Genomic DNA, 57,671 nt, shown 5'->3' with positions numbered 1-57,671 from the left:
ATGAAGAACAAAAAGCAGCCCATCGACCCAAAGAAGATCGACCCCGTTACCATTTGCTTGATAGTACGGCCACGGGAGATCCGCGCAACAAACAAGCCCATGCTCGGTGCGAACACCAGCCACCACGCCCAGTAGAAAATGGTCCAGTCCTGTGGGAAATGGGTATTTTCAAAAGAGCCATAGCCGCCGAACGGTTCAGCCCATGTCGCCATTACAAAGAAGTTCGACAACATACGGCCCAGTGAATCAAGCCCGGTTTCCAGCATGAAAATGGTGGGACCAGAGATCAACACAAAGGCCAATAAGCCAAGCGCGCCCCAAAAGTTGATATTACTGAGGAACTTGATCCCTTTTTCCATCCCGGCGTAGGCCGAGTACGCAAAGATCGCAGTACAGAGCATCAACACAATAATCTGGGTCACAGTGTCTTTTGGTACGCCAAAGAGATAGTGAGCACCTTCGGTGATCAAGGGAGCGGCAAGGCCAAGCGTTGTCGCACCACCACCGAGAAGACCAAAGATAAACAGCACATCAATGACCTTGCCCAACCAGCCATAGCTGCGGGCTTCACCAATCACCGGCATCAACGCCGCCGATACTTTTAGCACTGGCTGCTTACGAACATAAAAGAAGTACGCAATCGGCAGGGCCGGTACTAAGTAGATAGACCAAGCAATCGGTCCCCAGTGAAACAAACCATAAGTTGCGGCCCAGCGAACCGCCTCTTCACTCCCCGGCTCAAGCTGGAACGGAGGGGCTTGGTAATAATAAGCCCACTCTATCGTTCCCCAGTACAGGATACTGGCACCGATACCACCACAGAACAGCATCGCTGCCCAGGAAGCCGTGGTAAATTCAGGCTTTTCATCAGGGTCCCCCAACTTGATTTGGCCAATGTCAGAAAAAACGATGTAAATCATAAAGAAAAATGCAGCGACACCGAGCGACAAATAAAGGAAACCGAGCTTGTCGGTCATAAAAGTTTTGGCGATGGCAATCCATTCGGCACCTTGCACTGGAAACAGCAGCAAGGGCACCACAACCGAGATCAACATACCCAACGCCCCGAAGAACGTCGGCTTGTCGATCAATTCAAAGTGTTTACGAGAAAACACGTGAGCTCCTTAAAATAAAATCCCATAGTGGGTAAGTGGGATAATCAAGAAAAGGGGGCAACTGTACAAACCAACATTCTAATGAACACGATGAAAAAAGCTGATTATTAGCTGACATAATTATTCAGCCGTATATAATGTTAGACTTATCACCAAAAACCAGTAGGATTAACGGTGATATTCCCTAAATCAGTAGAGGCGCGCTGCCTAAAAGTAACCGAGCAGAGGGTGATACCTGTGAAGCCGGAGAAAGGAGTCAGCGCCGAAGTGACTGCAGCTATCAACTCAGTCGCTGGGTCTGTGTCGAATAGGCATAGAACTGCCATAGTATTTACCTATGGAGCGCTACCTGAGGGGGTAACAAGTCATACCTATCTTCGTCTTAGTTACACTTCCTTTCGGTAGATCTCCACCTTTAAGTTGTAGGTGTGATGAGATCATGAACCTTGTAGATTTTTCGGACTCTCTATTGTCCGTTGTCCCTGCCATGCTGGCTGTTATCCTTGCCGTTACTACTAGGCGGGTTTTGCTTTCCCTTGGATCCGGTATCTTTGCCGGTGCCATGATGCTAAACCAATATTCACCATTAGAATCTTTGCAGTACTTGGTTGAAAAAGTCCTGGCGATTGTCTGGGTTGATGGCGCAATGAACGGTGACAACGTCAACATGATCATCTTCATGTTACTGCTTGGTGCGCTTATCAGCTTGATGAGTGTATCAGGTGCAACCCAAGCGTTCGCCGACTGGGCAGCGGTACGCTGTAAAGATCGCCGCAGTGCCAAGTCCCTAACCGGTTTGATGGTCTTCATCTTCTTTATTGATGACTTCTTCCACAGCCTGTCTGTGGGTGCCATCTGTCGCCCAGTCACCGACCGTTTCAATATCTCACGTGCCAAATTGGCCTACTTGCTTGATTCAACCGCAGCACCAGTGTGTGTGCTAATGCCGATCTCGTCATGGGGTGCCTATATCATCGCCCTAGTTGGCGGCATCATGATGGCTCACGGTGTGACGGATCAGAGCCCGATCTCGGCCTTTGTCGAGATGATGCCAATGAACCTGTATGCGGTATTCACTTTGGTCATGGTGCTGTGTGTTATTGCCTTCCAACTTGATATCGGCCCAATGCGCAAGCATGAGAAATGGGCACTGGAAGGCAAGCTATGGGATGAATCCAAGGGCAAACCTGCTGGTTTGGAGGTTGAAGTACCAGAATCAGCCAAAGGCGGCATGATCGACATGGTATTGCCTATCCTGACCCTGACGATGGCGACAGTCTTTTTCATGGTGCAATCGGGCGCAGATGTACTTGCTGCCAAAAGCGAAGCCTTCAGCGTAATTGGCTCATTCGAGAACACTGATGTGGGCTCCTCACTGGTATACGGTGCGATTTGTAGCCTAGTGGTTTCTATTACACTGGCTCTTCGCCTGAAGTTGGGTACGGACAGCTGGATGAAAGCGGCACCACAGGGTATTTCTGCTATGATGCCAGCGATCATCATCCTGTTCTTTGCTTGGACTATTGGTGCCGTTGTCCGTGACATGCAAACCGGTATTTACCTCGCTTCAATGTCAAACGGCAACCTGCCTGTTGAGCTGCTTCCAGCGGTTGTCTTCCTACTGTCTTGTGCAATGGCGTTTGCTACCGGCACCAGCTGGGGCACCTTCGGGATCATGTTACCGCTAGCCGGTGATATTGCTGCAGCCAGTGACATTGCACTACTGCTTCCTATGCTATCCGCTGTATTGGCTGGCGCAGTATTTGGGGATCACAGTTCGCCAATTTCAAGCACCAGTATCCTGTCGGCGACCGGTGCCGGCTGTCACCATATGGACCATGTTATGACCCAGCTACCGTACGCATGTTCGGTTGCTTTCGGTGCCCTACTGGGTTACCTCGCTATCGGTTACACTCATTCTGCTTGGGCGGGTGTTGCTGTAAGTGGTCTTTGGTTCCTGGCCTTCTGTGCCTTTGCGGTTCGCAAGAGCAAGCCTGTTATGGCTGCCGAGCCTGTAACAAGTTAAACCGTCAACGAATTTTAGGACGAGACGCTCATCCAAAAAGAGCAAGGCCATTTGATGGCCTTGCTCTTTTTTTATGACCATCCACCAGCTAGCTACTGGCTGTGCTTGATTTGCAGATCAGAAAAATAGGCATCATTCCCAGGCTGGGTAATCAATCCGATGACCCCTTTGTGCTCTGAGCCGTGGAACAAGCGCTCAACCACCAACACTTTTTCACCATCGATATAAAAAATCGCTTGGTTGTTATTTATTTCAGCCGTTAATTTAAACCACTGGCCGGGGCGTATCTTCGCAGCTGTTTCATACTGGCCCGGAGCGCTTTCTCTCAGCACATCCCCAGAATGGTCGGGATAAGAAAAATACTGAATCGTTAACTCTCGCTGCGCTTCATCTTCCGACATCGCATTAACTGGACGTAAGTAAACCCCTTCGTACTTTGATTTATCTTCACTGACCCGAAAGACAATACCGACAAAACCGTTGGCTGACTCGCCATTTGCCGTCTCAGAGGCTTGCTGTTGTGGCTCACCCGCCATCAATAGCTCAATCGTACCGTCACGGAACGAAAGCGTCTGCAAAGCAAGGTAGGTACAATTGTCGCAGCCCCCTTGTGCCTGCGATTTATGCTCCGGTGACACCGACACATGTATTCCTTTTTGGCCATGGTACTCAACCACTTCGGCCTTAACACCTTTGGCTACCGTATTATCCAAGGTGTCCAACGGAAAATGTTCAAAGTCCAATGCCGACACAATCGACGAAAACAGCCCAATGCATAACGTGATTACCCAATTACCAATTGGTTTGATCAAACTTTTCTGTCTGTTCATTACGGTTACCTAGCAGGATGTTTATTTCAAGTTAGCTGAAAAGAAATTCATCCCCTGCTCAAAAATAAGACAACATTCTCTGTGATGAAAATAAAGTCGCACACATTGTCATACTTTTGATGCACGTCAGCCCAAAAAATAATACAACTCATTACAATAAGCTACTAAACACTATACAAGAAATTTTATATCACTAAATAGTGCGACATTTTCAAAGCAAAAGACTGCTTACGTTTTCTTTTTTGAATTTTTATACAACAAAGCTTAATCGGAACAACAACCATGAGAATTGGAATTTTATACGGTGGAGATTCAAGTGAGCGTGCAGTCTCGTTAAAATCGGGCAATTGCATAGCCGATGCCGTTGAGTCTCTGGGACATGAAGCCATCAAGATTGATCCCCGCCATATTGATATCACCTTGCAGGGCTTCTTTAACCTCGACAAAGTGTTCATTGCCCTTCATGGCGGTATGGGAGAAAGCGGTCATATTCAGGCCTTACTGGACTTGCTTAAAATCCCCTATACCGGTAGCGGACTACTTGCTTCATCTCTTTCTCTAAACAAATTGAAAACTAAAGAAATTTGGCGTTCAAACGGCCTTCTAACGGCTGATTGGATCAAGGTAAACAAACACACTCCAACCGACACCATCAAAGCAACACTGGCAGATTTGTCCTATCCTGTCGTCGTCAAGCCGCTCAACCAAGGCTGCAGTATCGGCGTGTCAAAGGCTTCCTCATCAGAAGAGCTCTTCAATGCACTTATTGATGCGTTCGAATATGATGACGAGATCCTGGTCGAACAGTTTATTACCGGCAGAGAGTACACCTGCGCAATCCTTGATGGCAAAGCACTCCCGGTTGTTCAAATCAAGTCAGATACGTTTTTTGACTGGGATGCAAAATTCGGCGATCAAAGCGCGACGTATCACTGCCCCTCAGACTTAACCGAAGAACAAGAAAAACTTATGCAGGAAGCAGCACTGGCCGCCTATAAAACCTTGGGATGCCGAGGCTGGGGCCGTGTTGATACTTTCTTGGATGACAAGGGAAAAGTCTGGCTGATTGAGATGAATACCGTACCGGGCATGACCACCCGTAGCGTGTTTCCAATGGCGGCAAAGGAAGCAGGCCTCAACTTTGAAGAGACTATCGCCGCGCTACTCGATAGTGCGACATTTGATGACGTGAAATAACTTCTCGTTTCTGTCTTCTGCCCTATTCCATGCAGGTTGCCATGACCATGCATGGAATAGGGCTGACACACATTAGAAAGCCATTCCACTAAGGCCATTCGCTTCATCTTCTGTCGGCACACATCCTGACAAGCTCTCAACCAGCCACTGGATAAAGCGGTATTCCAAGTCACTTGGGGTACGTTTTTGAGAGAGTAATATGTACTTATGACCCGACGGGGTAAAACCAAACGGGGCGATTAAATTTCCCCTTTTCAAGTCATCGACGACTAACGGATATGATCCTAGCGCCCCTCCCAAACCATCTACCGCAGCCTGGAAACAGAAGTAGAAGTGCGCGAAGGTTTGATTACTGCAGCCTTCCAACTCATTGCAACCTGAGCGGGTGACCCAATCTTCCCATGCAGAACGCCTTGTTTGGCTATGGAGTAGCTTGATTTGCGAATAATCATGACGAACCTGCTGCCAATAATCAGGCGAGAATACTGGCCCTACCCATTCGTCCACCAATGCTACCTTGTTATACTCATACTCGATCTTGAAATCATCCCGACGAATTGCCAGCGATAACCCTGTCGCCCCAAGCGCCACTGCTCCACCGGCTGTTGATAGGCGAATATCCGCACCTTCCACCTCATTATGGAAGTCAGTCAACCGCGGCATTAACCAGCGCATGGTTAACGTTGGCTCACAGGATATTTCCAGATACTGCTGATGACTTCGCTTCAATTGGCTGACACCGTCATCAAGAGCGGCGAACGCAGTATGCGTATATTGCTTAAGCAATTCCCCCTCTTGGGTCAAGTATAGGTGACGACCTTGTTTATAAAACAAAGCTTGGCCCAAATACCCTTCCAGCACTTTGATCTGCTTACTGACCGCACCGTGGGTAATATTGAGCCGATTTGCCGCTTCACTCAAACTGGGGGATGAAGCTGCTATGTGGAAAATATGGAACGCCTTTAAGTGCCGCATATGTGAACTTTACTCACAGTTGCAAAGAGACTTTTTCGATTATAGCGATCATAAACCTGCCCTACAATCATGCCTATTCAATTCACACTCATGGTGAAACAGGAGTCGACGTGGAATTATTCAGCTTAGCCTTACTCGGTATTTTAATCGTTATCAGCCCGGGAGCTGACTTTGTTTTAGTTTTAAAGAACAGTATAGGAAGAGGAAGACAGGCTGGATTATGGACAGCGGCAGGGATCAGTGCATCAATCTTTGTCCACATTAGCTACTCCATGTTAGGGATGAGTTACCTCATCTCACAGAATGAAGTGCTATTCAATGCAATCCGTTATGCTGGCTCAGGCTATTTGATCTACCTCGGCATCAAAGGCTTGATGACGGCAAACGAAAGCTTAGGCAGTATTGATTCAAGCTCTTCAGAGACACGTCCAAGTCGCTTTTTTGCGCAGGGCTTTCTATGCAATGTCCTAAACCCTAAAACAATGTTGTTCTTCTTAAGTATTTTCAGCCAACTGGTCGCCCCGGACAGCACCGAAAATGCCCAAGCTTTGGTATACGGTGGGTGGGTACATGGTCGCTCTGCACGGAGTTTGGTTCTGTCTTGTGTCGATTATATTTACTTCAGCCTCACTGCAATCAACCATGCAACGACTGAAAAAACGGCTGAACCAAGCCTGTGGCGCCGGATTAATTGCCTTTGGTAGCCTACTCGCCTTCCAGTCATAACCATATTGGAAAGTCATCTACCTAAATAGATCAAAAAAGCCGGTAAATCCTCGATTAACGAGGACTTACCGGCAAACTGTCAGAGTTTCCCCTCAGACAACAGAACACATTTATCCCAAACAGATTTTCTTGTTTGGGTTAAGCAAGATCTTCACCATTGCTCGCAATGACTTTCTTATACCAGTAGAAGGATTTTTTGGGGGTACGATCCAAACTACCGTTGCCTTCGTTATCGCGGTCCACATAGATAAAGCCATAACGTTTGCTCATTTCACCGGTTGATGCAGCCACAAGATCAATACAGCCCCATGGGGTGTAACCCATCAACGGCACACCGTCAGCAATCGCGTCTTTCATCGCTTCAACGTGAGAGCGTAGGTAATCAATGCGGTAGTCATCATTGATCTCACCGTTCTCATCGATAGTGTCTTTAGCACCCAAACCGTTTTCCACCAAGAACAATGGCTTTTGGTAACGGTCAAACAATGAGTTCATGGTGATACGAAGGCCAAGCGGGTCAATTACCCAACCCCAGTCGCTGGCTTCCAAGTGTGGGTTCTTGATCGATTTCACTACGTTGGCTGCGCTGGTATTGCCTTCGTTCATATCGGCAGATGCGCAGCGCGAGGCGTAATAGCTAAACGAGATGAAATCGACGGTATTTTTCAGAATTTCATAGTCTTCGTCATGAATCTCCAGCTTCACGCCTTTTTCATCAAACACCTTCTGAGCATAAGATGGGTAGTAACCGCGTGACTGCACATCAATGAAGAACAAGTTTTCGCGATCTTTCTGCATCGCCGTGAACACATCTTCCGGCTTGCATGAATAAGGGTAGAACTGACCGCCCGCCAACATACAACCAACTTGGTTTTCCGGGTTGATCTCATGGGCAATCTTGGTCACCAACGCACTCGCCACCAACTCGTGGTGAGCGGCTTGGTATTTCACCTGATCGTGGTTTTCGTCTTCCTGGAAAAGAATACCTGCACCTGAAAATGGACTGGCCAGCAAAATGTTAATTTCGTTGAAGGTCAGCCAATATTTAACCAAGCCATCAAACGCTTCGAAACAAGTACGGGCATAGCGCTCAAAGAATGCGATCATCTTGCGGTTACGCCAAGAGCCGTACTCGTTAACCAAATGCATCGGTACGTCAAAGTGGCAAAGAGTGACCAATGGCTCGATACCGTATTTCTTACACTCTTCAAACACAGAGCGATAGAAGTCGATACCCGCTTGGTTTGGGGCTTCTTCATCACCGTTCGGGAAAATACGCGCCCATGCAATTGACATGCGGAACACTTTGAAGCCCATCTCGGCCAGCATCGCGATGTCTTCTTTGTAGCGGTGATAGAAATCAATTGCCTGATGGCTTGGATAGAATTCGTCCGAATCAAGTTCAACCGAATCAACCTGACCCAGTTTTACTGGCATCCGGTTTTCACCGTAAGGGATCATATCTACAGTCGTTAGTCCCTTACCGCCTTCACGGTAAGCACCTTCAGATTGGTTAGCCGCAATCGCGCCGCCCCACAGAAACCCTTCCGGGAATGTAATATCAGACATGGTTTGCCTCTTGTTTTTTGCTAATTACCGTACGTACCGCGAATTATTGCAAAGCCACCTCGGTAAGAGGTGGCTCATTTTTTCATGCGTTAGAGAACACTAAGCCGTAGCTGGTTTTGCTGGGGCCAGTGCATCAACTTCTTTTGCTTCTTCTTTCGCCGACTCTTTTGCAGCTGTTGGGTTTGATTCATCCTCATCGTTAGGGATATCTTCAAAGCCAAGAACGAGTGTCAGTACAAAAGAAAGAACAACAGACAGTGCCATCAGACCCAGAACCCACACTAGGCTCATCGGATCATTCACATCAATAAATTGGACACTGGTGAACAGGCTTGGTGCCGCCATTGAGTGGCTCGCAATTCCGGCCATACCCGCAAGGCCACCCACGATAAAGCCGGTGATCAGCGTTGCAATCAGAGGACGCTTTAGGCGAACCAGAACACCGTAAAGCGCTGGCTCAGAGATACCAGCCATCAGTGCTGATGCACCCGCCGCCATAGACGTTTGTTTCAGTGCAATATTTTTGGTCTTCCAAGCAACAGCCAGACACGCACCGCCCATACCGATGTTTGCACCGATTTCTGATGGCATTACCATGCCCTCGGTACCGGTTTCAGCGATAGTTTGGATGATTGTTGGTGTAAATACACGGTGCATACCGGTAAGTACCAATAGAGGCCACAATGCGCCCATGATAGCAACAGCTAGAGGACCTAGAGCACCGTGGATAGCGTAGACAAGTGTAGAAATTGCAGTACCAATCCAAATCCCCATAGGGCCGACAAACAGGATACCAATCGGTGCGGCAATCAACACAATCAACATTGGTTTCAAGAAGTTCTTCGTCACAGCAGGCGTAATGCTATCAACCCAACGTTCAATGTACGATTGGATCCACGTCATGATCAGAACTGGGATTACGGTGTAGGTATAACGAACAGATGTTACAGGGATGCCGAAAAGTTCTACTGCACGGCCATCAGCAGCCTGTGCCATTAGATCGATGAAGTTCGGGTGTACCAGCACACCGGCAATACCGATAGCTAGAGACATGTTGGTTTTGAATTTAATTGCAGCCGATGCCGCTACCATAATTGGTAGGAAGAAGAAGGCGCCGTCACCAATCGTGTTCAGCAGGATAATGGTTGAGTGATCGGACTCATAAATATTGAACATCAGCAGTAGCATTGCGGCAAGCTTCACCATCGAGCCACCGATAATTGCCGGGATCAACGGTGACATGGTGCCAACCAATGCATCCAGCATTTTAGCCCCAATCACTTTAGGTGTTAGCTTTACCTTCGGTGCCGGTGTGTCGTCAGAAGACGCGCCATCAAAGTTACATAGCTTCATCACTTCTTTGTAGGCAGCAGCTACATTGTTACCAATGATAACCTGGCACTGCTCACCGTTATGAACGATGCCCATTACACCCTTTATGCCTTTCAAGGCTGCGGCATCCACTTTCGCTTCATCTTTCAAAACAAAACGTAGACGAGTCATACAATGAGTCAGTGCGACAACATTGCTTGCTCCCCCCAATTTTTCGACAACCGAGCGGGCTACCGCGCTGAAATCTTTAGACATCTTCTCAACTCCTGCGTGTACGGAGAATAGTTGGCTAGCGTGTTATGCGGCCTATTCCCCATTAAAATGCGTTAAATGTCACCCGATAAAATGTAAATACTGGTGACCAACAATTTGTTGTTTTGCTTACTGGTTGATTTCACTCACCAGTTGACCAATGGCTTGCCAGTCGCCTTGATCAATCAAATTATTCGGTACCATCCAGGTGCCGCCACAGGCGATCACTTTTTCCAGTGCCAGATAGTCAGCCACGTTGGCAGGGCTAATGCCACCGGTAGGCATAAACTCAACCGGATAAACCGCCGATAGCGCTTTTAGCATGCCGATACCACCAGAAGGCTCCGCGGGGAAGAACTTCAGGGTTTTCAGACCAAGCGACATCGCCAGTTCAACCAGGCTTGGGTTATTCACACCTGGGATAACGGCAACATTCTTCTGTTGGCAATACGCTACCGTCGCCGGGTTCAGCCCCGGGCTCACAATAAAATCAGCACCGGCTTCGACAGCTTGATCAACCTGCTCGGTGGTCAATACCGTACCGGCACCAATTAGCATTTCAGGGTAAGCCTCGCGCATCAGGCGGATTGACTTGACCGCAGCTTCTGTACGAAACGTAATTTCTGCACACGGTAAACCGTTTTCAACCAGCACTTTGGCCAGTGGCTGTGCTTTGTCAGCATCTTTGATCGCTATAACCGGCACAACCTTCATCGCACTCAGTTTGCTTTCGATAGTTTGTTCCATTTCTCTCCCCTCTCCATGGCACAGCCCGTTCTCTAAAACCGGAACAACTTTGTTGCTGTGCAGAACATGGTGCTTTGATGAATTCTTGATTCAGTGGTTCACAACCACTCAAGTTACGGGTAACATGTTACCAATAACATCGATAAAATAAACCCGATTTTGAAGATCATCTAAGAAATGAGATCTAGATCAGAAAAAGATTCAAGGAGCTTACATGGTGGGGAAAAGCATCATTGTGATGGGGGTATCTGCATCAGGAAAAAGTACTATTGGTTATGAGCTTGCCCAGCGTATTGGCGGCAAATTCATCGATGGTGATGACCTGCATCCGAAAGCCAACATTCTAAAAATGGCCCAAGGCGAGCCATTGAACGATCAAGACCGCAAGCCTTGGCTGGAGCGGATCCGCGATGCGGCTTTCAGCATCGAAAGCAAGAACGAAACGGGTGTGATTGTGTGCTCGGCATTAAAAAAATGTTACCGGGAACAAATTCGTGAAGGCAATCACAATTTAGCCTTTGTGTACCTCGCCGGAACACAAGAGGTGATCCTTGAGCGCATTCGCCTGCGTCGGGGCCACTTCATGAAAGAGAACATGATCGCCAGTCAGTTCGCAGTCCTCGAGACCCCAGTTGATGAGGCTGATGTCATTACTGTCGATATAGACCAAAGCATTGAAGCGATTCTGGATAACGCCGTAACAGCGCTGACAGAACAAGCAGCACCGGCAACTTCTCTGGAGATCACCGCATGATCCACCCAACTATTACCCTGATCACCGAACGCATCAAAGCCCGCAGCCAATCACTTCGCGCCAGCTTTGAAACCAAGACTACTCAGCAAGCAGAGCAAGGCAAGGGGCGTGCCAGCCTATCATGCGGCAATCTTGCACACGCAGTGGCTGCATCCTGCCAGCAAGAGAAAGGCGAGATTCTGGACTTTACCCGCGCCAACCTTGCTATTGTTTCGTCATACAATGACATGCTAAGTGCCCACCAGCTCTATAAAAACTACCCAGATCACATTAAAGCAACGCTCAAATCACTGGGGCACACCGCACAAGTCGCGGGCTGTGTGCCGGCCATGTGTGATGGTGTCACCCAAGGCCAGCCGGGCATGGACATGTCACTGTTCTCACGTGACTTGATTGCCCAATCCACCGCATTCTCGCTAAGCCACAATGTGTTTGATGCCACCTTACTACTGGGCATTTGCGATAAAATCGCACCAGGGCAACTGATGGGAGCACTGAGCTATGCCCACCTGCCAACGGCGTTTATTCCAGCGGGCCCAATGCCAACTGGCATCACCAATGACAAGAAAGTTGCGGTCCGCCAACAATATGTGGCAGGTGAAGTTGGTAAAGATGCGCTGTTAGAAATGGAATGCCAAGCCTATCACTCAGGTGGTACCTGTACCTTCTATGGCACAGCCAACACCAACCAGTTGGTATTCGAAGCAATGGGTTTGATGTTACCGGGCTCAGCGTTTGTCCCACCTAACAGCGAACTACGCACAGCACTCACCGAGCATGCCAGTCTGGCTCTGGCTGCAATGACTGCTGATTCGCCGAACTACAGGCCGCTTGTTGATGTCTTTACCGCTGAAAACTTGGTCAATGGTGTCGTTGCCTTACTCGCTTCTGGCGGCAGTACCAACCACACTATCCACATGTTGGCTATCGCTCGTGCTGGCGGCCTACTCCTTACCTGGGATGATATTAGCGAACTGTCTGACATCGTACCTCTGCTTGCCAAGATGTATCCTAATGGCCCGGCAGACATCAATGCTTTCGAAGCAGCAGGCGGCGTTCCTGCATTAATGAAAGCACTGCATGAACGCGGACTGCTCAATGATAAGGTGCAAACCGTCTTCGGTGAGTTTGCCGATCAATTGACCCAACCAATGTTGAGTGAGAGCAAACTAGTATGGCAACCCGTTGGTGAAAGCACCGATGCCGACGTGATTGCTAGCAGCGGACAAGTATTCAACCAAACCGGTGGGACAAAAGTTCTGAAAGGAAATTTAGGCCAAGCGGTTATCAAAGTGTCTGCGGTAAAAGCTGAACACCAGTTTATAGAAGCCCCAGCTAAGGTTTTCCGCTGCCAACACGATGTGGAAGCAGCTTACCAAGCAGGTGAATTTACTGGGGACTGTGTCATTGTGGTCAGCCACAACGGTCCTGCCGCCAACGGTATGCCAGAGCTCCACAAACTCATGCCAATTCTTGGCAATATCCAGAAGGCCGGTCACCAAGTGGCATTGGTTACTGATGGTCGCCTATCTGGTGCTTCTGGTAAAATCCCAGCGGCTATTCATATCACGCCCGAAGCTCTTCGTGGCGGTGCCATTGGCCTGATTGAAGATGGCGATATCGTCAAACTCGATTGTCAAACCGGGCTACTGGAGGTGGCAGCACCATTTGACCAGCGCCAACCGATCCTGCTGGATACAGAAGCAGGCCAAATCACCTGGGGGCGAGATATCTTCAAGGTGATGCGGGAAAATGTCGGCGGTGCCGATGAAGGGGCAAGCTTCCTGTTCTAGGCCATTACGTACACGCTCTAATTAGTAGATACGAAAAAAGGAGCACTGTGATAAACAGTGCTCCTTTCTCGTATCAAGATAAAAATTTAAAGGCTTTCCCCACGACTGATGGTAAAGCCCATATCGAACACATTCCGCTCACTGCGTTTCCCTTCAAGCGCCTGGAGCAACAACTCAGCGCTCTTTTCGCCGATTTGGTAACGCGGCGTATAGATACTGGTCAAACGCGGGGTAATAGCCTGTCCGATATCCAATGCGTTGTAACCGACTACGCTAATTTTCTGTGGCACCTGAATACCCCGTTCGTTACAAGCAAATATAGTACCGATGGCAATATCATCATTGGTACAGAACACTCCGTCCAGCTCAGGACACTCAGCCAAAGCTCGGCTCAATAGCTGCCCACCGAGAGTAAAACTAGAGTGTTCATGGGTCAGGATGTGGAATTTCTCCAGCCCTGCTTCGTCCATCGCCTTGTCATAACCTTCCATCCGAAGTTTGGTTCGGGTATCCAAGCGTGCACCAAAATACGCGATATGGCGCTTGCCTTTATCAAGCATGGTTTTAACCGCGGTGTACGACGCATTGACATGATCCAGTCCTACCACCATATCAACCGGGTTTTCTGGTAATTCCATCGCTTCCACCACCGGTACCCCTGCGGTTTTTATCATTTGCAGGGTACGATCAGTATGTGCTGTCCCGGTGAGGATAAGCCCATCAACCTGATAGGAAAGTAAGGAGGCTATTTTACGCTCTTCAACGTCTTCATCATAACTGAAGTGAGCAATCAATATTTCATACCCATTGGCATTGGTCACTGCTTCAATACCTTGAGCAAAACTAGCAAAGACTTGGTTCGACAACGAAGGTAGCAACACCCCTATCGCCTTACTGGAAGACTTCGACAGCATAGCGGGTGCGCGGTTTTGGATGTACCCCAACTCTTCCACCACTTCTGCAATCTTGTCGCGCGTTTTGGCTGAGACCGATTCAGGATTACGCATATACCGGCTCACGGTCATTTTGGTAATGCCAATACGGTCAGCAATATCTTGCAGCGTTGGTCGAGATTTTCGTTGTTCTTGTGTCATAACAATAGGGTACGTTACAGGCAGACTTTAAATGTTACAGTAACATATCACTTGATATCCCCTCATAGCAAACACAACGCATTATTTAATACATAAATTGACGCTCTAGACAATTCCCAAGGCAAAATGCATGAAACTGCATTATTAAGTTGTTTAATTAGAGGGACAAAAGTACGCTTTTATTCAGCTAAACACCTGAATTTAAGGAGTAAAAACATGCAAGTAATGGAGTTGCCAAAATTCTTCTATCTAGTCAAAAATGTATCAATTGTTGGTGCTGTTTTAGGCTGTCTCGCTGGTTCACTCGTCGTTCTAGGGGGGCTGGACGCATTTAACTGGGGATTCATGGCCGGTATGTCAGCAATTGCTGGAGGGGTAGCAACCATCATATCATCTCTAGTAGGACTAGGGCTGGTGTTCTGCTTCCTTGCGATTGTGGAGGCACAAATAGATACTCGCAATATTGTTGCTCGCTCATTAGAACAACGTGATTGATACAATATAAATCAACTAGAACAAAGAGCCAGCCTCAGAATAGGCTGGCTTTTGCTAAAAAATAATTATTATCGAATCGGCGTCGTCACCACATCACCGGTCGCATTCTCACCGATCCCAACTGTAAATGGGAAGGTGACATGATGGAATCGAGTCGTCGTCTGACCATCATGGATTGCGATATTAAAATCATACGTCCCGCCGACAGCCATGACCTTGTCATCTACTGGGTTACCGGTATCAAGCTTACGGGTAAAGACCACTGTGTACTTGCCGTCTTCCCACGTCGAATGCACTTGATTGTTATCCCCTGCCGAGCCAACGCCTTGGCGATTCAAGCGCCCTTGCAGATACTGACCTTCTTCTATCTTGCTAGGATCATACGGTATGGTATTCACACCTTCGATCATCGCAATGTTCTTGGTCAGGTCCGTAAAGTCTGCTTCGTCAAGGGCATAGAAGCCCGTCACAGACTTGTCGTACATATACTTAGGCAACCCGGTCTTTCTGTCCAAATTCCAGGTAAAAACGGTGGTGCCTTCATCATTTAAGCGGTACTCCAGTACATACCCATCATCGGCACTGCCCGTCGGGGCCGAACGGGTCGAGCGCCACTGCATCAGGTCGACAAACTTGCCGTCCTTCTTAAGCTGGTCAATCTCTTCGCGAGTTTTCACCTTGTCCCAATTAACGCCATATCTTTCAGTTCGGGTATCGGGTAGATATTTACGAATATCTTTTTGACCCAGTCCTTCAAAGCCAATGACATCCAAGGCTTGAACATCGCGCATGGTTGCTTGACCGATATCTCTCATCCCACGGTGACAAGACATCCAACATCCCTGCTGAGTGAATTGATCCACGCTGCCATCATCAATCATGATCGAGAAACGATCTTCATAAATCGGCGTATAAGGATTTTTGCCCCTGTCACCGCCTATTACCGTCCATTTCCCACCCTCGAACAACAAGGTGTCATGCATTCGGGCTGGAAAAGGTGATTGGGTTTCCCATGCTGCCTTCACGTAGAGGTTTTCATCATCGTTGGCAAATTGGAACTCGACATCAATAAAGCTTGGTTTGTCCGCCATTTTATCCAAGCGATCGTGCTTGATGAGCATCTCCCCCATGCCTTTTTCTTCACCTTGATGACAACTACTACAGGTTTTACTTTCAAAATCACTGCGCAGCGTGCCTTTATGCTCTGGTGAGTTAATCCAGTCATAGGTGATCAGGCCAGGAAAGAACATGTTTTTTTCAACCACTGGAACCTTATCCCAATGAATATCCGGCTCAACATCATAAACACTCATGTTGTAGGCATTGGCAGTAAACGCCGCACCTGACAGTAGAGCAGCAGTTAGCACGGAACGGGGAAAAGTATGATTATGCATTGTTATTAACTCCCATCATGCGGGCCAAGGTGCCGTCTTTTAACACCAGCTGATGAAAAATGGTTGCGCAGGTGTGCATGGCAATAAGCAGGTAACAGAGAATTTCCATCATCGAATGTATCTGGTAAGAGAAATCAATCAAACCGGAATTACGTTCGACAAAACCGGGAATAGTAAATAAACCAAAAACTACGGTATCTTTGGCCTTGGCCAACGCAATCAATAGTCCTGACAGCGGCATTGCCAACGAAATGGCATACATGGCGAAATGTGCACTGTGGGCAATAAATTTCTCTATTTTGCTGCCTTGAGTATCTGGTTTACCGGCCCAGTTAATCCACAGAATACGGATACCAAATAACACCAAGACCAATACACCCAGAGACTGGTGCAAATCAAAACTGAATGAATTTGGAATGGGATCAAACAACATTATTATTAGCGATGCGATAAAAGCGATAGCGGCAACAAGGTGTATCACCTTGCTGGCTGTACTAAAATGCACAACGGGTGCTGAGACTTTCATGGGTACTTCCTATGTGTATATAACAGAAATATTTGACTTACCTCTTTAGTGTTATTTTAAAGTTTCATGTTATATACAGTTATTGACAGTAATCAATAACCGTTCCGGACAGCATATTCCGTGAGTTAAATGAAGTTATTCAGTGGTCAATTAAAAGAAATATAATAAATGAAATATAATCTAAAAAATCCAGATAAATAAGATTCACACATTTAGTGTGCTAATGATAAGTTAAATTAACAGCCCATTTTTTGACTGAACCGCAATGTAACAAAACTTTTCAGTATACTGTGATAAAACCATATGCCAGCAAGAAATAACGGACAAATCAGCCATGGGCATGAAATAGCAATACTTAACACTTTTTAAATAACCATTGAGATTACATGGAAATTTTCGTATCTTTATATCTACACCGTATATCGCAAAAATCGTGTTACAACTTCAAAAAACACTTTTCCCAGCCTCATTATACATTTACCTAAACATTTAAACCTTTATTTTAAAAGGGTTATTTACACCTGACATAATAACTTACTGAGTTCGACGCTAGTTTATTGAACGACACAGATGGTTACATGATTATTTTATATATTGTGAAAATATTTTAATTGCAAAGCAATAAAATACATCATAATAAATAGGAGATTCATCATGTCAGACTTCAAGCTTACCCATAAGAGCGCAACAAAAGTCTCAGAGCGTATCGCACTGCTCATTACGCAGTTTCTCAAATTCTCCCTGAATCTATTTTATGGCAAAAAATACGCTAAACGAGCAGTAATACTCGAAACGATTGCAGCAGTTCCAGGCATGGTGGCAGGGATGTTCAACCACCTAAAATCACTACGCCGAATGAAAGATGACGAAGGCTGGATCAAAGAGTTGCTTGATGAAGCCCAAAATGAACGTATGCATTTAATGATCTTTTTAGATATCGCCAAACCAAGCTGGATTGAACGGATGCTGGTATTGATCGCACAAGGTGCCTTTATTGTGGTGTACAGCGTTATCTATTTACTGTCATCACGCATTGCCCACCGGGTGGTTGGCTATTTCGAAGAAGAAGCCTGTAAAAGCTATACCGAGTACCTAGAGAAAATAGATGCCGGTGAAGTGGAAAACACATCAGCTCCGGACATTGCGATTAACTACTATAACTTGGCTGCGAATGCGAAGCTGAGAGATGTTGTCTTGCGTATCCGTGAAGATGAAGCAGGCCACCGTGACAGAAACCATAACTTCGCCGATGCCTACGAAAACAAAACGCTGCCGGCGCACCAACATTGATATAACATTGCAAGAAAAAAGGCCGCCCAAGGGCGGCCAACGGAAAGGAACCTTAACGTTATGAGTCTTCGTAACATACCCTTTTCTAGGGTGCTGGTTCTTAGCCTCTTTATCGTGGCAGGCTTAAATGACCGTTCAAGTACGTTTGGGTGTCGTTTTGACTACGGTTTCATCTCCCGATATGGTGTCCTGCCCACTACAAACTTATTGTTATAAGTGATTCGTTAATACCCTTTCCAAGGCACCAATTTTACCTCTAACCAACGCATGAATAAGTCAAAGGAATAGGCAATCAATCCGATGATTATAATGCCTGCGATGACCACATCGGTTACCAGAAACTCAGCAGCGTTAAGCACCATAAATCCTATCCCAGCTTGGGCTGCAACCATTTCACTGGCAACTAATGTTGTCCAGCCAAAGCCAATACCGATACGAAGCCCTGTTAATATCTCTGGCATCGCGCTTTTAATGATCACATGGTAAAGCACTTGGAATTTATTGGCTCCCATCGAGTAAGCCGCTTGGATCTGCTCACTTTTCGCAGATGTTACCCCCGCTCTGGCACTCAGGGCTATCGGTGCAAACATGGCAAGGAAAATCAAAGTGATCTTACTGGTCTCATCAATACCCAGCCAGATGATCACCAAAGGCAAATAAGCCAGAGGAGGAAGCGGGCGGTAAAACTCAATGAGTGGATCTAACACGCCCCGCACCCATACATTGGTACCAATTAATATACCTAGCGGAATAGCGGTCAGTGCCGCCAGAGCAAAAGCGCCGAACACCCGGGTCAGGCTGGCAGCAAGATGCTCACCCAAAGATACGCCCGAAAAGCCATTCACGGCTAAATCACCTAGCCTGTCGACCACAGACATCGGTGAGGGAAGAAACAGAGGTTTAATCCATCCGGAACCTGTCACCAAAGCCCACAAACCAATAAACACAATCACCGAGATAATCGACACAATCCTTGCGTCCCCTTGGCCCGGTTCACCGTAGTAATTAGGTGCTGTCTCGGTACGCTTTTTCAGTGCCGCTAATAATTTCGGTAGCAAAGGGAGATTACCATCTAAGCCCACCGTATCTCGATAGTGAGGTCGCGGTGCATTAACCGGTTGAGGAGGAGCCACCTCCAGCAATACCTCCGGTGTAGAATCAATTTGTTCGATAGACGTACCCTTCGGCTCTACAGCCTCGATATTCGATGCAATATTGCTCATGCCGCCACCTCCGGTTTTTCATCTTGGTGAATAATAGACAGCACCTTCTCACGCATCTCGATAAAATCAGGCATCGATTTCACCGCACGGGCATCTCGGCAAGCCAAAAATCGACGGTTGAAATCTAACTCAAAACTATGGGTGATCCGCCCTGGACGTGGCGACATGACGATAAGCCGTGACGCCATAAACAGGGCCTCTTCAACACTGTGCGTGATGAAAAACATCATTTTATTGGTCGCTTGCCAGGCATCGAGTAGTAGCTCCTGCAAGGTCTCCCTGGTAAGAGAATCAAGCGCCCCTAACGGCTCATCCAACAGCAGGATACTGGGATCATTGGTTAGCGCTCTTGCGATACCCACCCGTTGCTGCATGCCGCCTGATAACTGGTAAACCTTGTGGTGATGGAAGTCTTTCAACCCGACCAGCTCAAGGTATTTGGCTGCTCGCTCCAAACGTTCATTTCTCTCAACGCCTTGCAGTTTCAAGCCGAAAGCGGTGTTTTCAATCACGTCCAACCAAGGGAACAGTGCGTGCTTTTGAAACACCACTCCTCGCTCTGCACCTGGGCCGATAATCTGATCACCAATCTCTCTACCCATCGTTACCCTTGGCAAGCCTTCTACCCCAGAATTACCCAACGTCAAGTAACCCTTTGATGGCTGGATAAACCCAGCCATCAAGTTGAGCAAGGTGGTTTTACCACAGCCTGAAGCTCCCAGAGCCACGACCAGCTCCCCTTGTTCAATTGTTAGATTGACCCCTGATAATGCTTTTACAGGCTCCCCGCCATTGCGATCATCGTAAATAACAGACACATCATGTATTTCCAGCACTTTATCCTTGTCCATGACTTACCTCCATGTTGTTCCGTGACGGGTTAAAGCGCTATTTTTGCTGCATAGCTTGGATTGACGAAAACACTGTAGTCAGGTTGCAGGCCAGATATTTTTTTCTCTTGCAGCAGGAACTTCGAGGTAGCTTCCAATGCTTTGACCGCGCCGCCTTCAGCCTGACAACCAAGCCACTGGCAGGACAACTGAGTACTAACATCTGGGAACTCATACAGGCTCATTGCCTCTGGGACTGTGCTGACTTCACCGCCGGTCAGCTTAGCCACAGACACCGCGATAGGGTGATCAGCAGAGAACCCCTCTTGATTCACTCGGTATTCCTCATCGGCCTTGGCGATAACGGTTAGGAAATCAGTCATAAAGTCACTGTTTTTGTTGGCGAAGGACTTACTTGCTATCAGGCCATCAAAGGTTGGCTTACCCCATGCGCTTAGCTGTTTGGATGTGATCAACACTTGGCCTTCTTGCTTAATCGAGCCTAAAGCCGGATCCCAGATAAAGGCCCCATCGATATCGCCACGCTGCCAAGCCGCCACAATTGCACCGGGCTGCATGTTAATCAGCTTGACGTCTTTCTCGGTCAAACCAAATTGCTCTAGGGCAAACAACATATGAAAATGAGTCGTGGACACAAATGGTACACCAAGGTTTTTTCCTTTCAGGTCTGCCGGTGAAGTAATACCACTGCCGTTTCTCACCACAAGTGCCTCGGCATCGGCAATGTTTTCCATCACCCACACCAGCTCCATATCGATGCCGTTACTGGCCGCGCTGGCAATCGGGCTTGAGCCTGCCACCGTCATATCCACCGCACCAGCAGCCATCGCCGTGATTGCTTTGGCTCCAGAATCAAACTTTCGCCACTTAATGGTGTAACCCGTTGCTTCTTCAAAGTGTTTTTGGTCAATCGCATATTTCATTGGGTTAAACATTCCCTGATAACCCACGGTCACCTCTTTTGCTGCCATGACGGATGTCGACAGCAGTAAAGCACCGGATAATGCACTAACTAAGGCCACATTTTTGATGCCAATAGATGCTCGGTTATGTTTCATAATCAATTCCCTTTCATCAGTGGAGTTAGCTCTACCCTACGGAATATCCCCCTACATTCGGTAGTACCAATTCGCAGCTTAATTGGTCCAGATTTGCACCACCAGCAAGCGCACATTGAGTGCAGCAGCCAAGATGCATATATCAATACATCGAACAAGCATCAAACACATACCAAGCGCATACCAAACAAGCCGGTTATGTGAACAAAAGGTGAATAAAGATCAAAAAAGGCTGCCAATGCAGCCTTCGGTATCAATGAATTAATGATTGTTAAATTTAGCGAATGAGCGCTGAAAAGGCACTATCGAGCGCTTCGACAATCCTATCTGCTTCATCTTTAGTCAAGGTCAGCATTGGGCTCAGGCAGAGTGTGTTGTTGTAATCACGGAAAGAGCGATTTGTCCGCCCGATCAGCACACCGTGTTGGGCGCACAGCCCCACTACCTGCATCGCGATTGTTTCATCCACTGGCTGACGGGTCTCGGGATCCTCCACCAGCTCCAACCCCAAGAATAATCCCTTCCCCCTGACGTCACCAATAATGGGGTAGCGACTTTGCAGGCCCTGCAACTGTGCCCGCAGATACTCGCCCATATGGGCAGCATTCTCGACCAAGTTCTCTTGTTCAATGATCCGCAAATTTTCAAGCGCAGCCGCTGGGCCAGCGGTACAACCGCCAAAGGTACTGATATCACGGAAAAAGCTTTCCTTTTCAAGAGGCTCATCAGCAAAAAGATCAAAGACCTCATCGGTAACTACGGTGCAGGAAATTGCAGCGTAGGCTGACGCAACCCCCTTCGCCATGGTGACAATATCCGGTTGAATACCGTAATGCTGATAGCCAAACCATGCCCCTGTCCGCCCCATACCACACACAACCTCATCAACATGAAGCAAAATGTCGTATTTTTGGCATATCGTCTGAACCGCTAGTAAATACCCTTCTGGCGGGGTGATCACTCCTCCACCGGCAGTAATAGGTTCGATAACAACAGCCCCTACCGTGTCTGGCCCTTCACGGAGAATGACGTCCTCGAAAGCCTTGGCTGCCAGTTCTCCGTAATTATCAACCGGGCCAAACTGACTGCGGTACTCGCAACAATGAGGAAACTCAATAAAGCCAGGGGTAAAAGGTCCATACTGGCTTCGTCTTTCTTCCTGGCCCGTCGAGCTCAGACAGGTGATGGTCGTGCCATGGTAATCACGTTCCCGGTAAAGGATCTTATGCTTCTTCCCGCCATATTTCTTAGCCGCAATTTGACGGACAATCTTATATGCCTTTTCATTGGCTTCCGAACCTGAATTGGAAAAGTACACCTTGCCCATACCCGGCATCAGATCCAGTAACTTAGACGCAAACTGTGCCGCAACAGGTGTCGCCGCCGTCCCCGCAAAATAGTTAAGACTTACCAGCTGCGCTTTTACCGCCTCGGCAATACTCTCCCGACCGTAACCGACGTTGACACACCAAACACCACCTGATGACGCATCCAAATACTGGTTTCCATGAACATCCCACACATCGCTCCCCTGACCCCGAACCATCATCGGTGCTGTTTGCGTGCCGTGCTGGGTCATATGGTGCCACACGGCATCCTTGTCCATCGCCAACAGCTCATCCTTGGTGTATTGCTGACTCTGTGATTGCATATCCTGTCACTCCCTGTCATTACTTTTCCCCCACCATAGGCAAGCCACCCAACACGCCATAGCGCCAGTTATAACTTTTTGTGGGCACAGCTTTTCATCTTGCTACTCAACATGGCACATATCCTGCTGAATACCTTGCATAAAAGACTATCGATGTTTTAGACGCAAAGGATCCTGCGATGAAAAACGAGCACCTTATTCACATTCAATTTTCACCGGAACGCAGTCTTCAAGAACAGATACGCGAGCACTTATTAGAGAAAATCGGTAACGGACTATTTTCTGACAAGGCACTGCCATCCTGTCGTAAGCTGGCTTCGATGCTGCGGGTATCACGCAATACGGTTGTCTTGGTGTACGACCGCTTAGTCGACGAAGGGTATCTTCTCTCTCACCAACGCAGTGGTTATTACGTCAACCCTACGGCCTCACACCAATCTGTAATGCCTGATGACATCACGCCCAACGGCAGCACAAAACCTGCACAGTTTTGGCGCAAACGGTTCAAAACGGATGTGGCTCAACAGCGTAATATAGAGAAGCCGAGTGATTGGCAACGCTATCCGTACCCTTTCATTTTTGGCCAGCCCGATCACTCACTTTTTCCGCTCAACCATTGGCGCGAATGTGGACGACTAGCCCAACGAGCCAGTGTGATCAAAGACTGGGTCTCAGATTCCGTCGATTGCGATGATCCAGCCTTGATTAAGCAGCTACAGAACAATGTACTCAGCAAAAGGGGGATTCATGCCAAACCGGAGCAAATCCTGATCACTATAGGCACCCAAAACTCACTTTATTTGTTAGCAAAACTGCTGACCGGAAAGGAAACGTCTGTTGGTGTTGAAGATCCTGGCTACCCTGATGCGCGCAATATATTTTCCAGCCATGGTGCACAAATACAGCCTTTATCGGTCGACCTACAAGGCCTTACCATCAATCCAGTCTTATATGGCTGCGACTATGTCTATACAACTCCCAGCCATCAGGTGCCGACCAACGTCACGATGTCTATGCCACGCCGCCAAGCCTTGCTTGATGCTGCCGAAGAACACGATTTTGTCATCATCGAAGATGATTATGACAGCGAGGTCAATTTAACCGCCCAGCCCCAACCTTCGCTTAAAAGCCTCGACCACCACAACCGGGTGATCTATGTCGGCAGTTTGTCGAAATCCCTTTCCCCCGGCTTACGGGTTGGCTTCATGGTTGCCGATGAGGCTCTGATCACCGCAGCCAGACAACTCCGGCGATTAATGTATCGCCATCCACCTGCGAACAACCAACGAACCTGCGCACTGTTTATCTCTATGGGGTATTACGATACATACCTGCGCAAACTGCGCAGTCACTATGCCGAGAAATGGCAGATCATGCGACACAGCCTTGAGACCTACCTGCCTCATTGCATGACCAATAGCACCTTGGGTGGCAGCGCTTTTTGGTTAGCCCTACCATCAGGTATTTCGAGCAAGGAGCTACAGCATCACGCCAAACAAGCTGGGATACTGATAGAAGCTGGAGATGTCCATTTTGCTTCACCGAACCAACAAACCCAAAGTTATGTGCGGTTAGGGTTCTTTGCTATCCCCGAGCAAAAAATACAACAAGGGATACACAAATTGGCCGAAATCCTTGATGCACTGTCCCAACAAAAATACTGAACTGGCTCTAATCAACCACACTGCCAAACCGTAACCTAGTGCTATGTTTCAACGGCACAGACCAAGGAAGGCAGTGTGATTATCTCTATTGTAATACCCGCAACGCTGTTTTTTGCTGCTTTCGTCCGCGGCTATACCGGATTCGGTTTTTCTGCAATTGCGATTTTAGTACTGACCCTACGCTACCCCGTCGCCGAGACCGTTCCAGCAGTCTTGTTACTTGATTTACTCATCAGCCTACCACTGGTGGCTAGCAGCTGGGATCGTACCGATTTTCGCGCCTTACGCCGGATATTACTGGCGACATTTGCGGGTGTTCCAGTCGGCCTTGCACTACTGCACTGGCTGCCGGAAACAGGCCTGAAACTACTGGTGCCTGCGACAGTCCTTGCCATGGCATTACTACCTAAATTCAATCATGCAATCGCACGTAAAGCCCTCGCCTCTCCAGAACTTTGCGGCATCATGTCAGGCTGGACAACCAGCGCGGTATCCGCAGGCGGCGCACCGGTGGTGATCCATCTACGCTATAGCGGGCTGCCCTTTAGCCAACAGCGCGATACCTTGATTAGTTATTTTTTTCTCACGACCTGCCTTGCCGTTAGCTTGGGCTATGCCGTCGAGAAACAGTTTTATTTGCTACCAGAGGCTCCACTTTTCACCGGCCTGCTTGCCGTTGTGGGGGTTAGCGCAGGCCAATACCTTTTCCGCCGTAAACATATCGCGATTGTCCATCACGGCGCTTATTACTTACTGCTGTTACTCTCTGGCTGGTTGTTAATTCGTGCCATTACCAGACAATTTTTACCGCTGCTTTGGGATTAATAAGGAGATTAACCATGGCTCAACCAACCGTCTTCATTACTGGTGCTACGTCCGGGTTCGGGCTTGCCACTGCCAGGCATTTTGCTCGCCAAGGTTACGCCCTGATCATTACAGGCCGCCGCGAAGAACGCTTACGCACTCTCACTGATGAGTTGTCAGAATACACAAGTGTTTACCATGCTCAGATGGATGTGAGGGATGCCCAGCAAGTTCAGCAGGTCATTACCGACTTACCGTCAGCATTTCGCCAAATCGAAGTCTTGGTCAATAACGCCGGCCTTGCACTTGGAGCCTCACCCGCAGACCAAGCCAAATTGAGCGACTGGCACACCATGATCGATACCAATGTGACAGGCTTAGTCAACGTGACCCATGCCTTGCTCCCAATTCTTAAGCAACAAACCAAAGCCAGCATCATCAACCTCGCCAGTATTGCTGCCAACTGGGCCTACCCTGGCAGCCATGTCTATGGTGCCAGCAAAGCCTTTGTTGCGCAGTTCAGCCGCAACTTGCGCAGTGACTTTGCAGGCACCGGGGTGCGTGTTACTAGCCTTGAACCCGGTCTGTCAGAAAGTGAGTTCAGCTTAATCCGGTTCGAGGGTGACCAAGGCAAGTACAACGCTATTTATGAACAAGCTAACCCTCTGCAACCAGAAGATATTGCAGAGATCATTGGCTGGATCGCCGAGCAACCAGCCCATATCAACATCAACAGCCTTGAAGTGATGCCGACCTCGCAAGCATGGGACAACTTCAAGGTGATCAAACAAGATAAATTCGACATTGTATAAAAGGAGTTAACTATGAAAATTGGCGTACCTAAGGAAATTAAGGTCCATGAATACCGCGTTGGCATGACCCCAGCCAGCGTCCGTGAAGTCTGTGCCCAAGGCCACACCGTGTATATAGAAACCACTGCTGGAGTTGGTATCGGGTGCAGTGATGCAGAATACCGTCAGGCCGGCGCTGAAATTTTGCCTGACGCCGATGCGGTTTTTGCAACGGCAGACATGATCGTCAAGGTCAAAGAGCCTTTGGCGATAGAACGCGCCAAGCTGCGTGCCGGACAGCTCCTCTTCACCTACCTTCACCTTGCACCCGATATGGCACAAACCGAAGATCTGCTTGCCAGTGAAGCGGTGTGTATTGCCTATGAAACCGTCACCGGACCTAATAACAGCCTACCGTTGCTGGCACCTATGTCGGAAGTGGCAGGACGGATGTCGATACAAGCTGGTGCCGCTTGCCTAGAAAAATCCCAAGGTGGTGTGGGGCTATTGCTGGGCGGGGTTGCGGGTGTCGCCCCGGCAAAAGTGAGTATTATTGGCGGTGGTGTGGTGGGTTCTAATGCCGCACAGATGGCCGTTGGGCTAGGCGCTGAAACGACTATTCTGGATAACAATATTGATACCCTGCGTAAACTCAATGCTCAATTCGGGGCTAGTGTAAAAACCGTCTATTCCAACCAACAAAATCTTGAAGACGCGGTTGTCGGCGCAGATTTAGTGATTGGCGGCGTGTTAATCCCAGGGGCTGCGGCACCGAAACTGGTCAGTGAAGCGATGATACAAGCTATGCGCCCAGGCTCTGCGGTGGTTGATGTCGCCATCGATCAGGGTGGCTGTTTTGCAACGTCAAAAGTCACCACCCATGATGCGCCAACCTATATTGTCGATGATGTAGTGCACTATTGTGTCGGTAACATGCCCGGCGCCTTGGCCCGGACTTCTGCTTTCGCCCTCAACAATGCCACCCTGCCATACATCCTCCGCTTGGCAAACCTTGGCTACAAACGCGCTTTGCAGGCCGATCTGCACCTCAAGAATGGTCTGAATGTCATCCATGGCAAGGTTACCAATGAAAGTGTGGCGAAAAGCCTCGATCTATCCTTTATCTCACAGGATAAAGCACTAGAGATCGCTTAAAACAAAAAAGGCCGGTAGCGAGTCACTCAACGCTTACCGGCCAAAGGATACATTCCGCGCCCTATTCCTTTTCCTCATACCCCTGTAATTTTATTCGTTTGTTCGTCTTCCTGTTTAGCTCAACAATCAAACAAGCAAAATACATAAGGGATCGAATAATGAGCCACGTTTTCCATCGTCACTGCCATGCCCAGCTACCGACCGTTGTCAGTGGTGATGGGATATACCTTACTGACAGCGAAGGGAAGCAATACCTCGACGGCTGTGGCGGTGCTGCCGTATCGAACTTAGGCCACAACCATCAGCGAGTAAAAGTCGCTATTGCCAAACAGCTTGAGAGTATTCCCTATGCCCACACCGGCTTTTTCACCAGCGATAACAGTGAGCGGTTAGCAACACGATTAGCTGAACTTGCACCAGACGCTTTAAACCATACCTATTTTGTCAGTGGCGGCTCCGAAGCTGTTGAAGCCGCATTGAAAATGGCCCGTCAATACTTCGTCGAAAAGGGGAAACCACAAAAGAGCCAATTCATTGCCCGGCGGCAAAGTTACCATGGCAATACCTTGGGCGCACTCTCGGTCGGTGGCAATGAATGGCGACGTGAGCCTTTCAGACCGATACTCTCAGCGGCACACCATATTGCCCCCTGCTATGCCTATCGCGATCAACAAAAGGAAGAGTCAGAACTCGCCTATAGCTATCGTATCGCAGATGAATTAGAACAAAAGATCCTTGAGCTTGGTGCAGATAACGTCATGGCATTCATTGCTGAACCCGTTGTCGGTGCTACCGCAGGGGCACTGCCAGCCACCGAAGGGTATTTTAAAAGGATCAGAGAAGTATGCGATAAATATGATGTGTTACTGATCCTGGATGAAGTCATGTGCGGTATTGGTCGTACCGGCAGTTTCTTTGCGTTCGAGCAAGAAGGTATTGTGCCTGATATTGTCACTGTCGCTAAAGGACTCGGCGCCGGCTACCAACCGATAGGTGCAGCCATCGTCCACGACAAAATCTACACGGCGATCGCCGAGGGTTCAGGCTTCTTCCAGCATGGCCACACCTTTATGTGTCATCCGATGGCATGTGCAGCAGCCCTAGCAACTATCGACACCATTATCGAAGACGACCTGCTCAGTGTCGTTAAACGACGTGGCGAGCAACTGATGTCAAAGCTCAACGAGGCACTGGGACCACTGCCTTATATCGGAGATATTCGTGGCAAAGGGTTATTTATCGGTATTGAGTTGGTCAGCAATAAACTGTCGAAGACACCGCTTCCTAATAATACACAGGCCCATAAAGCCATTAAATCAGAAGCGATGAAAAACGGCCTGATGTGCTACCCCATGACAGGGACTATTAACGGCAAAGCCGGCCACCATATTTTGTTAGCCCCACCGTTTATCATCGAAGAGCACCAATTGGATGAGTTGGTTGGCAAATTAAAAACCTCGCTACTCAGCGCTTCGGCAAGATGGATGTAGTTATTAACAGTTAACTATCGCTATGGGTTATCAAAACACAGGAGTTGAACAGATGGAAAATAAACTCACTATCGGCCAAACCGCCATTATTGTGGCTCCTAACGGTGCAAGAAAAACCAAAGCCGATCATCCAACCTTGCCGATGAAACAGCAGGAAATTCTTGATGAGGTTATCGCCTGCCGGGACGCCGGTGCAGCCATGGTGCATCTCCATGCTAGGGATAATCGTGGGAAACACTCATTGGAGATCGAAGATAACCTCCATTTATACCATGCTCTCAAAGAGAAAGTCGGAAACAGCATTATTGTTCAGCTGACCACCGAAGCCGTCGGGCAATATTCCCCCGAACAACAAATGGCCCTAATCAATGAAGTCAAACCGGAAGCCGCTTCCTTTGCCTTAAGCGAGTTGCTCCCTGACGGCCACGCTCAAGATGCTGCATACCTAAATAAAGCCAGCACGTTCTTTCATAACATCGCTGCACAAGACTGCATCGCACAATATATTCTCTATAGCCCTCAGGATTTAACACGTTATTTCTCGCTGCTAGAACAAGGAATATTACCCCGACACAATCATCACATATTGTTGGTACTGGGCCGTTACGACAAGCTCCAAACCGCCACCCCGCAAGACCTGCCTCCCTTTTTGCAGCAACGTCTGTTTCACCATGACAGACGCTGGGCAGTCTGTGCATTTGGAAAATATGAACATCTTTGCCTAGCAGCGTCTATGATTATGGGTGGAGATATTCGAGTTGGCTTTGAAAATAACCATGTTAATCATCAAGGTACATTAGCCTTAAGCAACGCAGAACAAGTGGCTAACATCGCCGATACCGCCAAGCTCCTTGGCCTCGGCACCCTTGATGCTAACCATTTTCGCCAGCTCCTCACGGCTTAGCCAGACGCCGTATCCATTGGCTTAGCTTTATTGCGTAAAACTCATTATGAAGGGACTTCTATGGGATCTATCAACAAACTTTTTGCTGTCACCGGTGCCGCAGTGCTTCTCGGTGCATCTTCATTTTCCGTTGCTGAAAGCCGCTTTGTCACCATCGGAACCGGTGGGGTGACAGGGGTTTACTATCCAACAGGCGGAGCCATTTGCCGCTTAGTCAATAAAGACAGAAAAGATCACAACATTCGCTGCTCGGTAGAAAGTACTGGAGGCTCCATTTACAACATCAATACCATTCGAGCGGGTGAACTCGATTTGGGTATCGCCCAGTCAGATTGGCAATATCATGCTTATAACGGCACCAGTAAATTTGCCGATAATGGTGCGTTCAAAGATCTGCGCGCTGTATTCTCCATCCATCCCGAACCGTTTACTATCGTTGCCCGTGCCGACTCTGGAATCAAAACGTTTGAAGATCTTAAGGGCAAACGCGTCAATATTGGTAACCCAGGTTCAGGTCAGCGCGGTACGATGGAAGTACTAATGGAAAGGTATGACTGGACCATGGAGGACTTTAAACTGGCATCAGAGTTAAAAGCCTCGGAGCAGTCAAAAGCACTTTGTGACAACAAGATCGATGCCATGATCTACACCGTGGGTCACCCGAGTGGAGCAATCAAGGAAGCAACCACGTCTTGTGATAGCAAAATCATCACCGTTGCCGGAGACAAAGTAAATAAGCTGATTGAAGACAATAGCTTCTACCGCGTTGCGACAGTACCAGGCGGTATGTACAAAGGTAACGCCATTGATGTCACCACCTTTGGTGTCGGTGCCACATTTGTTTCTTCTACCTCTGTGCCAGATGACGTGGTGTACAACATCGTTAAGTCCGTATTTGAAAACTTCGATGACTTCAAGAAACTTCACCCAGCTTTTGCTCATTTGAAGAAAGAAGAGATGATCAGAGACGGACTGTCAGCACCTATTCATCCTGGTGCTGCGAAATACTACAAAGAAGTCGGCTTGATGTAATCACGACATTACAAGCAAAATCAAAGCTAACACTGCAATATTGTCTATAACAGCAAAGAGCGCATATGCGCTCTTTGTTTTTATGGGCTGAATATTGGCTGACGAAATCAGAGGCTCATGATCTTTTTGAACTCTTCTTCGCTGTATTTTTTCTCAGTACTCTTGGTCATGTCCGTCATCATCTTATAGCGGATCTCCGTTGCCATGCTCAATGTTCGCTGGAGCTGACCATAAGAGAAATCGGATGCCATTTCTACTGCGGTCGCCTTATCCTGGCTGTACATGTCTTTTAGCAACATATCCATATTGCTAACCTGCTTATACAGTTTGGATTCTTCCTTATCCCAAGTTTCTTTTAGCATCGGCAAGTATTTATCTGGGTTGGCCGTTGCCAGCGCCGTCAGGCTGCGGAACTGCCAGTAAGCCGAGTCATCGCTGTAAGTATCGGTCCCTACGGTGTATGGCGTTGGGTATTCTTGCAGGCTAGTGTACAACGGGACTAATACCGACTCAGACAGCACGCCGTAGCTTTGCCAGATAACACCTTGGAATTCTTTCGGCATGTCTGGACGAAGCTGGATAATATGAGATTCAAGCTGACGTTCGACGCGGATAGGTCGTTCGCCCTTGTCAGCTAACTTGGTTCCCTCATAGGTCGAGCCCAGCACGCTGGCCACATCCTGTACCGAGATCTTATCATCAGGCTTCATAAACAGCGGGTATTGTTGCTCGCGGACATCTTGTACCTGTGAGGGTGTCAGCATCGCCTGCCCCAACCACTCGCGATCAACATTATAGGTATCGCCAATCACACCAAAGGCTTTGGCGAAGTTGAACGAACGTGAATCTGGCTTATCTAGCAGTTGGTTATCTTCAACAAAATCCAACAGCCCAGTCGAGTGCATCACACCTTTCGCATCCAGATCAACACCATGGATCCGCAATCCATTGGCAATCATTGCGTAGCTGTTATCCGGCACTTTTACCGCAATCCAATGATGGCCAGAACCAATTTCGAACAACCAAGCCTCGTTAACATCCGCAATATACAGGCTGTTACCTTCACCTGCGCCGTACTCTTCAATGTATTGGCCAAGCAACTCTACCCCTTCCTTCGCGGTTTTCACCTGCGGCAGAATAAGTGTTGGGATCACCGCTTCAATGATCCCCGGTTTTACCAATGGATCAGCCTTCGCCGCTTTGTCGTTCACCTCGGCACTGGTGGTGGCAGAAACCGCAACGTTATATTGGTTTATACCCCGCTCTTCGTAATATTTGCCGTCTTTATCGACCGTTAACGCATCCCAATCCGGAATCGCCGAATAGGCATAAAATTGTGTTGGCATTGGCACAACCAAGCCATTACCCAAGGTCCAATCGCCATTTTCATTGATTTGCTGTGGACGATAGGCAAGGTGTTTATTCCAGTTGTTAATACCAAAATCTTCATTACGGGCAATCATGATACTGCCATCAACCGACGCCCCTTTACCGACAATCAGGCCAGTACAAGCGTTAGCACTCAAGCTTATTGCGGACAACACGGCAGCACTTAACAGCGTAATAGACATTTTATTCATCGTATCTCTCCTATGGTGTAACCACCCATCAAAAGAATGAAATATTATTCACTTATTCTATTTATTTTGATTAATACAGCACGTATATCGACTTATTAATCAAAAGGCAGTGTAAACACAAATAAGATTCATGTTTGCTGATAAGATCACGAATAAGGAGATACAAGGAAATTAACGCTACGAAGTATACGTTTGGCTACTGGACATCATCTCACCAAGCCACTGGTTGAAAACACAGACCTTCCGAGAGTGCCGTTTATAGTGAGGAACAATAACATAATAGCCATAATGGCTTTCCATTATCGCGTTAAGCGGATTAAAGAGTTCCTTGCTAGCAATAAGGCCATCGACCATAAAATCAGGCAGCAGTGCCAAGCCCTGCTGACTTCTCACCGCCGCGAGAGACATATAAAAGTGCTCAAACCCCACCCCATGATATTCCATCGGGAATTCAATATTTTGGTGGGTTTTAAATTGCTCCCACAACTGAGGCCGGGTCACTTGGGGCAGAAAAACATGTTTTGCCAAATCATCGCTATATCGAATCGGCGTTTTCCTAAGTAACTCAGCCGAGACAATCAAGCGAAGGTTTTCCCGGCACAACAACGTGGCGTTTTCATAATATTTTGCCAGCGGTAAACACCGAATAACAATATCATTTTCATTGCTGATATCTTGCACTGGCCCATCGCCCGTTTTCAGCTGAACCTGAATATTGGGAAAGGCTTCAGCAAAGCGGTTAATGAGCGGGATCAACCAAAGGCTAGCAAAGGATGGGGTCACATTCACCGTCAGCACCTCGTCAACTTGATCGAGCTGGCGTAAGCTGGCCGTGGCGTTTTGTAAGGCTTCCAAGGTTTCAGCAATTTGTGGTAAATAACGCAACCCCACACTCGATAGCCGAATCCCGTTGAGGTGGCGTTCAAACAGTGGCAGCCCTAACTGCTGCTCTAACTGAGATATCTGCTTGCTGACTGCCCCTTGGGTGAGGGAAAGCTCTTTTGCCGCCTTCGAAAAACTCAAATGGTTTGCCACTGCAATAAAGGTTCTGAGTGCCCTTATCGAGGGAAGCTCTTTCATATTTAGCACAGCCGCACCTTAAATCATTCAATGTTTAAATTTCAATTTATGCCCTCAGACAAATATATTCAATAAAAATCAGGGACATCTAGTCGATTAAACCTAAAACCAGAAAGCCTAAATGCAATAAAAAAGGAGCCCTTATGCTCCTTAATTATCATGCTTGATCGTATTTAAAATGCGCTTTTTCCAGCGCATCAAGATCATCACTACAAATCAGATCTTTTAGTGCGGCAAACTTACTCTCTGGCCAATCGTAAATTTTCAACGCAATCAGCCGTTCTATCTTCTCAGGCGTAAAGCGTTTACGAATAGCTTTCGCAGGACTGCCACCAACAATCGCATAAGGCTCCACATCTTTGGTGACCACGCTATTGGCAGCAACAATCGCCCCTTCACCAACAGTTACGCCCGGCATTATCATGGCACGCATGCCTATCCAGCAGCCATCACCAAGATGAGTGTCTCCCTTGGACTGATAAGCTTCATCAATTTTGTCCATAAACGGGTAGAGCGAAAACCAATCAGCACGATGGGTATGGTTACCGCCCATCAGTATCACGGCTTCAGCGCCAATACAGACATAATCGCCAATATACAGCTTATCGATTTCCCAGCGCGGTTCACGATGACAAGTTTGCTCATCGCCATGGAGGTAACGCACGACAGAACGCTCGAAACCATTGTCGTAAGCATCGCTGTAGTAACTGTGAGTGCCTTTGATGGAAATATTTTGGTTTTTGACGGTCGCATGGAGCATTTCCATTTTCGACCAATGTTTATTATTCGTCATCGCTTAGTTCTCTTTAAAACAGAAAAAACAGTTAGCCGACGAAAAAGCAATTCAAGACCATCAACCAAACGTCCGCACCTGCAGGTTATTACGGCGAACATGGGTATATCTGTATTGGTGGTCTCGCTTTATTCTTCGGCAGTAAATAATTGAAGTTTATCTACTGCCTGCGCTAAGCGACTTGGGGTTGCTTGAGGTAAGCAATTTTGGCAACGAAGACGCAAGTTTTTTTGCTAGTAAGCTTAGTCATCTTGTGCACCTCCGTTATTGAATGGTTTAAATTGAATGTTTCAGTGCGGATATCTTAGCGATATATCGCTTTCGGTCAATCTTTGCTTGCACGATGAAACAGAAAACTAACGTTACCGTTATGAAACGTAGCCTTCGAAGAACAGATAGAGCAGGACGTTCGAGAATACAGTGCAGAGACTCTGCATTATCAGCAGGACACAACAATTACAAAAGATACCAAAAGCAAAATAAAGCCCTTAAAAATCACCTTCCTTAGAAATAAACACCTAGAAGCACTACAACACTTAGCATAAGAAAAATTGATCAATCTCAAGCCTGCCCATCGATTTGTCTTATAATATAACTAAAATAAATTTGAATGATTCAAATAATAAAGGAAGGTACACATGGGATTTTCACAGCGTTTTGTTAAACCTATTGTCGCTATATCGGTGATTTTGGCTGGTTCTGCTATTGCGACTCACATCAAGTCTCGTAATAGTGATGAGCTTGATTTACAGAGTTCAACAGAATGCTTGGCTGAAAGTCTAGACAAAGGTTGCAATGATAGTCATAGCGTTCGTGACACTAATGGCTATGTTCTGGTGAAGTAATTCAAATACAGTACTGACTGCAGCATAATTTCACCCCTACAATAGGAAATTATCCGCTGTCGCAAGAGTGGAATAATAAAAAGGATTAGCTGTTACGCTAATCCTTCTTTCTTTTCATGCCTCTGACTGTGACGTAGAGCGCTAAGCTAAGGTCAATCAAACAGCTCTATCACTAACTTGTTATTCTTGATAACCAAGTTTGGCTCGGCCGATTTGATTAAGGCTTCCTGCACTGTTGAACTATCAAGCTTGTACACCGGCTGTTTTGATAGCGCGTAACCAATCATAGATACCGCTGGCTTTAAGAGTTTTTTGACTTCTGGAGTAAGCTGTTTACTACTTTCATCAAAGCGCTCTAAACGCAGGGATTTTAAATATACTTCGCCACTGTCTTTGTCATATTCAGGGTTCGCACTGAATTCGACATCCAAATCTAGCCCCATACTCTGCATACTGAACATCTGAACTTGTGCATTGGTACTGGCAAACACAGACACCCGGTCGGCATCAGCACGGCCAATTTTGACCTCTAAATCTTCCACCGCAACCTCTGCATACATGACATTTTCAACCCCGACCGATTGATCAAGGCTGACCGAATCTTGCAGGTAATTGGTCATATCTTGCTCTGTAATGCCGTAACTGGCGCAGCCCCCAAGCAAAGCAGCGGCCAATGCCACAGAAAATATTTTAACTTTTGTTTTTATCATCTATCACTACTCTTAACTATCTCCTCTTCTATTGTTAGCACAACAATAGAAAAGAGTTTCCTATGCTTTGTTCTAATGTCATCAATACATCATTCCTGCTCGTATCAAGTCATCATGATGTCAGTATTTCATGGCTAAAGACCAGATCAAAAAAGCCAGCAACATTTTGCTGGCTTAATCATCAATGGGAACAGGAGTGTGCCAAATTTACATTTGCGCGAGCTGTGACTTTCTTTCCTTATTCACCACACAAAAGTTTCCGCGCTTGGTACGGCACTTCGAGCAACGTTCACACTCAACCGGTGATCTATCGCCTTCTTTCCAGCGCTTTACCAAATGCGGCTCAGAAAGCAAAGGACGTGAAAGCGCGAAATACTGAATATTGGTGTTATTTGCAATCTTTTCTATCGCCGCAATATCCGTTAAACCACCCACGGTGATCACCGGTACATTCACTTCTTGGCTGATAGCGTGACCGTATTCATGAAAGTAACCTTCCTCTTGAAGAGTGTGCCCATCAAAAGACTGGCCGATCATGGTGTTTGCTTTGCCGTGAATATTGCCAGAGATGATAATAGCATCAACCCCGACGTCTTCCAGTTTTCGGCAAATGATGCGAGTTTCATCGAAAGTTAGACCGCCGTCAAAGAATTCAGATGCCGTTAATTTAACGAGAATTGGAAAATCATTACCCACCAGCTTTCTGGTTTCAACGTAGATCTCCATCAAAAAACGCATGCGGTTCTCTAGGCTACCACCGTATTCATCTTCACGACGGTTGTAATATGGGCTTAGAAACTGATTGATAAGATAAGTATGGGCAGCATGGATTTCAACGCCATCAAAGCCGGACTTTTGGGCCCTCAAGCTCGCCTCGGCAAATGCCTTAACGATATAATCAATTTCTTCCTTGGTCATCGCTTTGCCCTGAGTTTGGGTACCTTTCTCTGGTACTTCACTTGGCGCGAAAATGACCCTTTCGCCTAGGTTAAACGTGGTCTTAGTGCCACCGTAGGCCAACTGCATGACAATTTTAGAGTCATTGCGATGAACCAACTCGGTCAGTTTCTTGTATTCACCGATAAAGGAATCATTGTAGACCCCCATCATCCCTGCATTGGGCTTTTCTTCTTCTACAATGTTTGCATAACCCGTTACGATCAAACCGACTTCACCTTGCGCGAGTTCTTCATAGATAGCGTAAAGCTTATCCGTCATATGGCCGTCTTCTGTCGCCATATTTTCCCACGTTGCACTGCGCATGAAACGGTTCTTTAATGTCATGCCGCCAATGCGGGTTTCAGTAAACAAAGTGCTCAAGTCCAATCCTCTACAAATATCGTGTGGTACACAAAAAGTGGTGGCCGATATTACCGAGGATCCCAAAGGCAAAACTTAATCTAGATTAAGTAATAGCGATACATCGCACCACAATCTACGCCGAGCCACGGATAATCAGTTCAGGCGCCAATACAACTTTCTCAGCAACTTGATCACTCGCTTTCATCTTTTGCACAAGTCGCTTACCGGCTTGTTCGCCAATATCTTTGGCCGTTGACGACATAAAGGTCAGCGGTGGATGGGTAAGTTCTGCTTCAGCCACATCATCAAAACCAATTAGGGCGACTTGCTGGCCGATATAGTTATCACGTCCCACGGTACGGTTAGCTCGCTCGACACCATATACGGCCCCCAACGCGGTAGCTGGCCGATGGCACAAGATAGCGGTGATCTTCGGATGTTGGGTCAGCAATTCTTGAACCGTATTGGCAGCCGCTTTTTGGCTGCCCTCGCATTCGACAATCCATTCACTTTTAAACGGCAGTCCATACTGGATCAAGGTCGTGCAATAGCCGCCGATACGTTCTGCGCGAGTAAGAGAGTCCCCTTGCCCACCGACGTAGGCAATATGCCTGTGACCCTGTTCAACCAAATGCTGGGTAGCACGCTTGGCGGCCAATGTATTATCAGGCACCACGTAGTCGATATCATCATTGACGGTCGCCCGCGCGACACAAATCGCTGGTACTTCAGATTGCGCCAACATATCAATCACACTCTGGCTCGCCCCTCTCAGTGGGCTAAATGCCACACCGGCCACGCCTTGTTGAAGCATCGATTGTACGCATGCTTCCAATCGCTCAGGCGAATCGCCGCACTGGGCCAGGAATAACATGAAGCCATGCTTTTCGAGGATCTGGCTAAAACCTGCGGTGATCTCGGTATAAAAGGGATCGGTAATGTCCTTCAACACCAAACCGACCAAGTTGGATTGGTTCGAGCGTAAATTCGCGGCAGCCTTATTACGCACATAACCCAAGGCCTTGATCGCATCATTAACCTTGATAATCGTCGCCTCGGAGATCCGCCCCTTATTACCAAGCACCAACGAGACAGTCGATACCGACACCCCTGCATATTCAGCAACATCTGTGATTTTTACTTTTCTTTGGCTCATTAGCAGCACGTATCCGTCTTCGAGACACCAAGGATATTACATGCAAGTAAAACGTTCTATCGAGCTTTTCACACTTTTACCTCGATCACAGTTTAAATCACTAGCGGAAAACCGATCAGATTTCGTGATCCAACCAGCGAAATCAACTGATAAAACGTTTTATCCTATTTGCGAGAACACATTCAACACGTTGATGCATGAGCATAGATGGCTCTGCCTCAGCGTTTTTTTTCAAAAGTTTGATAAAACGTTTTATCAACTCTACCTACGACAATAATAAGGTTAGGGGTTACCCACTATGTCCAATACATCAAAGAAAACAACCTTATGGGAGTTTTTCCAGAGCCTCGGAAAAACCTTCATGCTACCAGTCGCCCTGCTGGCATTCTCGGGTATTTTACTCGGTGTCGGCAGCTCGCTGTCGAGCAGCGCGGTAAAAGAAAGCATTCCATTCTTGGATTTCATGCCACTGCAACTACTGTTCATGTGGATGACAAAAATCGGTTTGGTTGCCTTTATTTACCTGCCAATCATGTTCGCCGTTGCCATCCCGCTTGGGCTAGCACGTGAAGAAAAAGGAGTTGCCGCCTTTGCTGGTTTCGTTGGCTACGCGGCTTTGAACCTGTCCATCAACTTCTACCTTACTGTAGCCGGTGTACTCGGTAATGCCGATCAAGAAGCCGCTTACGGCGTGAAATCAATCATTGGTGTCGATTCTATCGACACCGGTATCTTAGGCGCGGTGATTGTCGGTATTATCGTGGCGAAGTTGCATGCACGTTTCTACACCTATAAGATGCCTGATGCGCTGGCTTTCTTCGGTGGCGCTCGCTTTGTTCCTATCATCACCACTGTAGTGCTGGGTGTGGTTGGTCTTATCGTTCCGTTGATCTGGCCTTACTTTGCAGCAGGTATCAACGGTGTCGGTACGGCGATTTCTCACGCCGGTCCATTTGGTCCATTCTTGTTCGGTGCCGGTGAACGCCTGCTTCTTCCTTTTGGCCTACACCATATCCTTGTTGCCTTGATCCGCTTTACTGAAGCCGGCGGCACCATGGACGTGTGTGGCAATACTGTTAGCGGCGCCCTGAATATCTTCTATTCTGAGCTTTCTTGTTCAACTACTGAGAGTTTCTCATCTTCTGCTACCGCCTTCCTGTCTCAGGGGAAGATGCCTGCCTTCCTTGGTGGCTTGCCGGGTGCTGCATTGGCGATGTACCACTGCTCGCGCCCTGAAAATCGCGGCAAAGTAAAAGCGCTGCTGCTATCGGGCGTGGTGGCCTGTGTGGTCGGTGGTATCACCGAGCCGCTTGAGTTCCTGTTCCTATTCGTGGCACCAGCTCTGTACCTGATCCACGCTGTATTAACGGGCCTTGGCTTCATGATCATGGGCCTACTGGATGTCACTATCGGAAATACCGACGGTAATATCATCGACTTCTTCATCTTCGGTATCCTGCAGGGAACGGCAACCAAATGGTATCTTGTACCTGTTGTGGCCGGGATCTGGTTTGCGGTTTACTACTCAGTATTCCGCTTCGCTATTACCCGCTTCAACCTGAAAACGCCGGGACGTGAAGTAGAAAGTGCCGAGCAAATTGCCGCAGCTGTAACTGGTGAGAAAACCACTGGCTACAAAGGTGACATCATCCTCGAAGCCCTTGGCGGTGCCGATAACATTGAGTCACTGGACAACTGCATCACTCGCTTGCGTCTTTCAGTAACAGACATGTCACTGGTTAACGATGCGGTGCTCAAAGCCAACGGCGCTTTGGGTGTGGTGAAGCTTGATGCCCATAACCTACAGGTGGTGATTGGCCCTCAGGTTCATTTGGTGAAAAATGAAATCCAAAGCCTGATGCCTGCTTAATCATCAGTGGTTACTGCCTGTCACTCCAGTAGTAGTAAGACCTGTTCCAGTGGGGAGCCTGCTCCCCACTTGGTATAAGACTGTGCTTTTCAAGCAAGAGCACAACCTTATACGTTGTTCTACGAGGCACTTATGTTTGATTTCTCTACTCCCGTTAACCGCTATGGCACTTACTGTACCCAATGGGACTATGTCCAAGATCGTTTTGGTGAAGCCGATCTCCTCCCATTCACTATTTCTGATATGGATTTTGAAACGGCACCCTGTATCCAGCACGCCTTGCAGCAACGCCTCACTCACGGCGTATTGGGTTACAGCCGCTGGAACCATGATGACTTTAAGCACGCTATTACGGGCTGGTTTACCAAACGCTACCAGGCAGAGCTTGACCAAGAGGCCCTCGTCTATGGCCCTTCGGTAATCTACATTATTGCGCAGCTCATTACCCACTGGAGTCAGCCAGGCGATGGTGTACTGATCCATACCCCGGCCTATGATGCTTTCGGAAATATGTTTGAAGCCAACCAGCGCCAATTGCTGCCAAGCCCGCTGCTCAAAACCGCGATGGGGTATGACGTAGACTGGAAGCAATTTGAACAACAAGCTGCCCGTAAAAAGTGCAAAATCTTGTTACTTTGCAGCCCGCATAACCCGACAGGACGAGTATGGCGCCGCGACGAGCTTGAGCGGATGGCAAACATTTGCCAGCGCCACGACGTTAAAGTGATTTCCGATGATATTCATATGGACATGGCCTATTCCCACTACCTACCGTGGTCAGCAGTGGCTACCAACAAAGATTGGGCTTTGGTGAGTTCAGGCTCGAAGTCATTCAACATTCCGGCCCTGACTGGTGCTTATGCCTTTATTCCCGATTCAGTATCGCGAGAACAGTACCTAAAGCAACTCAAGGCAGCACATGGATTATCATCCCCTTCTATCTTGGGGGTGATCGCGCATATCGCCGCCTACCAACAAGGTGACGAATGGTTAGATGCACTCAAGGAGTACCTGCAACAAAACTTGAGAACAGTGGCGGAGAGACTCAACACCGCATTTCCTGCAATTAACTACCAAGTGCCAGAAGGCACCTATTTGGCTTGGATTGATCTCAACCCTCTGAACATTAATATGGATGCCCTACAGCAGATACTTATTCATGAGCATAAGGTCGCCATCATGCGCGGTGATACCTATGGCGAAGAAGGGAAAGGCTATATCCGTTTAAATGTCGGTTGCTCGTTGAGTAAGGTAGAAGCGGGGTTAGATGCCCTGATAACGGCAATCAAGCAACTACAGCCATAACCGAAATAAGATAGCGATGACACACTCATTGGCATCGCTACCTCACAATTCTCATTCGGTAACAGAATATTTATAGTGACTAACCATTCGTTTTTGATAACCTAATCACCAACAGTAAACGATTGAGGCAACAAAGGAATGGTACTCATACTGCTATGCATTGTGTGTGGTTTGCTGACCTTGATGGCAGTCAAAGAGCGCGGGCAGTTTCGTAATTTATTTGCCGCCAGCGCACTTATAACATGTGTAATCAGTGGCTTTTTCTTGTTCGAACACATTCAGGAAGAGCGACGCCTTCGAGCCCTGACACCTTCAGCTCCTCAGTTTGAATTTGAAACCACCAGCCCACAAAATTATCTCAACACCGAGGGCGATGATTTCAGCTTTGAAGATCTTGAAGCGATCGCTTTCGAACTCGTCCGCCAATTAAAAGAATCAGAAGACAATAACCAATCCCTTCGGCAACGGCTCGATAGCAAACGGCAATTTATCTTGGATAATTGGGATGATGAACTACCTGGCGAACTAGATATTGGCGACGAATCCCTGCGATAGCCATCACACTTGCCTCCGACTATTCGGCGTAATCTATGCAACTTACACATTATCACTGCACAAAAAATTATGATCACGCCGATTGATTCCTTTGACCCTATCAACTTCCGCCATTTCCTTCATCAATACCCAGAGCTTTCACACCATGAGCGTCAAACCGCAGCGTTGATAAGCCAACAGCTGCGTCAATTTGGCCTTGCCCCAAAAACTGACCTCGGGGGTCACGGTATTGTGGTGGAATTCGACAGCGGTAAACCGGGTGAAACCAGTCTGTTTCGTGCCGATTTCGATGCCCTGCCGATTCATGAACAAGCATGCCACCATTATGCTTCCTGCCATTCCGGGATCATGCATGCCTGCGGCCATGATGGACATACCGCTACCTTGATGATGGTCGCCAAATTCCTCTGCGCGCATCCACCGGTCACAGGCAAGGTTCTGTTACTGTTTCAACCCGCAGAAGAAACAGGAGCCGGTGCCGCAGCCATGTTGCAAGAACCTTGGCTCGCCCAGCAACATATTGATAATGTCTTTGCTTACCATAACCTGCCCGGTTACCCGCTCAATACGGTAGTCATCAAACCCAATACGTTTGCCTGCGCCTCAACCGGCGTGACTATTGAGTTGTTTGGTAAAACCTCCCATGCAGCTAAACCTGAAGACGGCTTACCTCCGACTTTCGCGATGATGGAAACCATCACGTTGATCCAACAATTGCCTGAGCTGTTTCCCGATGTATTCGCATTAACTACCGTGGTGCACGCCTCACTTGGCGAAACGGCTCAGGGCGAGGCCGCGTTCGGTACCGCACCGGGTTATGCAAAAGTAGTTGCAACACTACGCAGCGATAACAGCCAAACTCTTTTGGCGATGAAGTCCCTTATCGAGCAACAAATCGCCGCCTTGTGTAAGCAGGAACAGCTCGGCCTCGAAATATCATGGCAGGAGTGGTTCAATGCCACCGTCAACTCACAACCACATTGCGAGCAGCTTATCCGGCAAGCCAGACTACATGGCCTACCGGTCAATATTATTGAAGAGCCAATGCGATGGTCGGAAGATGTGGCGGAGTTTCTCGCTAAATGGCCCGGCGTACTGTTCTGCCTTGGTAGCGGCGAAGATCACCCTCAGCTCCATAACCCCGACTATGACTTCCCGGATAAACTTATCGCCACAGCCAGTCAGTTGTTCTGTACATTGATTGAAGAAAAACATGGCAACGTGAGTGGCATGGCGATCGATTAACAAATCGGAACGATTAATCGGCAAGAAGGCTCTAGAAGTTAGCGGAAGGATTGAAATATAATAATACAATTATTCACCTTCTGAATCCCTTTATGCAACAAGGAGCCCTCTTGCAACTCTCTCCATTTGTTAAGAAAAACCTCACAACCGCGTGGCCGCTCGCCATGAACGCCTTGCTGATGCAGTCGATGTTATTAATCGACACAGTATTGATCTCACCACTTGGAGAAGTCCCTGTTGCCGCCATTGGTATTGCCACTGCCATTGTCGCTTTCTTGCTTGGTTTTCAAAACGCGCTGGCAAACGGTACCCAGTTGGTGATCAGCCGGGCATATGGCTCGGGTCGTTCCGAAGCGCTAAGCGACTCGATCCTAAGCGGAATGGCAATAAACTTAGGTGTTGCAATGCTCTTTTCGATGTTGCTGTTTGTGTTCGGAGAGCAACTGGTTGGCCATATTACCCGAGATCCTGAATTGCTTAAATTAACCGTGGGTTACTTAAATATATCCACCTTAACCCTGCTATTCAGCGCCATCACCCAGGTCATGATTGCTGGTTTCAATGGGTTAGGTAAAACCAAAATTCCTTTTAAGGGCTATCTACTTGAATTGCCAGTCAATACCGTGGCAACTTACCTGCTTATCCACTCATGTGGCTTGGGTGTTACTGGGGCAGCATTAGGCAGTTTAGTCGCCATTATGGTGCGCACAGGCTTCCTTGCTTACTGCGTCAATTTGGATGACATATTCACCCTGCGCAAACCAGAGAAACTCGCTAATTTTGCTTATCTTACCAAGCGCCATTTTATTGAAATTTTTCCGATTGCGGCCAATATGGCCATGCTGGCCGTCGGGGCAACTATTTACCAACTGCTTTATTCGCAGCTAACCCTATACGCCTATGTTGCCATCACCTTGATCATGCCATGGGTCAGAATGGGGAGCCAATTTACAGCGGCATGGTCTCACTCGACCGCCATACTGATCAGTCAGGCGATTGGAGCCAACAAACTTGATTGCTTGAAAAGCAATGTAGACACTAGCATTAAAATAACCATCATCTTTGCCATCATGGCATCACTCGGCTTTTCTCTGCTTAGCGTATGCCTACCATTTATTTATCCAGAGATGAAACCAGAAACATACCAAGCCCTCGCACTGATTGCTCCACTTTATATATTCTTACCCCTAGTTCGCACCTATAACTCTGTGCACGGCCATGCGCTCAGGGCACTGGGAAAAACCAAAGCAGTATTTGCCATCAATTTCTCCGGTCAATGGCTGGTATCACTGCCTTTGCTGGCTATCCTCATCCAGTTCTTCGACGCTCCACTGTTTTGGGCGTTCGCTATCATGCCGTTCGAAGAATGTATCAAGGCGATCCCATTCCGCCACTTGGCACGCAAGACGCTCAATGAATTCGATCAAAGCAAAGCGGCAGCGCTGAATTACCACTAAATCGGCGGCGCTTCACCGGGGAGATATTTTCTCTTTGCTAATGATTTTTTCTCGTTAGCACGATATCTCCCCAGATCACAATTCAAAATCAGCGCAGATCTGGCTTAGATCAAAAAACTGTGAACTGGCGAAAATTTCAAAGCATTCTACGATTGCTTTAAGACGAGCAGACGTATATCCTTAAGCCATATAGTCATACAATAGTATTTTATAGTAGGAGTCTGAAATGACTAAACCAGTAATTGGTTTCATCGGTCTTGGCCTTATGGGCGGCAACATGGTTGAGAATCTTCAAAACCGTGGTTACGAAGTAAACGTAATGGATCTTAATAAAGATGCAGTTGCAGCAGTTCTAGCTCGTGGCAATGCATCTGAAGCAGCTTCTGGTAAAGAACTCGCTGAGAAAAGTGACATCGTTATGCTTTGCCTAACGACTTCTGAAGTTGTTGAGAAAGTAGTATACGGCGAAGCTGGTATCCTAGCGGGTATGTCTGAAGGCAAAACGCTAATCGACTTCGGTACTTCTATTCCAGCTTCTACTAAGAAGATCGGTGCTGACCTTGCTGAGAAAGGCGCAGGTATGATCGATGCTCCTCTTGGTCGTACTCCAGCTCACGCTAAAGATGGTCTTCTAAACATCATGGCAGCTGGCGACATGGAAACGTTCAACAAAGTTAAGCCAGTTCTTGACGAGCAAGGCGAAAACGTATTCCACCTAGGCGCTCTAGGTTCAGGTCACGTTACTAAGCTTGTGAACAACTTCATGGGTATGACAACTGTTGCAACTATGTCTCAAGCATTTGCTGTTGCTAAGCTTGCAGGTGTTGACGGTCAACAACTGTTTGACATCATGTCAGCGGGTCCTTCTAACTCTCCGTTCATGCAGTTCTGTAAGTTCTACGCTGTAGACGGCGAAGAGAAACTAGGCTTCTCTGTTGCTAACGCAAACAAAGACCTTGGTTACTTCCTTGCTCTTTGTGAAGAGCTAGGTACTGAGTCTCTAATCGCTCAAGGTACTTCTACTAGCCTACAAGCTGCAGTTGATGCAGGTCTTGGCCAGAACGACGTACCAGTTATCTTCGACTACTTCACAGGTCTTAAGAAGTAATTCGAACATAATTTGACTGCGGTGCTGAGGCTGTAACAGCTTCAGCACCGTTGTTATTTCTCCATCTAATATCCCCTCAGAACCACCTGAAAGTTCCCATCCCTCTTGAATACTAAAAATTCGCACCTAATCACGAGCAAACTAGCTATTCTCCCTGTAATACCAATCTGGATAAGTAGTTGATCAAGTATTTGCACTGGAAAAATCGTTGTTATCAAGGCAGATATTGCAGTAACTAGTGGCTCTAATTACAAAAGATCTAACGCAGAGAACAGCGGTTTTAACCGGCAAGACTGATCAAATAATTATGTAGGTTGGTATAACCATCAGAAGCAATTAAGATATTTCGTACCGACAATACCCTTTCTATATACTTACACTCTAAGTGGGTCAGAAAAGAGCAGGTATAATGTTCAATCACGAATTAGGGAAGATATGTCTAATCAGCACACTTCTTCTTATTGGATGCAGTACAACCAAAGACGTCAATAGCATCAGCAATGCCCCCGAACTCCAGGTAGTAAGCGATAGTAAGATTGCCGAATGGGTAGATAACAGCATCTTGGCTCCGCAAGGGCTGTCACTTGCACAAGACAATATCCGCTACCTTAAAGGGAGTGCAGATCTGAACCGTGATGGTTTTGCTGAACATTTTATCTTAATTCAAGACAGCTATTTCTGCGGCACTGGCGGCTGTACGGCGGTCATCTTCGACAACAAAGGCAACATACTCAGCCAAATGTCAGTGGTTAAAACTCCTGTCCTACTAGTTGAAAGCAGTAGCAACGGCTGGCAAGATTTTATGGTGTGGAGCAACGGCGCTTTCCGCTTGATGAAGAACAACGGTGTTTCATATCCAAGCAACCCTTCACTCGAACCCAGTATTGATAGAGTAGCCAACCAACAAGCTGCTATGGCAAAAGTGATAGAAACGGAGCTCTACCAACAAGATGGATATGACATAATACCTTTTGAAACCTTAAAAATATGGGCTCCAGCAAACATTTATGATTTTACTTTCAAACATTACGGAGACCCGCATGTTGTATATCACGCGGATGTAGATATGACGAGCGGGAAAGTAGATATCAAAGCGACAGCATCACAGTAGCACTTTAATTTATAAAAATAGAGGCGTTCAAATGGCATCTAAGCCATTTGAACGTTTGTCACACATAACCCTTACTAACAATCAGTGACCAATTGCCTGATTCGCCAATTTTTCTGGCTTGTCGAATATGGCGAACTTGGTGATCATCTGTTCAGACTCTTCATTCATTCCCACGACATCAACCATAGAGCCTACCTCCATAAACTTGATGATCACTTTATCTAATGCCCCAACGGCGGTGATATCCCAGAAATGCGCATCAGACAAGTCTATCGTTACGTACTTCGTTGGGTGTTTGAAGTTGAACATATCGATGAAGTTGTAGGCTGAGGCAAAAAATATCTGACCATGCACCTTATGTATTGTATGTTCATTGAGAACCACCACATCATCTGTCACCTTCATGATCTTGCGGCTGTGGTTGGCATAAAACACGGTCGAAACAACCACACCGACGACGACGCCAATCGCAAGGTTATGGGTGAGGACGACGGAAACGACAGTCGAAATCATCACAGCATTGGCATTCAGTGGGTGATGCTTGATATCAATGATCGACTTCCAAGAAAACGTACTAATAGAAACCATGATCATGACAGCGACCAAAGCTGCCATAGGAATTTGTTTCAGGTAATCACCGAGGAACACAACCATAATGAGTAAGAAAACCCCGGCAGCCAAGGTAGAAAGCCGCGTTCTACCGCCCGAACTCATGTTGATCATCGACTGACCAATCATTGCACATCCCGCCATACCACCGAACATGGCAGAGACCATATTCGCGATCCCCTGGCCTTTGCACTCAGCATTGTTGTCACTTGGTGTATCGGTAATGTCATCAATGATTTTTGCCGTCATCATAGATTCAAGCACGCCGACTACTGCCAATGCGAATGAATACGGGAGGATAATGTATAGCGTTTCGATTGAAAACGGGACATTTGGGATCAAAAAGACAGGGAGAGAATCAGGCAGTGCCCCCATATCCCCCACAGTACGAACATCAACCTTAAACATGACGGTACAGACAGTGATCGCAATGATACACACCAATGGAGAAGGCAATAACTTGCCAAGCTTAGGGATATACGGAAATAGGTAAATAATCCCCAACCCAGCTCCTGTTAACGCATAGACATGCCAAGTAACACCTGTCAGCTCTGGCAATTGCGCCATGAATATGAGGATAGCAAGGGCATTCACGAAACCTGTCACGATGGAACGCGAAACAAAACGCATGAGATCACCCAGCTTGAGCAACCCAATGGTGTATTGCAGGATCCCAGCCAAAAAAGAAGCGGCTAATAAGTATTCCAGGCCATGCTCTTTCACTAATGTCGTCATTAGCAAAGCCATTGCACCTGTCGAAGCGGAAATCATGCCCGAACGTGAGCCAGTGAAAGCAATAACTACACAGATTGAAAAGGATGCATAGAGGCCAACTTTAGGGTCTAAGCCTGCGATGATTGAGAATGCGATAGCTTCTGGTATGAGGGCTAATGCCACCACAATTCCCGATAATAAATCTCCTTTGATGTTGTTGAACCAATTTTCTTTATAAAAACTCAGCATAATATCTCTTTTATATTTCATGTATTTAAAGCGAAAAAAAGTAGAGATATTAAGGTTATGGCGGCGTGATAATACGCTTACCCTCCATTTAAAAGAATAATAAATAAATAGCGAATATTATGATGAAAAGTATTACTGCATTGAGGTGTCGAAAATTAAGGAAATCATCGCTAAGAACAAAGTCTATTCCATCAATGGATTTATTTATTTCTTCAATATTTTCAAAGTATAAGTCAAGTTCATATTCATCATGTTTCAATATTTGACCCTTGTATGTGGCGAAAGAAATGGCCAATAGCACCTTGCAGGAAGGAATGAGATGCCATCGGTCATTTGTTCAGTTGAACTTAAATCTATAATAAAGCTCAAGATCTTTTTCCATCAGCTTAAGAGCTTTCTTCGCTAAACCAGTAGGATTACGACGCCCTTGCTCCCAGCTTTTGATCGTTTCTTGGCTTAGTCCAAGTGCTTCGGCAAATTCATGCTGGCTAACTTTTAGTCGCATTCTTATAGACTTGATATCAATATTTTCACTATGACATTCACTACCCATAATTAACCTCCAGCCAGCACAGGAGGTACATTGTACTCAGACTTTTTTTTATTACAACAGGAAAAATGAAAATAAATTGCTTATCTAACATTCCAAAAATTATCAGTTGATATAATTACCCTTTAAGGTAATCATATATTAGTTCTAAAAAGATGATTTAATAAAACAATATATTTAAAAAGTTTAAATAATATGAACTACGCCCATATCACTGAATTAAATGAACTTAGTGAGGAAGCCAAGGCTTTTCTCGTGTACTTTGTGTCACAAGATTTAACCAATGTGGCAGAGAAACTTTACTTTATAAGGAATGACGTCCCATTTGGAAATAAAATGATTAAGTACATGACAACCTTCAACAACGACTTAAATGGCCGTATTGAATACTGGATAGTATTCGATAATGATCAAGCAGCCGGTGTTGCCCAGCGCCTAACTTACGATGATAACTTTGAGACCTCGTTTATCCACTTCAAGATTAATCCAGAGGAAGATAAATACCTAGCAGCAAAAATAGCTAGCATGCCGCCAGTAAAGATGGATTAATGTGTCTCCCTTACCCTGACAAAAATGATTTTTTAATAAATAGTAATAATGGTGACTAGATTTGATGAGTATTAGCGGTTTTAAAATTAGGGCACTAAGGCTTCACAAGAAAATGAAAAGTGAAGAGTGTGCCAACCACCTTGATATCACAACAACCTACCTATCTTTGATCGAAAACGGTAAACATACCCCCTCAAGAAAAGTGATCAGCAAAGCCGCCCGCTTATTTGATCAGCCTCCAAGCTACTTTTTAGAGTTGTCTGAACCGCTCCGTGCAGCCATTGAGGTTTCGAACAGCCTCAATGATATCGAAAAGCTTTATTTAAGCTCCATGCTATTGAAGTAAGATTAAGCAATTGATTAAATAGGTATATTTTCACTTACAAACATTACATCTTTATTTATTTTCCGTTAGGCTAATCACCTGACATCCTCGCCATTTGGCGAGGATTAGTGCATCAAAGCTAATTGTAGAAAAGTGTTAAGAAGAAAGTTCGCTCTGACACTTAGAAGTACACTCTAAAACCCGCTCTCGCTTCCAACTCAATATCAAGTTCATCTAAGTAGACCGCCGGCGTCAAATCAACATAGAAGCCCATTGGACGTACCCGGAATTCTGCACCAATACCCGGTGTGATCGCCACATAGTGTTTATTTCTATCTACGTATTGCCCACCAAGGAACAAGTAAAGTGGCGTACCTTGTACGCCGTAGGTTTTATTCACACCAACACCGAACTGATCATCAAGGCTGATATTGATTCTAAAACCGTTGTGCTTCATATCGACGCCCCAGAAAGGGTCGCCCACTGAAAGGCCAATACCAGTCTCAGCCTTCGCGGTCATTGATGCACACATACCCATGGCCAAAATGACGGACATTATCTTTTTCATGTTATTTCCACTGCGATAAAAGGCAGGATCTTAGAACGACGAAAACGATAAAATGTTAAGAGATAAAAGAATTTACTGACATTTTACAGTTTAGGTCAGCTTTTATACTCCAATGAGCAGGGACTAATCAAAATGAAAGCGGGTCACTGCTAGCGATTCAGATACACGTTCATCCACCAGCCATTCACACAACCAATAGATCAACAATCCCTCCTAGATATTTCTCGAATTTCCAGCTGTCCCACACTTACAAATCAATGTAATTAAATTACAAAACAATAAGCAAGACTCAAAAGCGAGCATATTTCGCACAGTTTTCGTGCGTAATTCATGCGTAAATTCATCACACAAATCAGCAATGATTTGGTTATGTGACAACGATCACTAATTATTTAAGGTGCCATCAAGGAATAAATGAGATCTAGATCACTAGTTATTGATAATCACTATCAATAACTGCCGGGTGAAAATTTAAAACAGCCAGGTTTCGTGAAGCAAGTCACACCAAGCCAAGACCATTCGATTTTTATGTGTGACTCAGATCACTAAATGGCGGGTTGGCATGCGTTTTTGAAATCTTGTGATACATTTTCCTCAACGATTAAACATACTTTTTGGGCCAGCTTGGTCATCCAATACATTACTTGAGGTTAACTTTTATGCTATCACCAGATGCAAAGATCAAAGTCCAAAGCTTTGGTCGATTCCTCTCAAACATGGTAATGCCAAACATCGGAGCATTTATTGCCTGGGGTTTCATTACTGCTTTGTTCATCCCAACCGGTTGGCTGCCAAATGAAACGCTTGCCTCCCTTGTTGGTCCAATGATTACTTACTTGCTGCCATTATTGATTGGTTATACTGGTGGTAAAATGACCGGTGGCGACCGCGGAGCCGTTGTTGGTGCGATAACCACAATGGGTGTCATCGTTGGTACAGATATCCCAATGTTCATGGGAGCGATGATCGTGGGGCCTCTGGGTGGTATCGCAATCAAGCGCTTTGATGAAGCCGTTCACGGTAAAGTAAAAAGCGGCTTCGAGATGTTGGTAAACAACTTCTCTGCAGGGATCATTGGTATGATCTGTGCGATCATTGCATTCTTTGTGATTGGTCCTGCAGTTAAAGTGCTATCAACCGGTCTTGCGGCTGGCGTAAACTTTTTGGTTTCAGCACACCTTCTTCCGCTAACCTCTATCTTTGTTGAACCAGCTAAAATCCTGTTCCTCAACAATGCGATTAACCACGGTATCTTCTCACCTCTTGGTATCCAGCAGTCTGAAGAACTTGGTCGTTCAATCTTCTTCCTAATCGAAGCAAACCCTGGTCCAGGTCTTGGTCTACTGCTTGCCTACATGGTATTTGGCAAAGGTAATGCCAAGCAGTCAGCAGCGGGTGCATCAATCATTCACTTCTTTGGTGGTATCCACGAAATTTACTTCCCATACGTACTGATGAACCCACGCCTGATCCTCGCGGTTATCGCAGGTGGTATGACAGGTGTGTTCATTAACGTTGTATTCGACTCTGGTCTTATTTCTCCTGCATCACCAGGTTCTATCTTTGCCGTACTACTGATGACACCGAAATCTTCGTTCGTAGGTGTAATCCTCTCTGTTATTGGCTCAGCAGCTGTGTCCTTCTTCGTCGCATCAATACTAATGAAAACACAACGAGACACTGGCGAAGATGATTTAGAAAAAGCCTCGGCAGCAATGAAAGACATGAAATCGTCTTCGAAAGGCCAAACCACTGGTGCTGCAATCAACCTTGCTGACGTGAAGTCTATCTACGTTGCTTGTGACGCAGGTATGGGGTCAAGTGCGATGGGTGCAAGCTTACTACGTAAAAAAGTAGATGCGGCGGGCCTTAATATCTCAGTTACAAACTTAGCAATTAACAACCTTCCAGCAGACTCGCAACTGGTTATTACCCACAAAGACTTAACAGACCGAGCGCGTACCTTTGCAGGGAATGCTATGCATATCTCTTTGAATAACTTCTTAGATGGTGACATATACGACAACCTAGTTTCAGAACTCACTGAAAGCCAAGGCAATGCAACACAAGCAACTGAAGCGCCAGTGGCAGCAGCGCAACCTGAAGCACCAGCTAATAATGATAATAAGCTGACTCTGACAAGCGATGCTGTTTTCCTTGGCCTGAAATCTGACAACAAGCAGGACGCTATCAAATTCGCTGGTGACCAACTCGTCAAACTGGGCAATGTCGCTCCTGAATATGTTGATGGCATGTTTGCCCGTGAAGAGTTGGTTTCAACTTACCTTGGCGAATCTATTGCTGTGCCACACGGTACGATTGAAGCGAAGCAGTTTGTCCAAAAAACAGGCATCGTGTTCTGCCAGTACCCAGAGGGCATCCAGTGGGGTGAGGATGACGATGACATCGCCAAGATGGTTATTGGTATCGCAGCTCAAGGTGATGAACACAACATGGTACTCATGGCTATCACTAACTCGCTGGATGATGACGAAGCGGTAGAGCGTCTACAGAACACCAGTAACCCAGAAGATGTTCTTCGCATCTTGAACGCATAACTGCCGTTCATACGAGCTACTGAGTGAGGGAGGCCTGTCCCCCGGCGGGCCTCACCTTCAGTCTAAATAGCTCACTGCTTATTTCGCAGTTAAGTCGTTAGCTATATAGATTCAACTTTAAAAGGTCAAATATTATGAAAGCGTTACATTTTGGTGCAGGTAATATCGGTCGTGGTTTTATTGGTAAGTTATTGGCAGACGCTGGTATCGCTGTTACTTTTGCTGACGTAAATGAAACCGTTGTTTCTGAACTACAAAAACGAAATGAATACACCGTTAAAGTCGTTGGCGAAGAATGTGTTGTTGAAACGGTTAAAAATGTCACTGCGGTAAACTCTGCAACAGATGCTGTTGTTGACTGCATTGCCGAATCTGACCTTGTCACTACCGCTGTCGGCCCAACAGTTCTAAAAATCATTTCTAAATCGATTGCCCAAGGCATCGAGAAACGTGCGGCTGCAAATAACATCGCCCCAATGAATATTATCGCTGCAGAAAACATGGTCCGTGGTACCAGCCAGCTGAAAGAAGTCGTGCTTGAACACCTATCTGATGAGATGAAAGCATTTACTGAAGAACATATTGGCTTCGTCGATTCTGCCGTTGACCGTATTGTTCCACCAGCCGCTGATGGCGAGACCGATCCATTAGCAGTGACCGTTGAAACCTTTAGTGAATGGATTGTGGACCAAACTCAATTCAAGGGCGAAATCCCCAATATTCCAGGCATGGAGTGTACCGATAACCTGATGGCTTTTGTTGAGCGTAAGCTGTTTACCCTTAACACGGGTCACTTGATCACCGCCTACCTTGGTGTGCTGGCTGGCCATGAAACGATCAAAGACTCGGTTGAAGATAACGCTATCCTTACGGAAGTTACCGCTGCAATGGAAGAAAGTGGCGCTGTACTTATTAAGCGTTACGGCTTTGATCCAAAAGCGCACGCCGCCTACATCCAGAAAATCCTAGGTCGCTTTGCCAACCCATATCTACGCGATGAAGTTGACCGCGTTGGCCGCCAGCCAATTCGTAAACTAAGCCCGCAAGATCGCCTGATCAAACCACTGAACGGGACGCTAGAGTACGGCTTGCCCAACAAACACCTGCTTAAAGGGATTGCAGCGGCCTTCCATTACAAAAATGAAGACGACCCTCAAGCCGTCGAACTACAGGCAATGTTCGCAGAAAAAGGATTTGCTGAGACATTGTCACACTATTCGGGGCTGAAGAGTGATGCAGAAGTTGTTAGACTAGCAGAAGACGCTTATGTAGCATTGAAATAATCAAATAACAAAGTGCCGCTAATGTGGCACTTTTTCTTGTAGTATCCTTATGCCAATACACCCAACTAATGAATCTGAATTACTTGAAGCAATAGCCGAAGCAGAAGGAGCTGCTGAAGTGCTACTTGCCGCCTATGATGCACTAGACGACAGTGTAGACGCGCTGCTGCAGAATATTTTTCATAAAGACGATTACGCGGTCAAATTTATCGTAGAACCTTTACTCACCAATGACGGTCCATTAGGTGAGATAATGGTACGAGGTAAGTTACTGCTGGGTTTAGGTGTGATCAGTAAAGAAATTTACGATGACATAGAAGTTTTTGTCACATTAAAAGAATGGGCCAAAGTCCAAGGCGACGATGTCTCTTTTACCGACGAAAACGTTTTGTTTGAGCTAAATCGGGTGAATGCGATAGCGAAAATCATGCCGATTAATTTTGACGCCGAAACAATTTCCAGCCTATCAGGGCCTATGCTGAACATGTACTTGGGCCGACACAACCAAAAAGTCCAATCGACTATTGTGCTTGCCATTACTGAAATCGTAAACCAGCTATTTAAAGATAATCCGCTGGCCTCTTAAGCATTGATTGTCTATAGGAACACCGCCTATAAAAAAAGCCACTTACGTGGCTTTTTTTATATTAAAGAGAGGGTTACAGCCCTTTGATGTTCTCGGCTTCAAGCTCAGTAAAGTATTTCACCGTTTTCACTTTGAGCTCCTGCTGTGCAGGCTCATCGGCAACAATAATAGCCTGACGGTGAAGTTGAAGCGCTGTCACTGTCCACATGTGGTTAACGCTACCTTCTACTGCCATCTGAAGTGCCAATGCTTTGTTGTGACCCAAGGACAGAATCATCACTTCCTCAGCATCAAGCAAGGTCGCCACACCGATAGTCAACGCATATTTTGGCACTTGGTTGATGTCGCCATCAAAGAAGCGAGAATTCGCAATACGAGTATCTTCGGTCAATGTTTTGATACGAGTGCGAGAAGACAGCGAAGAAGCTGGCTCATTGAATGCAATATGACCGTCGATGCCTACCCCACCCATGAATAGGTTTATTTTTCCATAGGACTTAATTTTTTCTTCGTAAGCCGCACAGTGTGCATCGATATCGTCGGCAAGGCCGTCTAGCAAGTTGACATTTTCATCTTTAATATCAACGTGTTTGAAGAAATTATTGTACATGAAAGATCGGTAAGACTCTGGATGATTAGGGTCAATACCAACGTATTCGTCCATGTTGAATGTCACTACATGTTTGAAGCTGACTTCACCGGCGTTGAAGAGTTCGATAAGTGCTTTATACGTTGAAAGCGGTGTACTTCCGGTAGGCAGGCCAAGCACAAATGGTCGCTCAGCCGTTGGCTTAAAGGCGTTGATCTTTTTTACGATATGGCGCGCAGCCCATTTGCCAACTTGCTCTGCATTTTGTAGTGGAATCAGTCTCATTAGAAGTATCCTGTAAAAATTAACCAGCTCTTAATTTTCATTGTAAAATAAGATCCGCGTTAAGGCTAATCTTTTCCAGTCATAAGTAGGCTAATTTATAGTTAAAAGGGTTATAACAATACTTAACAACCATATCCCACCCCACTTATTTTACGAAGCAAGATAAGGTGACAATGATGACAAGAAAAGAAGATATATGCCTAAGTAACCAAAAGTTACACGATTCAGAGCCTCATCAATACGTCTTTTGCACCGAAATAGAGGTATTGATGAGCTCAAAGGGGGGAGTTTAGTTTGGCTATGGCGCCATCGGGAAATGGTGCGAAGAAACAGAACTAGTTCGAGAGTCTGCTGTGGCGCAAATTCTCCACAATATCAGTAATGGCCAGCACTATAGTTGAGTGAACCTTTTGATTATGCCGATCAATAAACATATTGAGCATGGGCTCAGATAGGCCTTTCAACATGCTTGGGTCATAGTGAATTGGCATTGTTCGCTCAATCGCCGAGATCTTCCTCAACTCTTGAAGCACCTCTGCATCTGTAAAAGAGATATCATCTGACCTTGCTTCAGCCAAATCTTTCAACCGGACAAAAGTTTCGATATCACTGTACAACTGCTTGTTGATAACAGCTAACCCCAGTAACAACTTTGTTCTTACCAGCACATCCCCGAGCGGCCCACTATTTGAGATCAGAGGCTCAATGACAAACTTCACCGAGTAATCATTTTGCTCAAACAAGCTTTGCATTAGAGCGCCGACAGTATCATCAAGGGCATGATAAGCAGCACTGAATACCGAACTGACATTATCTGCCTGCGATATTACCTCTAGAAGCTCCGATTCATTCGGTAGATGGATGGATTCAGTTCGCATGCGTCTGCACACCATTGAGGATGCGGATAACATCATTTGGATCTATTGTTGTCTTCAAGGTTTCCAATGCTGCTTCGTCATCTAGAGCACAGCTGATTGACGCTATGACATGAATATGTGCTTCTCCCTTGGCGGCAATGGCAATCACCAAATTACCATCTTCACCTTTTTCATCCCCCCAGAGAACTCCTTCAGGATATTGGCAGAACACCACACCCGTTTCTTTGACATTGTCTCTTCCGGCGATCATGCCATGAGGAAAGGCTATTGAGTTTCCAAGATAAGTCGATAACAATTGCTCTCGCTTTAACATATCCCCTACGTATTCTTCAGAAACGTTTCCTTGCTTGACCAACTGTTCACCAGCAAACCGAATGGCCTCTTCCTTGTTGGCATGCTTCAACCCCAAAAATACATTCTCTGTTGTGACAGGGCAAAGCTGCTGTAGCCCGCTGCCAATTGGTTGAAGGGACATTGTTGACTGTGCTGCTTCTGGTAGTAATGGATGTTGCCTATCCTTTGCTTGGCCTATTTTGACTTTCATAAGTGCAACAGCCACAACAAAAGACACCGCTGTTGCCACTACGACGGACAGTACGACACCAAGTAATGAGGATTTTGGCGCCATTAATAAAATAGCCACAATAGAGCCAGGAGAAGCGGCTGAAATGAGTCCAGCATCAAAAACAACGAGCGTTGAAGCCCCTGCCATACCACCAGCAATCACAGCAAGCAGCAACCTAGGATTCATCATCACGTACGGGAAATAGACCTCTTGGATCCCACCGAAAAGATGGATAATCGATGCACCAGCGGCGGTTTGTCTTTCTAGCTTTTTTCCCGTCGCGATATAGGCTAAAAGCAATCCAAGACCGGGACCCGGGTTTGATTCGAGCAGGAAGAAAATGGAATACCCAACCTCTTCGGCCTGTTGAATGCCTAGAGGTGAGAGAACCCCATGGTTTATAGCATTATTTAGGAACAATACCTTCGCAGGTTCAATCAATACTGAAACCAAAGGTAAGGAGCCGTTCTCTACCATCGCCTCCGCTCCGGCGACTAACATTGCAGAC

The 57,671-nt window shown here is 46.7% G+C and carries 51 protein-coding genes, 1 pseudogene and 1 riboswitch (2 of these 53 running past the window's edge); of the genes and pseudogenes, 27 read left to right on the top strand and 25 right to left on the bottom strand.

Going from position 1 to position 57,671, the window contains the following annotated elements:
* Window positions 1–1,115: the 5' portion of a BCCT family transporter gene (locus ACVA58_RS10705; RefSeq protein ID WP_446510431.1), read on the bottom strand. It extends 799 nt beyond the left edge of the window; only the first 1,115 of its 1,914 coding nucleotides appear in the window; its start codon is at window positions 1,113–1,115; its stop codon lies off the left edge, out of view.
* 185 nt (window positions 1,116–1,300) lie between these two features.
* Window positions 1,301–1,471: riboswitch (Lysine riboswitch) on the top strand.
* Between the two features lie 83 nt (window positions 1,472–1,554).
* On the opposite strand from ACVA58_RS10705, the gene ACVA58_RS10700 reads away from it, so the two are divergent.
* Window positions 1,555–3,141: a Na+/H+ antiporter NhaC family protein gene (locus tag ACVA58_RS10700; RefSeq protein WP_446510430.1), complete on the top strand. Its 1,587-nt coding sequence runs from the start codon at window positions 1,555–1,557 to the stop codon at window positions 3,139–3,141.
* A gap of 92 nt (window positions 3,142–3,233) precedes the next feature.
* Here the strand turns inward: ACVA58_RS10700 and ACVA58_RS10695 are convergent, their stop codons facing one another.
* On the bottom strand, window positions 3,234–3,971 hold the full coding sequence (locus tag ACVA58_RS10695; protein WP_446510429.1) for a family 16 glycoside hydrolase: 738 nt from the start codon (window positions 3,969–3,971) through the stop codon (window positions 3,234–3,236).
* A 282-nt stretch (window positions 3,972–4,253) separates the two neighbouring features.
* On the opposite strand from ACVA58_RS10695, the gene ACVA58_RS10690 reads away from it, so the two are divergent.
* Entirely contained in the window at window positions 4,254–5,168 is a 915-nt protein-coding gene (locus tag ACVA58_RS10690; protein WP_446510428.1) for a D-alanine--D-alanine ligase family protein, read from the top strand.
* A gap of 72 nt (window positions 5,169–5,240) precedes the next feature.
* Here the strand turns inward: ACVA58_RS10690 and ACVA58_RS10685 are convergent, their stop codons facing one another.
* Window positions 5,241–6,143, bottom strand: coding sequence for a LysR family transcriptional regulator (locus ACVA58_RS10685; protein ID WP_446510427.1), 903 nt, complete (start codon window positions 6,141–6,143; stop codon window positions 5,241–5,243).
* 110 nt (window positions 6,144–6,253) lie between these two features.
* Here ACVA58_RS10685 and ACVA58_RS10680 point away from each other — a divergent pair.
* Window positions 6,254–6,869 (top strand): annotated as a pseudogene (locus ACVA58_RS10680) (LysE family translocator).
* Between the two features lie 138 nt (window positions 6,870–7,007).
* Here the strand turns inward: ACVA58_RS10680 and ACVA58_RS10675 are convergent.
* From ACVA58_RS10675 to ACVA58_RS10665, 3 genes are all read right to left on the bottom strand, one after another.
* Entirely contained in the window at window positions 7,008–8,438 is a 1,431-nt protein-coding gene (locus ACVA58_RS10675) for a 6-phospho-beta-glucosidase (RefSeq protein WP_446510426.1), read from the bottom strand.
* Window positions 8,439–8,537: 99 nt separating this feature from the next.
* Window positions 8,538–10,025, bottom strand: a complete 1,488-nt coding sequence (gene ascF, locus ACVA58_RS10670; RefSeq protein ID WP_446510425.1) for a PTS cellobiose/arbutin/salicin transporter subunit IIBC — start codon at window positions 10,023–10,025, stop codon at window positions 8,538–8,540.
* A gap of 126 nt (window positions 10,026–10,151) precedes the next feature.
* The gene (locus ACVA58_RS10665) at window positions 10,152–10,769 is read right to left on the bottom strand and encodes a bifunctional 4-hydroxy-2-oxoglutarate aldolase/2-dehydro-3-deoxy-phosphogluconate aldolase (RefSeq protein WP_446510424.1); all 618 of its coding nucleotides are present in this window, start codon (window positions 10,767–10,769) and stop codon (window positions 10,152–10,154) included.
* A gap of 214 nt (window positions 10,770–10,983) precedes the next feature.
* Here ACVA58_RS10665 and ACVA58_RS10660 point away from each other — a divergent pair, with 214 nt between their 5' ends.
* Both ACVA58_RS10660 and edd read left to right on the top strand, forming a co-directional pair.
* On the top strand, window positions 10,984–11,523 hold the full coding sequence (locus ACVA58_RS10660) for a gluconokinase (RefSeq protein ID WP_446510423.1): 540 nt from the start codon (window positions 10,984–10,986) through the stop codon (window positions 11,521–11,523).
* Window positions 11,520–13,316 carry a phosphogluconate dehydratase gene (edd, locus tag ACVA58_RS10655; RefSeq protein ID WP_446510422.1) on the top strand — a complete coding sequence of 599 codons (1,797 nt, stop codon included), beginning with the start codon at window positions 11,520–11,522 and terminating at the stop codon, window positions 13,314–13,316. Before ACVA58_RS10660 ends, edd begins: the two co-directional genes overlap by 4 nt.
* Window positions 13,317–13,402: 86 nt before the next feature.
* Here the strand turns inward: edd and ACVA58_RS10650 are convergent, their stop codons facing one another.
* Window positions 13,403–14,410 carry a substrate-binding domain-containing protein gene (locus ACVA58_RS10650; protein WP_446510421.1) on the bottom strand — a complete coding sequence of 336 codons (1,008 nt, stop codon included), beginning with the start codon at window positions 14,408–14,410 and terminating at the stop codon, window positions 13,403–13,405.
* Window positions 14,411–14,626: 216 nt separating this feature from the next.
* Between ACVA58_RS10650 and ACVA58_RS10645 the strand changes: the two genes are divergently transcribed.
* Window positions 14,627–14,905 carry a hypothetical protein gene (locus ACVA58_RS10645; RefSeq protein ID WP_446510420.1) on the top strand — a complete coding sequence of 93 codons (279 nt, stop codon included), beginning with the start codon at window positions 14,627–14,629 and terminating at the stop codon, window positions 14,903–14,905.
* Between the two features lie 68 nt (window positions 14,906–14,973).
* Here the strand turns inward: ACVA58_RS10645 and ACVA58_RS10640 are convergent, their stop codons facing one another.
* Together ACVA58_RS10640 and ACVA58_RS10635 are read right to left on the bottom strand one after the other, a co-directional pair.
* Window positions 14,974–16,299, bottom strand: coding sequence for an ethylbenzene dehydrogenase-related protein (locus tag ACVA58_RS10640; RefSeq protein WP_446510419.1), 1,326 nt, complete (start codon window positions 16,297–16,299; stop codon window positions 14,974–14,976).
* Window positions 16,292–16,825: a cytochrome b gene (locus ACVA58_RS10635; RefSeq protein ID WP_446510418.1), complete on the bottom strand. Its 534-nt coding sequence runs from the start codon at window positions 16,823–16,825 to the stop codon at window positions 16,292–16,294. Before ACVA58_RS10635 ends, ACVA58_RS10640 begins: the two co-directional genes overlap by 8 nt.
* 654 nt (window positions 16,826–17,479) lie before the next feature.
* Between ACVA58_RS10635 and ACVA58_RS10630 the strand changes: the two genes are divergently transcribed.
* On the top strand, window positions 17,480–18,115 hold the full coding sequence (locus tag ACVA58_RS10630; RefSeq protein WP_446510417.1) for an alternative oxidase: 636 nt from the start codon (window positions 17,480–17,482) through the stop codon (window positions 18,113–18,115).
* Window positions 18,116–18,339: 224 nt separating this feature from the next.
* Here the strand turns inward: ACVA58_RS10630 and ACVA58_RS10625 are convergent, their stop codons facing one another.
* The 4 genes from ACVA58_RS10625 to ACVA58_RS10610 all read right to left on the bottom strand — a co-directional run bounded on the left by ACVA58_RS10625 (window position 18,340) and on the right by ACVA58_RS10610 (window position 22,898).
* Window positions 18,340–19,338, bottom strand: a complete 999-nt coding sequence (locus ACVA58_RS10625) for an ABC transporter permease subunit (RefSeq protein WP_446510416.1) — start codon at window positions 19,336–19,338, stop codon at window positions 18,340–18,342.
* The gene (locus ACVA58_RS10620; protein WP_446510415.1) at window positions 19,335–20,189 is read right to left on the bottom strand and encodes a taurine ABC transporter ATP-binding protein; all 855 of its coding nucleotides are present in this window, start codon (window positions 20,187–20,189) and stop codon (window positions 19,335–19,337) included. The genes ACVA58_RS10625 and ACVA58_RS10620 overlap by 4 nt, the downstream gene beginning before the upstream one ends.
* A gap of 29 nt (window positions 20,190–20,218) precedes the next feature.
* A complete protein-coding gene (tauA, locus tag ACVA58_RS10615; protein ID WP_446510414.1) occupies window positions 20,219–21,247 on the bottom strand; it encodes a taurine ABC transporter substrate-binding protein in 1,029 nt (342 codons plus the stop codon).
* Between the two features lie 277 nt (window positions 21,248–21,524).
* Window positions 21,525–22,898 carry an aminotransferase family protein gene (locus ACVA58_RS10610; protein ID WP_446510413.1) on the bottom strand — a complete coding sequence of 458 codons (1,374 nt, stop codon included), beginning with the start codon at window positions 22,896–22,898 and terminating at the stop codon, window positions 21,525–21,527.
* A gap of 179 nt (window positions 22,899–23,077) precedes the next feature.
* Between ACVA58_RS10610 and pdxR the strand changes: the two genes are divergently transcribed.
* The 7 genes from pdxR (at window position 23,078) to ACVA58_RS10575 (ending at window position 30,738) form a co-directional block, all read left to right on the top strand.
* A complete protein-coding gene (gene pdxR, locus ACVA58_RS10605) occupies window positions 23,078–24,562 on the top strand; it encodes a MocR-like pyridoxine biosynthesis transcription factor PdxR (RefSeq protein ID WP_446510412.1) in 1,485 nt (494 codons plus the stop codon).
* 75 nt (window positions 24,563–24,637) lie between these two features.
* A complete protein-coding gene (locus tag ACVA58_RS10600; RefSeq protein ID WP_446510411.1) occupies window positions 24,638–25,387 on the top strand; it encodes a TSUP family transporter in 750 nt (249 codons plus the stop codon).
* Between the two features lie 14 nt (window positions 25,388–25,401).
* The gene (locus ACVA58_RS10595) at window positions 25,402–26,178 is read left to right on the top strand and encodes an SDR family NAD(P)-dependent oxidoreductase (protein WP_446510410.1); all 777 of its coding nucleotides are present in this window, start codon (window positions 25,402–25,404) and stop codon (window positions 26,176–26,178) included.
* Window positions 26,179–26,190: 12 nt separating this feature from the next.
* The gene (gene ald, locus ACVA58_RS10590) at window positions 26,191–27,312 is read left to right on the top strand and encodes an alanine dehydrogenase (RefSeq protein WP_446510409.1); all 1,122 of its coding nucleotides are present in this window, start codon (window positions 26,191–26,193) and stop codon (window positions 27,310–27,312) included.
* 158 nt (window positions 27,313–27,470) lie between these two features.
* Window positions 27,471–28,802: an aspartate aminotransferase family protein gene (locus tag ACVA58_RS10585; protein ID WP_446510408.1), complete on the top strand. Its 1,332-nt coding sequence runs from the start codon at window positions 27,471–27,473 to the stop codon at window positions 28,800–28,802.
* Window positions 28,803–28,854: 52 nt separating this feature from the next.
* Window positions 28,855–29,706, top strand: a complete 852-nt coding sequence (locus ACVA58_RS10580) for a 3-keto-5-aminohexanoate cleavage protein (RefSeq protein WP_446510407.1) — start codon at window positions 28,855–28,857, stop codon at window positions 29,704–29,706.
* A gap of 60 nt (window positions 29,707–29,766) precedes the next feature.
* Window positions 29,767–30,738: a TAXI family TRAP transporter solute-binding subunit gene (locus tag ACVA58_RS10575; protein ID WP_446510406.1), complete on the top strand. Its 972-nt coding sequence runs from the start codon at window positions 29,767–29,769 to the stop codon at window positions 30,736–30,738.
* Window positions 30,739–30,845: 107 nt separating this feature from the next.
* On the opposite strand, the gene ACVA58_RS10570 is transcribed toward ACVA58_RS10575, so the two are convergent.
* The 3 genes from ACVA58_RS10570 to ACVA58_RS10560 all read right to left on the bottom strand — a co-directional run bounded on the left by ACVA58_RS10570 (window position 30,846) and on the right by ACVA58_RS10560 (window position 34,191).
* On the bottom strand, window positions 30,846–32,318 hold the full coding sequence (locus tag ACVA58_RS10570; protein WP_446510405.1) for a C69 family dipeptidase: 1,473 nt from the start codon (window positions 32,316–32,318) through the stop codon (window positions 30,846–30,848).
* Window positions 32,319–32,495: 177 nt separating this feature from the next.
* Window positions 32,496–33,407, bottom strand: coding sequence for a LysR substrate-binding domain-containing protein (locus tag ACVA58_RS10565; RefSeq protein WP_446510404.1), 912 nt, complete (start codon window positions 33,405–33,407; stop codon window positions 32,496–32,498).
* A 148-nt stretch (window positions 33,408–33,555) separates the two neighbouring features.
* On the bottom strand, window positions 33,556–34,191 hold the full coding sequence (locus ACVA58_RS10560) for a CatB-related O-acetyltransferase (RefSeq protein ID WP_446510403.1): 636 nt from the start codon (window positions 34,189–34,191) through the stop codon (window positions 33,556–33,558).
* Between the two features lie 638 nt (window positions 34,192–34,829).
* On the opposite strand from ACVA58_RS10560, the gene ACVA58_RS10555 reads away from it, so the two are divergent.
* The gene (locus ACVA58_RS10555; RefSeq protein WP_446510402.1) at window positions 34,830–35,036 is read left to right on the top strand and encodes a hypothetical protein; all 207 of its coding nucleotides are present in this window, start codon (window positions 34,830–34,832) and stop codon (window positions 35,034–35,036) included.
* A 152-nt stretch (window positions 35,037–35,188) separates the two neighbouring features.
* Here ACVA58_RS10555 and ACVA58_RS10550 read toward each other — a convergent pair whose 3' ends face one another.
* The 3 genes from ACVA58_RS10550 to malI all read right to left on the bottom strand — a co-directional run bounded on the left by ACVA58_RS10550 (window position 35,189) and on the right by malI (window position 38,204).
* Window positions 35,189–35,746, bottom strand: a complete 558-nt coding sequence (locus tag ACVA58_RS10550) for a DUF1439 domain-containing protein (RefSeq protein ID WP_446510401.1) — start codon at window positions 35,744–35,746, stop codon at window positions 35,189–35,191.
* 207 nt (window positions 35,747–35,953) lie between these two features.
* Window positions 35,954–37,066 carry an NADH:flavin oxidoreductase gene (locus tag ACVA58_RS10545; protein WP_446510400.1) on the bottom strand — a complete coding sequence of 371 codons (1,113 nt, stop codon included), beginning with the start codon at window positions 37,064–37,066 and terminating at the stop codon, window positions 35,954–35,956.
* 115 nt (window positions 37,067–37,181) lie between these two features.
* On the bottom strand, window positions 37,182–38,204 hold the full coding sequence (gene malI, locus ACVA58_RS10540) for a Mal regulon transcriptional regulator MalI (RefSeq protein ID WP_446510399.1): 1,023 nt from the start codon (window positions 38,202–38,204) through the stop codon (window positions 37,182–37,184).
* Window positions 38,205–38,502: 298 nt separating this feature from the next.
* On the opposite strand from malI, the gene malX reads away from it, so the two are divergent.
* The 7 genes from malX (at window position 38,503) to ACVA58_RS10505 (ending at window position 46,855) form a co-directional block, all read left to right on the top strand.
* Window positions 38,503–40,074, top strand: coding sequence for a maltose/glucose-specific PTS transporter subunit IIBC (malX, locus tag ACVA58_RS10535; RefSeq protein WP_446510398.1), 1,572 nt, complete (start codon window positions 38,503–38,505; stop codon window positions 40,072–40,074).
* Window positions 40,075–40,206: 132 nt separating this feature from the next.
* Window positions 40,207–41,379, top strand: coding sequence for a MalY/PatB family protein (locus tag ACVA58_RS10530; RefSeq protein WP_446510397.1), 1,173 nt, complete (start codon window positions 40,207–40,209; stop codon window positions 41,377–41,379).
* Between the two features lie 138 nt (window positions 41,380–41,517).
* Entirely contained in the window at window positions 41,518–41,934 is a 417-nt protein-coding gene (locus ACVA58_RS10525; RefSeq protein WP_446510396.1) for a hypothetical protein, read from the top strand.
* Window positions 41,935–42,003: 69 nt separating this feature from the next.
* A complete protein-coding gene (locus ACVA58_RS10520; RefSeq protein WP_446510395.1) occupies window positions 42,004–43,179 on the top strand; it encodes an amidohydrolase in 1,176 nt (391 codons plus the stop codon).
* A gap of 164 nt (window positions 43,180–43,343) precedes the next feature.
* A complete protein-coding gene (locus tag ACVA58_RS10515) occupies window positions 43,344–44,636 on the top strand; it encodes an MATE family efflux transporter (protein ID WP_446510438.1) in 1,293 nt (430 codons plus the stop codon).
* Window positions 44,637–44,862: 226 nt separating this feature from the next.
* Window positions 44,863–45,744: an NAD(P)-dependent oxidoreductase gene (locus tag ACVA58_RS10510; RefSeq protein ID WP_446510394.1), complete on the top strand. Its 882-nt coding sequence runs from the start codon at window positions 44,863–44,865 to the stop codon at window positions 45,742–45,744.
* A gap of 409 nt (window positions 45,745–46,153) precedes the next feature.
* A complete protein-coding gene (locus tag ACVA58_RS10505) occupies window positions 46,154–46,855 on the top strand; it encodes a hypothetical protein (protein ID WP_446510393.1) in 702 nt (233 codons plus the stop codon).
* A gap of 81 nt (window positions 46,856–46,936) precedes the next feature.
* Here the strand turns inward: ACVA58_RS10505 and ACVA58_RS10500 are convergent, their stop codons facing one another.
* Window positions 46,937–48,427: a SulP family inorganic anion transporter gene (locus ACVA58_RS10500; protein ID WP_446510392.1), complete on the bottom strand. Its 1,491-nt coding sequence runs from the start codon at window positions 48,425–48,427 to the stop codon at window positions 46,937–46,939.
* Between the two features lie 337 nt (window positions 48,428–48,764).
* The gene (nadS, locus tag ACVA58_RS10495; RefSeq protein WP_107349324.1) at window positions 48,765–48,980 is read right to left on the bottom strand and encodes a NadS family protein; all 216 of its coding nucleotides are present in this window, start codon (window positions 48,978–48,980) and stop codon (window positions 48,765–48,767) included.
* 333 nt (window positions 48,981–49,313) lie between these two features.
* Here nadS and ACVA58_RS10490 point away from each other — a divergent pair, with 333 nt between their 5' ends.
* Complete coding sequence (locus tag ACVA58_RS10490; protein ID WP_446510391.1) at window positions 49,314–49,526, top strand: hypothetical protein; 213 nt, start codon at window positions 49,314–49,316, stop codon at window positions 49,524–49,526.
* 64 nt (window positions 49,527–49,590) lie between these two features.
* Window positions 49,591–49,872 carry a helix-turn-helix domain-containing protein gene (locus ACVA58_RS10485; protein WP_446510390.1) on the top strand — a complete coding sequence of 94 codons (282 nt, stop codon included), beginning with the start codon at window positions 49,591–49,593 and terminating at the stop codon, window positions 49,870–49,872.
* Between the two features lie 160 nt (window positions 49,873–50,032).
* Here ACVA58_RS10485 and ACVA58_RS10480 read toward each other — a convergent pair whose 3' ends face one another.
* On the bottom strand, window positions 50,033–50,419 hold the full coding sequence (locus ACVA58_RS10480) for a hypothetical protein (RefSeq protein ID WP_446510389.1): 387 nt from the start codon (window positions 50,417–50,419) through the stop codon (window positions 50,033–50,035).
* Window positions 50,420–51,078: 659 nt separating this feature from the next.
* Between ACVA58_RS10480 and ACVA58_RS10475 the strand changes: the two genes are divergently transcribed.
* The 3 genes from ACVA58_RS10475 to ACVA58_RS10465 all read left to right on the top strand — a co-directional run bounded on the left by ACVA58_RS10475 (window position 51,079) and on the right by ACVA58_RS10465 (window position 54,846).
* Complete coding sequence (locus tag ACVA58_RS10475; protein ID WP_446510388.1) at window positions 51,079–52,977, top strand: PTS mannitol transporter subunit IICBA; 1,899 nt, start codon at window positions 51,079–51,081, stop codon at window positions 52,975–52,977.
* Window positions 52,978–53,111: 134 nt separating this feature from the next.
* Window positions 53,112–54,260, top strand: coding sequence for a mannitol-1-phosphate 5-dehydrogenase (locus ACVA58_RS10470; RefSeq protein WP_446510387.1), 1,149 nt, complete (start codon window positions 53,112–53,114; stop codon window positions 54,258–54,260).
* Between the two features lie 49 nt (window positions 54,261–54,309).
* A complete protein-coding gene (locus ACVA58_RS10465; protein ID WP_446510386.1) occupies window positions 54,310–54,846 on the top strand; it encodes an MltR family transcriptional regulator in 537 nt (178 codons plus the stop codon).
* Between the two features lie 73 nt (window positions 54,847–54,919).
* Here the strand turns inward: ACVA58_RS10465 and nagB are convergent, their stop codons facing one another.
* The 3 genes from nagB to mtlA all read right to left on the bottom strand — a co-directional run.
* On the bottom strand, window positions 54,920–55,720 hold the full coding sequence (gene nagB / locus ACVA58_RS10460; protein ID WP_446510385.1) for a glucosamine-6-phosphate deaminase: 801 nt from the start codon (window positions 55,718–55,720) through the stop codon (window positions 54,920–54,922).
* Window positions 55,721–56,055: 335 nt separating this feature from the next.
* The gene (locus ACVA58_RS10455; RefSeq protein ID WP_446510384.1) at window positions 56,056–56,598 is read right to left on the bottom strand and encodes an MltR family transcriptional regulator; all 543 of its coding nucleotides are present in this window, start codon (window positions 56,596–56,598) and stop codon (window positions 56,056–56,058) included.
* Window positions 56,588–57,671: the 3' portion of a mannitol-specific PTS transporter subunit IIC gene (gene mtlA / locus ACVA58_RS10450; protein WP_446510383.1), read on the bottom strand. Its footprint extends 473 nt past the window's final position; 1,084 of the gene's 1,557 nt are visible here — the last part of the coding sequence; its start codon lies beyond the right edge, outside the window; it ends in the stop codon at window positions 56,588–56,590. Before mtlA ends, ACVA58_RS10455 begins: the two co-directional genes overlap by 11 nt.

Source organism: Photobacterium sp. DNB22_13_2 (assembly GCF_052873915.1).
The sequence above is the reverse complement of the archived record's forward strand: the minus strand, read 5'-3'. Positions and strand labels throughout refer to the sequence as shown.

Excerpts from the sequence above, each read along its gene's own strand:
- ACVA58_RS10625 (WP_446510416.1), bottom strand. The coding sequence starts at position 19,338 with ATGAGCAATATTGCATCGAATATCGAGGCTGTAGAGCCGAAGGGTACG.
- ACVA58_RS10630 (WP_446510417.1), top strand. The coding sequence starts at position 17,480 with ATGTCAGACTTCAAGCTTACCCATAAGAGCGCAACAAAAGTCTCAGAG.
- malX (WP_446510398.1), top strand. The coding sequence starts at position 38,503 with ATGTCCAATACATCAAAGAAAACAACCTTATGGGAGTTTTTCCAGAGC.
- ACVA58_RS10685 (WP_446510427.1), bottom strand. The coding sequence starts at position 6,143 with ATGCGGCACTTAAAGGCGTTCCATATTTTCCACATAGCAGCTTCATCC.
- ACVA58_RS10470 (WP_446510387.1), top strand. The coding sequence starts at position 53,112 with ATGAAAGCGTTACATTTTGGTGCAGGTAATATCGGTCGTGGTTTTATT.
- ACVA58_RS10645 (WP_446510420.1), top strand. The coding sequence starts at position 14,627 with ATGCAAGTAATGGAGTTGCCAAAATTCTTCTATCTAGTCAAAAATGTA.
- ACVA58_RS10610 (WP_446510413.1), bottom strand. The coding sequence starts at position 22,898 with ATGCAATCACAGAGTCAGCAATACACCAAGGATGAGCTGTTGGCGATG.
- ACVA58_RS10660 (WP_446510423.1), top strand. The coding sequence starts at position 10,984 with ATGGTGGGGAAAAGCATCATTGTGATGGGGGTATCTGCATCAGGAAAA.
- ACVA58_RS10595 (WP_446510410.1), top strand. The coding sequence starts at position 25,402 with ATGGCTCAACCAACCGTCTTCATTACTGGTGCTACGTCCGGGTTCGGG.
- tauA (WP_446510414.1), bottom strand. The coding sequence starts at position 21,247 with ATGAAACATAACCGAGCATCTATTGGCATCAAAAATGTGGCCTTAGTT.
- ACVA58_RS10665 (WP_446510424.1), bottom strand. The coding sequence starts at position 10,769 with ATGGAACAAACTATCGAAAGCAAACTGAGTGCGATGAAGGTTGTGCCG.
- edd (WP_446510422.1), top strand. The coding sequence starts at position 11,520 with ATGATCCACCCAACTATTACCCTGATCACCGAACGCATCAAAGCCCGC.
- ACVA58_RS10550 (WP_446510401.1), bottom strand. The coding sequence starts at position 35,746 with ATGATAAAAACAAAAGTTAAAATATTTTCTGTGGCATTGGCCGCTGCT.
- ACVA58_RS10560 (WP_446510403.1), bottom strand. The coding sequence starts at position 34,191 with ATGACGAATAATAAACATTGGTCGAAAATGGAAATGCTCCATGCGACC.
- ACVA58_RS10510 (WP_446510394.1), top strand. The coding sequence starts at position 44,863 with ATGACTAAACCAGTAATTGGTTTCATCGGTCTTGGCCTTATGGGCGGC.
- ald (WP_446510409.1), top strand. The coding sequence starts at position 26,191 with ATGAAAATTGGCGTACCTAAGGAAATTAAGGTCCATGAATACCGCGTT.
- ACVA58_RS10570 (WP_446510405.1), bottom strand. The coding sequence starts at position 32,318 with ATGAATAAAATGTCTATTACGCTGTTAAGTGCTGCCGTGTTGTCCGCA.
- ACVA58_RS10650 (WP_446510421.1), bottom strand. The coding sequence starts at position 14,410 with ATGACACAAGAACAACGAAAATCTCGACCAACGCTGCAAGATATTGCT.
- ACVA58_RS10500 (WP_446510392.1), bottom strand. The coding sequence starts at position 48,427 with ATGCTGAGTTTTTATAAAGAAAATTGGTTCAACAACATCAAAGGAGAT.
- ACVA58_RS10575 (WP_446510406.1), top strand. The coding sequence starts at position 29,767 with ATGGGATCTATCAACAAACTTTTTGCTGTCACCGGTGCCGCAGTGCTT.
- ACVA58_RS10585 (WP_446510408.1), top strand. The coding sequence starts at position 27,471 with ATGAGCCACGTTTTCCATCGTCACTGCCATGCCCAGCTACCGACCGTT.
- ACVA58_RS10455 (WP_446510384.1), bottom strand. The coding sequence starts at position 56,598 with ATGCGAACTGAATCCATCCATCTACCGAATGAATCGGAGCTTCTAGAG.
- ACVA58_RS10580 (WP_446510407.1), top strand. The coding sequence starts at position 28,855 with ATGGAAAATAAACTCACTATCGGCCAAACCGCCATTATTGTGGCTCCT.
- ACVA58_RS10475 (WP_446510388.1), top strand. The coding sequence starts at position 51,079 with ATGCTATCACCAGATGCAAAGATCAAAGTCCAAAGCTTTGGTCGATTC.
- ACVA58_RS10525 (WP_446510396.1), top strand. The coding sequence starts at position 41,518 with ATGGTACTCATACTGCTATGCATTGTGTGTGGTTTGCTGACCTTGATG.
- ACVA58_RS10695 (WP_446510429.1), bottom strand. The coding sequence starts at position 3,971 with ATGAACAGACAGAAAAGTTTGATCAAACCAATTGGTAATTGGGTAATC.
- ACVA58_RS10675 (WP_446510426.1), bottom strand. The coding sequence starts at position 8,438 with ATGTCTGATATTACATTCCCGGAAGGGTTTCTGTGGGGCGGCGCGATT.
- nagB (WP_446510385.1), bottom strand. The coding sequence starts at position 55,720 with ATGAGACTGATTCCACTACAAAATGCAGAGCAAGTTGGCAAATGGGCT.
- ACVA58_RS10480 (WP_446510389.1), bottom strand. The coding sequence starts at position 50,419 with ATGAAAAAGATAATGTCCGTCATTTTGGCCATGGGTATGTGTGCATCA.
- ACVA58_RS10640 (WP_446510419.1), bottom strand. The coding sequence starts at position 16,299 with ATGCATAATCATACTTTTCCCCGTTCCGTGCTAACTGCTGCTCTACTG.
- malI (WP_446510399.1), bottom strand. The coding sequence starts at position 38,204 with ATGAGCCAAAGAAAAGTAAAAATCACAGATGTTGCTGAATATGCAGGG.
- ACVA58_RS10555 (WP_446510402.1), top strand. The coding sequence starts at position 34,830 with ATGGGATTTTCACAGCGTTTTGTTAAACCTATTGTCGCTATATCGGTG.
- ascF (WP_446510425.1), bottom strand. The coding sequence starts at position 10,025 with ATGTCTAAAGATTTCAGCGCGGTAGCCCGCTCGGTTGTCGAAAAATTG.
- ACVA58_RS10505 (WP_446510393.1), top strand. The coding sequence starts at position 46,154 with ATGTTCAATCACGAATTAGGGAAGATATGTCTAATCAGCACACTTCTT.
- ACVA58_RS10620 (WP_446510415.1), bottom strand. The coding sequence starts at position 20,189 with ATGGACAAGGATAAAGTGCTGGAAATACATGATGTGTCTGTTATTTAC.
- ACVA58_RS10700 (WP_446510430.1), top strand. The coding sequence starts at position 1,555 with ATGAACCTTGTAGATTTTTCGGACTCTCTATTGTCCGTTGTCCCTGCC.
- ACVA58_RS10530 (WP_446510397.1), top strand. The coding sequence starts at position 40,207 with ATGTTTGATTTCTCTACTCCCGTTAACCGCTATGGCACTTACTGTACC.
- ACVA58_RS10690 (WP_446510428.1), top strand. The coding sequence starts at position 4,254 with ATGAGAATTGGAATTTTATACGGTGGAGATTCAAGTGAGCGTGCAGTC.
- ACVA58_RS10490 (WP_446510391.1), top strand. The coding sequence starts at position 49,314 with ATGATTAAGTACATGACAACCTTCAACAACGACTTAAATGGCCGTATT.
- ACVA58_RS10485 (WP_446510390.1), top strand. The coding sequence starts at position 49,591 with ATGAGTATTAGCGGTTTTAAAATTAGGGCACTAAGGCTTCACAAGAAA.
- ACVA58_RS10515 (WP_446510438.1), top strand. The coding sequence starts at position 43,344 with ATGAACGCCTTGCTGATGCAGTCGATGTTATTAATCGACACAGTATTG.
- nadS (WP_107349324.1), bottom strand. The coding sequence starts at position 48,980 with ATGGGTAGTGAATGTCATAGTGAAAATATTGATATCAAGTCTATAAGA.
- ACVA58_RS10465 (WP_446510386.1), top strand. The coding sequence starts at position 54,310 with ATGCCAATACACCCAACTAATGAATCTGAATTACTTGAAGCAATAGCC.
- pdxR (WP_446510412.1), top strand. The coding sequence starts at position 23,078 with ATGAAAAACGAGCACCTTATTCACATTCAATTTTCACCGGAACGCAGT.
- ACVA58_RS10635 (WP_446510418.1), bottom strand. The coding sequence starts at position 16,825 with ATGAAAGTCTCAGCACCCGTTGTGCATTTTAGTACAGCCAGCAAGGTG.
- ACVA58_RS10520 (WP_446510395.1), top strand. The coding sequence starts at position 42,004 with ATGATCACGCCGATTGATTCCTTTGACCCTATCAACTTCCGCCATTTC.